Here is a 55,313-nt window from a genome sequence, read left to right on the forward strand (position 1 = left end):
CAACCCTCGAGTCATCATTGCTGGCTTCGGTCGATTCGGGCAGATCGCTGGGCGACTGCTGATGTCTTGTGGTTTTGAAGTCGTGGTATTGGATCATGATCCCGACCACATCGAGACACTGCGAAAGTTCGGGGTGAAGGTGTTCTACGGGGATGCCACCCGCCTCGATTTACTGCACGCAGCGGGCGCTGCTCAAGCCGTGGTGCTGATCAACGCCATTGATAATCAGGACGATAACCTGGCACTGACCAAGTTGGCCCAAGAGCATTTTCCATCCCTAAAATTGGTGGTGCGCGCTCGAGATATGGGGCACATCATTACCCTACGTCAGATGGGTGTGGAAGAGGTCGAGCGAGAGACATTTGAAAGCGCATTGTCCCTCGGGCGCAGAGCTTTGGAGCAACTCGGGATAGGACGCTACGAAGCTCGTGAGCGTGCGGATCGATTCCGTCGCCTGAACTTGGAAATGCTGGAGGAGATGGCCGCTCAGCCCGAGGACGATACCGAATTCAAGTACGACGCTTACAAACGAGCCAACGCTTTACTAACGGAAATATTCAATGAAGATCGCGCTCATCCAATTGACGCGGGCCCAGGAAAGGTGAGCTTTCCACGCAGCGAGTCAGATAGCTGACTGATTTACCGGTCGAGGAGGATGCTTGTTTAGCTAGCGTCCTCCAGCTCAGTGACGATTGCTTTTTTCAACGCTGAAACTGATTTAGACCCGGCGAAGACTTTCAACAATCGGCCTTCGTGGAACACTGCCAACGACGGCACAGAGCGAATGCCATACATCTGCGCAATCGTCGGAGACACAGCGATATCAATCTTCCCAAAAGATGCTATCGAATGGAGTTTTCCTTCGAGCTCAATGAAGACCGGTCTCATTTCTTTACAGGGTTTGCACCAGGAGGCTGAGAACATTACGACACTGCTGCCTTTGGCTACGAAGCGAGCAAATTGGGGAGCGCTCAACTCAACGATACGGCTCATCTGATCTCTCGTTCTGTGTCAGGGAAAGGCGGCACCTTGAGAGTGCCGCCATCCATTGCCAATCAAATTTTGCAGCCATCGATCCCGCAGACCTGACCTGTCAATGCGCTATCGTCGACTTTCATGCTCTTAACCATGTGGTTCAGTGCTTCAAGAAACGCAGCTTCAGGCTGCGCACCTGCCACCGAAAACTCATTGTTGAAAACGAAGAGCGGCACGCCGGAACCCAATTGGGCGGCAAACTGCTCATCCGCTTTCATTTCAGCGCGCAGCTCGGCAGATGACCAAGCCGCTTGGATGGAGTCGTCCGAGACACCTGCGTCTTTAGCAGTCGCCGCTAAGCTGGCGCGATCAAAGAGGGACTTACCGTGACTGGTGCTTTGCTCGTACAGCTCCTCTACAAGTCGCTTTTTTACCGCCGTATCTTCAACCGCTTTCACTAGCACATGAGCGTCAGTCGTATCGCCAAACATCATGGTGTCAAAGCGGTAATCCAACCCGTCGACCTGGCCATATTTACTTACGGTGCTCATCATTGCTACAGCGGAGTCAGGGTTACCGAGCTTACGATTAAGGGCCGCGACCATCGGTTCTGGGGTGTGGTTCGCAGCCAATCGATAGGCCCGAACATTGACCTGTACGTCGTCTTTCTCTGGGAAGCTTTCAAGTGCTTTCTCAAAGCGGCGCTTGGCAATCCAGCACCAAGGACACACATAATCAGACCAGATATCGACTACGTATTTTTTCGAAGGAGTTTTCATAATTCATCCTGCACGAAGAAATGAGGACTGAATTGCCGCCATTTCAAGCAAAAGGTCAAAACCAGCCAAAGGGTCGGTTGATCGACCGAGTGTCCAATCAATGAGGCTTGCTCCCTCCAACATACTCAGCAGCATGAAGGCGAAGTTCTCAGCGGTTGTTCCCAGTGACCAGTTGTGCTGCCGGACTGCGTCATTAAGGGTGCTTTGGAGCCAGGCGAGTTGCGAATTGAAGAAGTCCCTAGTGAGCCCTTGAAGCGATAAAGGCAATGCAGCCATCTCCGCCGCCAAGGCGCCGCATAACGGCAGCAGCCCCTCATTCGCGCTGATCACGAAAAGTCGGGAAAAAGCCTGTAAGCGCTGCAGCGGCTCGGGATGCCTGATCTCGATTGACACCAACGTCTCGTAGAACCGAGCGATGTAGTCGTTGATCAGCTCCGCGCCCAAGCACTCCTTGGTAGGAAAGTGATGGTGAATGCTGGCTTTTCTAATACCGACTTTCGCTGCGAGATCCGCGTAACTGAACGCTGAGTAACCCTTTGAGCGCATCTGGGTTTCCGCGTAGCTCAGCAGCGCGGCTTTTGTCGTGATGGACATTTGAACTCCTGCAGCCAGCAGCCTTATAACCGGAGCAGCGTGCTGGGAAGCGCCCCAATGAGAGGCGCTACACGCAACGCTTGCCTCGGTGTTTAGGCACGTACCGCCATCACCCCTGCATCAACGTCCCAGATAGCACCGGTCACCCAGGAAGTTTTATCGGACAGCAAGAACAGGATGGTATTGGCGACGTCTTCGGGAACACCCACTCGACCCAGTGGATGGAAATTGTTCAGTGACTTCATCGCTTCCGGGATCGCGTCCTTGTCCATGAAGCCTTCATAGATCGAGGTGTGAACGATGCCAGGCGAAACGGCATTGACTCGGATACCTGAATGAGCCAATTCAATTGCAAGGTTGCGGGTGACTGCGTGCAGGCCCGCCTTAGCCATCGAATAAGCAGTTGCTGGAGAGCCGGCCAGCGCGGCCTGTGCGCCAATCGAACCGACGTTGACAATGGAGCCTTCGCGCTTGGCAGCAAGCATATTTTTGACCACTGCCTGCGTGATAAAGAATGTGGCGCGGTTCAGATCCAGGTACATGTCGTAATCCGTCTCATCGTGCTCGATGAAAGGCTTCGGAATGAATATGCCTGCAGAGTTCGCCATGAAGCCGATGTCACTGTGGTTGGCATTGATTTCGTTGCGTACATGATTCATCCCTTCCTCGGTCATGAGGTTGGCAACGATCACTGATACGTTCCCCAGCGGACTCAGTTCGGCGCGCACAGCATCGGCTTTATCCTGTTTGCTGCCGGTGAGAACCACGCTGCCACCCGCTTTTAAAAACTGGCGCGCTGTTTCCAAGCCCATACCGCTCGTGCCACCGACGACCAACAGTTTTTGCCTTTAAAAAAATCGTTCATTACTGACTCCGGTATCAAATAAATGAGAGGTCGCCAGCGGCAAGGTGCCGTGCTGACCTGTAGCCAGGACGGTTAGCCTTCGATGACTTCGAGCTTAGGGAGCATGCGGATGGCTTTAGAGAAGTTTGCGTAGTTGACCGAAGTCTTGAGCACCACGTTGTGCAGTTCCTCTACGCGCTCACGGGGCGCATCGGTGTGCAGGCGAATGACGACACTTACTTCGTCGTAGCCTGGGTTAACGCTTTCATCGATGCCCAGGAAGCCACGCAGGTCGAGGGTGCCGTCAGTCTCGATCTCCAGGCTGTGAATTTTGATGCCCATCATCGCGGCATTGGCGGCATAGCCGACCGACATGCAGGCGTTGAGAGCAGCCATCAGCAGCTCCTGAGGGTTAGGAGCTGTGTTTTCGCCCAGCAATTCATTCGGCTCGTCGGCGGCAATTTCAAAATTGCGGGAATAGGTTTCACCGGCCAGGCTGTAACGGCTGACCTTAGCTACGGAGCGAGTCTGGCCTTTCCACTCGGTCTTAACGTTGAAGCTCGCGTGGCGCTTGCTCGCATCTACAGCAACGCCTTCGGCGAAATTCTGCAGTGCGGCTACATCGATACCATTCAGATTGCTGCTCATGTAGATGTTCCTCTTCAGATAAGCCGGACGATTAGACCGGGAGAGGAATAGCCTACCAAGTAGTAGGGAGGCTTACAAGGGATGTGATGATACCGATAGTTTTGTAAATTTAAGCTGCATAGAGGAATTGGGAATATTGATGGCAAAGCAATGGGTGGTGTGATCAGTAGAATCACCGAGAGCGGCGCCATGACAAGACATCGCACGGCTCTATGCATCGGGGTAGGTTTTATGCAATTGTGCAGGCGTGACGGCATGGTGCCATCATCACATGGATAGAAATCAGGGAGGTTTTATGGCTGTTTATGCCCCAGGCCACGTGCTGGGACGAGATGGAGGTTCGTTTCAAGAGGTCACTTTGAACGCAGCCAAGAGCGCGGTTACCGCTCGCCACGGGCGGTACTGTACGATCCGCGATCACGAAAAAGCTCCGCCTACAAGCAAGCCCTCGCGTCATTGGCTGCAAATCTACCGGACACCAGATAATACCGAGTGATCTATCCGGTGGATTTCAGTATGCGCTAATTGAAACAAGCGTAGATCGGCTCGCGACCCTGAATCAAATGATTCAAGGTCGCGAGCTCTTGATAGTTCAGCGACGAAGGGTAGATAAAATCAAATCAAATCCCGAGGATTTCTCGTAGTCATCGCTCATCGCCCAAGAAACAAAGCTCGCACCTTCCAAAGTATTCAATATGAACCTTGAAACCCTGATTACATCCAGGTCGGCTTTGAGCTCTCCTCGATCTTGACCCTGCTTAATATTTGCCTGAAGCCAAGTGAGATGGATCTCAAAGAAATCCTTCGTCATTTCTTTGAGACTTTCAGGCAGGGCCAGGAGCTCTGCGGCAAGGGCTCCACAGAGTGGAAGCATCCCGTTTTGACTGCTGTGCGCGAACATCAAGGCGAACGCATTCAGGCGGTCAACAACACTGACGTGTTCATCATTGATAGCGTCCAGCTGCTTTTTAAACCGGAACAGGTAGCTCTCGACGATGGCAATTGCCAAGCCTTCCTTGGTGGGGAAGTGATGGTGAATACTTGCCTTTTTAATGCCGATGTCGTCTGCAAGGTCGGCATAGCTGAAGGCCGCGTAGCCTTTCGTGCGCAGCAGAACCTCGGCGCTGGTCAAAAGGTCTGAACGTGTACTCATGATGCTGCATCCGAATTTGTCATCCAGGCATCATAAATTAGTCACTCCTCAGAAGACAGCGCTCGCCTTATGCGGCAATGAGCCACTTGATGCGTTGGACGTATCTAAATTGCCTGCCAAAGAAATCAGCGGGTTTAAAGAGCCTGCTTGCGGCTAAGCATGCTTGAGGGCTCGCGAGTCAGAGGTATTCGCGGTAAAGGCGTGAAAAATTGATCAGTGCATAACTGGTCATTAAACCTGACTTGCCCGTCCTGGTTAAGCTGGGCCTACACGTTCCAAAGACCGTCTCGTAGGGTCAGAACGGCGATGAGGTGATCAGATCTGTGCGTCCGCTGGGGAACGCGCAAAAACACGAAGCGCAGGGTAAAACTCACGGAAATCCGCGCTGAGTGACTCGTAATTGGCTTGCAGTTGTTCAAACAATCCATCCAGCCCATCCGGCCTGGAGAGGCGCCTCGAGACTACGCCCAAGCCGTATCCAATCATCTCAATGTCTTTGTAAGCGCAGAGCCAATCCTCGGAGATCATCAAGGGCGCGACCTGCGCCAGTGACGGAGGAAGGCAAGGCTCTGTTTCCAAAATCCCATAGACCTGCTGCGCGAAATCATCCAGCGGGACGTTAGAGTATTGCTCCCAATCGCGCGCGAGGCAGTAGTCAAAGAACATATCGAGTGCGATGCCAGCGTAGCGCCTTTTCTCGCCGGGAAAGCGGGATAGCGCACGCTTGACCAAAACGTGGGAATCGGTGAAGGCATCAATAGTACGATGCAGTTGTATCGCAGCCTCAGTTTCAGGAGAAAAGCGACTAAAGACCGAGCGATCATGCTCGCCGTCATTACGCCGGGTGGGCAAATGAATTTGCCTGTGAAAGTCAGTTTTTTTGATTATCTGACGAAGCCGGGGCAGCACGTCTTCACTGGAACGGATGGCGGCTATGTACGCAAGTCGGGTCGACAGCAAACCGTAGGCGGAATGGTGTCAGGCACTGCCATCCCGTGGCATACAACGGTCGACGTAACCGAGGTTTTTAACCCTTGCCCGCAGATTACAGACTAACGAGGAGTGGTGCGTTCCCTCGCAAGCGCTGCGCGCAGGTCGAAGCCCTTATGCGTGAAGGATGAATGCCCGAAGGGTGGTGCCGCCCCGGCGGCTCGGCTCGCGACGGCCGCCCTCAAAGAGGCACACCCTCAGAAAGCATGTACAGGCTTTCAGCATCCACTCGAGCATCTGATGTCTCAGGTCGACAGTTGCGCTACCCATTGACAATAAGTGGCAAGAGAACCAGATCCGGCTCTGGGCGTTGGAGCGCAAGAACTGGCTCTTGACAGGGTCGCTACGCGACGGCGAGCAGTCGGATATTGGGCGCGAGTGGTGGAAGTTGGGGTTTGAAGAGTATCTGAGGAGCAAGTCGCTATTTAGCTAATGATCAAGCGCTTCAGGCGGTGTTCTGGGGTCCGGCGCGAAACTGCAATGGATCGAGCTTGGGTATCTGCTCGGCGTTTTTTCGACGACTGACGTGTCTGGATCAACGGTTCTGGGGTTTTTTGGGTTGTCACCTGCGCATTTGGCGACTACCCTGAAAATGTATGAATTGTTACGAACAATTTCGGAAGCACCTTTTTTCAGGTGCGTTACTTCAGGACGAGGAACGAAAAAATGTTTTCACACGAAGGTCCCGCGCTAGAGCTGTTTATGGGCGTTTTTGCATTTTCGGCACTGCTTCTGATCGTCTGGTGTGTTCATCACCAATACGAGAGAAAGAATCGAAAAAATGTAAAAAAACCACAAAATCTCGGAAACGGGCAGTCAACCTAACGCGACTCCTGCCTCATTGCTTCGAGCCAGTCATTCGCGGCTGGCTCCATCCAATACATCGGGCGTGGATAAGCGCCAGTGCCATCTAAGGAATGGGAAGGGAAGAGGTGCCGACGACCGGCCATCGAGCCAGGCCGTCAGCAGATGGAGTTACTCTACGATACAAATCCAGCGATGATTACGCCGATAAGGCGCGCGCGTGAAGTGCACATCCGACACTAGATTAAGGCCACGTTTCTGCAGTGCTTCGGTCAGTTGTACGAGTGTCTCTGCTTTGATAGTCATTGCTGTTACCTCATCAGATTACTGCGTTCATAATTCTTGACCCGATGGACAACCGGCTAATTCAAATTTTCTACGGTGGTGATAGATGACGGTGGGAAGCGGCGTTTTATTCGCGCGCCTCAGCGATTAACTTGAACTGCTGTTCGCTGCAGCAACCCAAGTCATAACCACCCAGAGGATGCGTCCATGACTGACGAAAAGCAGAAAAAACCCGAGCAGGAAACACCAGCGCACGCTACTGAAGAGGAGCGCGAGCGTTTGAAAGATTTCAATAAGGACGGCATTCCGCCAGGCGCATGCTGATCAGATAGGCTGAGCGTCGCCGTACTCAGCCATGGGCGACGCTTTCCTTTATTCGACACCTTTGCGTCGCTGTGATGCCAACGTGTAGGGCAGCCTGGTTACTTTCCAATCAACAAAAAAGCTGAGCCACCGATAGCAGGCAAATCATCTGCACAACCATTTGAGCTCGAATGGGATGTCTCATTGTTGTGACCCTCGATTACAGTGACCGCTTATGTACGTCGCTGGTCCTGCAAGTATAGATCGTGAAACGAATTATTCACGGCTCTACCGCCTATTCGTCATAACAATCTGGACACCTGCGCCGCACTTTTTCACATTTTCCCGCTCTATCGATGTCCCAACTACGCCGATTCACGCGTGGGCAGACTATTCAGTATCGGGTGCCGATGAATCTCAGATTATCAATGCCAGTCAATTGCCGGGCGCGCTTGCCATTGCTGCTGGCGGTAGTTTGGGTCTTGGTCACCGGCTGCAGCCAGCAGCAGGGTCGCGATATCACCCGGCAATTAAGCAACGGCAAACCCGATGAGTTTTTTCAGACCAGTGTCGATCGCATGGCCACGTTGAGCATGCGTGACAACCTGCAAAGCCTTTATTTGCTGATGGGCAAGCTGTATCTGCGCAACCCCAACCAATGGCGGCAGTCGGGCTACCCGGACGCGGTGAGCGCCGAGCGGGAAATTCGCCAGGCCATCGAACAGCGTCGTCCACTGGCGGCCCTGGGCGAGCGCCGCGACCTGGTGGCGCTGAGTTATTCCCTGAGTCCGGAGTTCAAGGGCGATCGTGTCGGTGCGTTCATCTATGCGATCGGCAGCATGATCGTGACGGCTCACGGCGGGCGCACGGAGTTCTACCTGACCGATTCGATCAACCCGCAGTTCGTCAGCAACGCTGCACGCAATATCGAGAAGGCCACCTGGCTGCTTAGCCAGCGCCAGGATGCCAATGGCGTTTTACTGCTGTTTTCCAACGAAATATCGGAGGAGGGCAGCAACCTCAGTTTTGCGGTGGAGTTCGGCAAGATCGTGGCGCGTCTCGACTTGCTTACCCAAATGCTTGATGAACGCTACCGACGTATCGGCCTGAACTATGCGCAAAGTCTGCTGTTGATGAACTTTCTGCCCGTGCAATGAGCCGACTGCCGCACTGCCTGGTGCGGTGTTTCCCTTTCCCCTGTAGGAAGCGGCCTATCTTGCCTGCCGGTGCTTGAAACACCCTGGCCTGGGCAATAGCCTCGGACTTTTCCGAAAAAACGAGGCCCTACCTTGGGTAAGCGAAAGACGGTTTGGCCTACTGATCGTGAAATACGCCTGCGCTTCATGCTCTTTGCGTTGATCGATGCCGCGACGGTGGAGGGTGTGCCTGCCGATGTGTTGCTGCCGGCCCACAGGTTACTGCGCGATTCGCCGAACGAGGCGCAACTGCTGGGGGCGCTCAAGGACATACTCGGCACTGACGAGATGGCAGGCTTCAGGTTTGCGCCGGGCTCGGAGGCCGACGAGTTGATGCAGACCCTGACGGTGTCCACTCCCTAGGTTCCCCGGGCCCAGGACCGGGAAAAAGCGGCCTGGCGCGTCTTCAACCGGGAGCTATCATGACAGTTCGTCGACCTGTGTTTAAAGCATTGGGCGACTGAGCCGATGCAGTGATGAAAACCCTCAGTGGACGCCAACATGTTTAATCGACGCTTGAAGAAGGACCTTCTGGACCAGGACGATGAACTCTTCCTGCTACGTCAACTCGTCGCGCAGAGTGACCGAGGCATGATTTCCATACGCTTGGATGCCGACTTTCGCATCGCAGCCGTCAATGAGGGCTTTGCACGGGCCCTCGGCTATTCCCGCGAACAAGTCGAGGGGCGCTTGTTGAATGAGATAGTCCCTGCCTACGTCAAGGATCTACCCTGCTTTCGTAACTTCAACGCCGCGGTCGCGCGCTGTGAACCGGTCAACGATGATTACCGCTACCTGCGCAGCGATGGCAGCCTGGCCTGGTTCCACCTGACCTGGCTGCCCATTAAAGGGCGCGATGGCCAGCTGTCATATGTTCAGGCCTATGGTGCCGAAGTCACCCGCGCCATCGAAATCGGTAAGGAAAACGAAGCGTTCATCAACGCGCTGCTGCGCTCGACGGCGGTGATTCAGTTCAAGCTGGATGGCACCGTGGTCACTGCCAATAAACAATTTCTCGACGCCATGGGCTACACGCTCGAGCAGATCGTGGGCAAGAAGCACAGCATGTTCTGTACCCCGCAGGAGGCCGCGTCGCCCGCATACAGCCAATTCTGGCAGACGCTTAATCGCGGGGAATATGTCGCCAGTCGCTTCAAGCGCGTGGACAGCCGCGGGCATGAAGTGTGGCTCGAAGCTACCTATAACCCCGTGCACGATGCCGAAGGCAACCTGTGCAAAGTGGTCAAGTTTGCCAGTGTGGTGACCGACCAGGTCTTGAGGGAATCCGAGGTCAAGGAAGCCGCAGGAGTGGCCTATGAAGTGTCACAGCAGACCGATGTGACCGCCGAACGTGGGGCGGCGGTCGTGCAGAACACCGTGCAGACCATGCAGAACATCGCCGCGCAGATGCAGTCGGCGACCAGCAGCATCGAGGCGCTGGGCAAGCAATCGCTGCTGATCAGCGCCATCGTGCAAACCATCGGTGGCATCGCCGCGCAAACCAATCTGCTGGCGCTTAACGCGGCGATCGAGGCTGCGCGGGCGGGCGAGCAGGGGCGGGGGTTTGCGGTGGTCGCCGATGAGGTCCGGCAACTGGCCAGTCGTACCAGTGCCGCGACCGAAGAGATCGTCAGCGTGGTTCAGCAGAACCAGCGGCTGGCCGATGAAGCCATCGCCGAGATGTTCAGCAGCCGCGAACAGGCCGAGCAGGGCCTGACCCTGGCCAACCAGGCCGGTGCGGTGATTACCGAGATTCAGGGCGGCGCCAAGCAAGTGGTCAGTGCGGTGGGCCGTTTCGCTAACGAGCTGCAATAACCGCCAGCACCCTGCTGGCGGTGTTCTACAGCCGGGCCTGCGTGCCCGGCTGACGGTTTTCAGTCATCCAGGCTGAACGTCAGCCAATGCGCGCCTTCGGCTTCCCGATTGATCTCGACGATCACCCCTTTGATTTCCCGTCCGTTGGGCAGCGTCACCGTGACGTGATTGGCGTGCCCCGGCCATTGCAGCGGGCCGTCCACTTCCAGGCGGGCAATGGTCGGCGTACCTTGCTCCGTCAGTCTGATAGTCACCGATGGGTTGGGGCATTCCTCCGGTTCGGCGCCGAGATGGCGCGATGCCAGGAGTACATCGGCAGTACCTTCGTGTGTCAGCGACATGGGCGTTTCCTTTTCAATGCAACGCGATGAGTTAGGCAGTGGACCTCAACCAAGGCGTAGAGGTTTCGTCGGTGTTGTGGCCCCAAGCCTACGACGCCGTCCGATGTGAGCGTGGGAGGGTTCCGGTTGGTCACTTAGGCGTGACTTGCCGGGTGCCGCTGCCTTCCCAACACTGCCAGCGTGCTCGGCCACGCCGTTCACGCCCCCGAACTCCAAGGATTACCCATGCTGTCGCGTCAACCTGCGTTTCTTTTTGCTGCACTGACCCTGACTTCCTTTGCGCATGCCGATGCGCTGCAATTGGCGCCGGTCGAAGTCACCGGCGGTGAGCCCAGCGCTGGCGAAGTGGCCCGGGCGCAATTGCGCGACGTGCCTGGCGGCACTCATTACATTGACATGGACAGCGTGCAGCAGGGCCGGGTCAGCACCAACGAAGATGTGTTCAAGTACCAGGCCGGGGTGTATGCCAAGGCGGCCAACAACGAAGGGGTCAAGCTGTCTATACGCGGCTCGGGCCTCAATCGCGGCCCCGGCGCCCATGCCTCCGGCCTCTACGAAATGTTCGACGGCCTGCCACTGACCGGCCCCGGCGGCACACCTTACGAGCTCAAGGACCCGCTATGGCAAAGCCGGGTTGAAGTGCTGCGCGGCGCCAATGGCTTCGACCAGGGCGCGCTGGCGCTGGGCGGCGCGGTCAACTATGTGACCCGCACCGGCTACGACGCGCCCAAGCTGCAATTGCGCTATGAGCTGGGCAGTCGGGGCTATGGCCAGCGCGAGATCAGTTCCGGCCAGGTCTCGGGCGATGCCGATTACTACATCAGCCTCACCGATTCCGAGTCCGACGGCTATCAGCACCAGAGTGCCGGCTCGGGCAAGGGGGTTGCCGCCAACTTCGGCTACCGGTTCAACCCGGACCTGGAAACGCGTTTCTACCTGCGTTATCGCGAAACCACTAACGACACCCCCGGCAAACTCACGCGCAATCAGATCAGCCATGATCCCGAGGCAGCCAATACGCTCAATGTCGCTCGCGACTCCAAGCGCCTGCAACCCGGCTCCACCTGGCTGGCCAACAAGACCACCTTGCAGTTGGATGACAACAGTCGGCTCGAAGCAGGCCTGGCTTACCACGATTACCCGATGGACCTGCGCGAAGGCACCAATCGCCTGAAAGTGGCCTATACCGATATCAGCGGCACCCTCAATTACATCCGCCAGGACACGCTGTTCGGCCACGACAGCAAAACCACGGTCGGCCTGCGCACCACCCAGGCGATGCCCAACAACGGCACGTCGGAATACGTGCGTACGCCGGCCGGCAATACCGCCTCCTACGCGCCCGGCACCAAGACCCGCGACTACAGCTACCTGGGCTCCGACACCGTACTGCACGTAGGCAACGACCTGGAATTGATGCCGGACTTGTGGCTGACCACCGGTCTGGCGGCGATTTACACCCGTCGCGAAACTGAAGTGACCTACCCGGATACCGGCACGCCGGTCAGTCAGCACGATTGGGACTACGCGCCGCGCATCGGCCTGCGTTACGACTTCACACCGCAGTTGCAGGTGTACGGCAACCTGAGCCGCTCGGTCGAGCCGCCGCACGCATGGTCGATGATTTGGGGTTCCAATAAATATTTCCCCCAAGGCAGCGGCCCGGCCACTGGCCTGCAACGCGAAGGCGTAAAACTGAAAAACCAGACCGCCACCACCCTGGAAATCGGTGGGCGCGGCGAGCAGTGGTTTGGTGAATGGGACCTGGCGCTGTACCGCTCCCAAGTGCGCCACGAGTTGCTCAGTGTAGAGACGCAGGCGCAAACACCGACCAGCAATGCCGTGATCGCCGAATCCAACGCCAGCCCCACCGTGCACCAAGGGCTGGAACTGAACCTGCTCAGCCCGCTGTGGGACGGCGGCCGCAACGGCCGGCTCGCCCTGCGCCAGGCTTACACGTTCAGCGACTTTCACTACCGTGACGACGACCGTTTCGGCGACAACACGTTGCCGGGCATCCCCAGGCATTATTACCAGGCACAACTGCGTTACAGCCACCCGACAGGCTTTTACAGCAGCCTCAACACCGAGCGTTCGTCGCGGGTAGCGGTGGACTATGCCAATTCCTACTACGCCGCGTCATACACCATCCTGGGTGCAACCCTCGGCTACGACGCCCCCAAGGGCGACTGGCAGGCCTGGGTCGATCTGCGCAATCTGACCAATCGACGCTACGCCAACACCGTTACGCCGGGCTATGACGACAAAGGTTTGGATATGGCGCGCTCTACGCCGGCGCAGGGGCGCGGCGTCTACACAGGTGTGTCGTGGAGCTGGCGTTGAGCCACAGCAGTCTGATCCACATGCCCAGCGCGCATCACAAAAAGCGCGTGATCGTTCTGGGCAGCAAGCTTCCCTGCGCTTAAAGCGTCAGTGCTGGCGCAGACGTTTGTACAAGGTATTGCGGCTTACTCCCAGTTCCCGCGCCAAATGGGAAATGTTCCCGCCAGCGGCTTTCAGGCGTTGGTTCAGGTCGCCACTGTCTTCCAGCCCGTCATTGGCCGGCGGTGGCGCTGCCCGGCCCAAGTCGACAAAAAAGTCGTCCGGCAAATGCTCCGCGCGGATCGGCTGTTCTTCAGCCATCGCCAGCGCCACCTGCAGCACACTGCTGACCTGGCGCAGGTTACCTGGCCAGGGGTGTTGCTCGAACAGGGCCAGCACCTCGGCGCTCAAACCGGCCCATTGCGTCGGCTCGCGATGCCGTTGCCACAGTTGCTGGAACAGCGCCTGTTTGTCGTGACGTTCACGCAGCGGTGGCAGTTCCAGGGTCAGGCCACCGATGCGGTAGTACAAATCTTCACGAAAGCGCCCGACCTGTACCAGCTCGCGCAAGGCCCGGTTGGTGGCGGAGATGATGCGCAGATCCACCGGGAACACGTCGCTGCTGCCCACCGGTTGCACGCAGCGCTCCTGCAACACCCTCAACAGCCGCGCCTGAGTCGGCAGCGGCATGTCGCCGATTTCGTCGAGAAACAGTGTGCCTTTGTCGGCCTTGCGAATCAGGCCGATGCTGCCTTTCTGATTGGCGCCGGTGAACGCGCCTTTTTCGTAGCCGAACAGTTCCGATTCCACCAACTCGGCGGGAATGGCCGCACAGTTCACCGCGATAAACGCCTGGCGGCTGCGGGAACTGGCCTGGTGCAGGGCTTTGACGAATACTTCTTTACCCACGCCGGTTTCGCCGTGGATCAGCAGGGGAATGTCTTTTTCCAGCAGGCGCTCGGCCTGGCGCACGGCTTTTTCCACGCGTGGGTCGCCGAAATGCAGGGTATTAAGCCCGATTGACGCCGGTGGCGGGGGCGCGGGTGGTTCGCTGGTCTTGGGCTCGGTAAACACGCGAGCCTGCACCGGCTGCTGGAGGGGGCGTTTGAGCAGGCACTGGAAGCGGTTGCGCCCGGCCGCCTGCAACGAAAACGGCAAGCCTTCGGGCTGGTTGAGCAACTCCAGCAACGACACCTTGAACAGGCTGTCGATCATCACCCGCGACAAACTGATGCCCAGCAGGTTGTCGGCGCGACGGTTGGCCGACAGTACCTGGCCGCTTTCATCGAAAATCAGCAGCCCCGCCCATTGGCTGTCGAGGTTGCTCAATCCGGTGTTGAAGGTCAGCTGGAAGTGCTCGCCGCGAAACAGGTTGAGGATCAACCGGTTCTCCACGGTCTGGCTCATCATCTTGACCATGCCGAGGGTATGGGAGGGCGGCAGGTAGCTGTCGCTGGACACATCCAGCACGGCGATAATTTCGCGCTGGGCATCGAAGATCGGCGCCGCCGAGCCGGTCATGAAGCGGTTGGCCTTGAGGAAGTGCTCGTCATGCTCGATATGCACCGCCTGGGCACAGGCCAGCGCGGTGCCGATGGCGTTGGTACCGCTGGCGCGCTCCAGCCAGCTGGCGCCGGCGCTGAAACCACGGGCGAGCTTGGGTTCGATAAAACGCTGGGTGCCCCATGACGTCAGGACCTGGCCCTGGTTATCGGCCAGCATGATCAGGCAGTTGGAATTGCTGAGGATATTTTCGTAGTAGGGCAGTACTTCCTGGTGAGTGGTCTGCACCAGGGAGTGCTGGCTCTCCAGCAGTTGGCTGATGCCCTCGGCGGGCAACTGGTCAAAGCTGGGCGTACTTTGGTGGTCCAGGCCAAAGGCGCGGCAACGGCGCCAGGAGTCCTGGATGATGGTGTCGTGAGCCAAGGGTTCGGCCATGGGGTGACCTTCTTTTTATTGTTTTGGGGTCTTGCACGATCTACCTGACGCCACCGGGCCACCTTGGACCTGTGTGTTGAACAGTCAGTCGGGTTCAAAGAGTGTTGTTCAGAACTGTTCACTGTCAACCCCCAAGCTGTTCACTTGTTCAGCCAAATTGTTCACTCCTGAACATCACCTTGAGGCCATTTGCTTGTGAATCAAGCACCTGCATTTTTGGCACGAAACTCGCTCTGACGAATGGCCAGATTCATTCCAATAATAAAAAGGTCGTGTCATGTCATTGACCCTGGAACATGTCTCCCGCGTTGTAGAAGGCCAGACTTGGATCGACGACGCCAACCTGCGTTTCGAGCCGGGTTCGTTCAACGTTCTGCTTGGCCGGACGCTGTCCGGCAAGACCAGCCTGATGCGCCTGATGGCCGGCCTGGACAAGCCCGACAGCGGCCGCATCCTGATGAACGGCGCGGACGTCACCCATAAACCGGTGCGCCTGCGCAACGTGTCGATGGTCTATCAGCAGTTCATCAACTACCCGACCATGACCGTGTTCGAGAACATCGCCTCGCCCTTGCGCCAGGCCGGCGTGAGCGACGAGCTGATCCAAAGCAAGGTGCTGGAAACCGCCCGGATGCTGCGCATCGAGAAATTCCTGCAACGGCACCCGCTGGAGTTGTCCGGTGGGCAACAACAGCGCACCGCCATGGCGCGCGCCTTGGTAAAGGACGCCGAGCTGATCCTGTTCGATGAGCCGCTGGTGAACCTGGACTACAAACTGCGCGAAGAGCTGCGTCAGGAAATGCGCGAGCTGTTCGCCGCGCGTCACACCATCGCCATCTACGCCACCACCGAGCCTAATGAAGCGCTGGCGCTGGGTGGCACCACCACCATCCTTCATGAAGGCCGGGTGATCCAGAGCGGCAAGGCCGCCGAGGTGTATCACCAGCCGCAAACGGTGCTGGCCGCCGAGCTGTTTTCCGAACCGCCGATCAACTTGATGCCCGGGCGGATCAGCGGCAACGAAGTCAGCTTCGCCAACTTTGTGCACTTCCCGCTGAATGTCGACCTGCGCCCCATTGGTGAGGGCGAGTTCCGCTTCGGTGTGCGCCCCAGCCACATCAGCCTGGTGCCGAGCAACGACGACGACCTGGAGTTGGCCGTGACCGTGGAGGTGGCTGAGATCAGCGGCTCGGAGACCTTCCTGCATGTGCGCAGCGAGCACTTTCTGCTGGTGCTGCACTTGCCGGGAGTGCACGAGTACGACGTCGACGCGCCGATCCGCGTGTATATCCCCACCCATAAACTGTTTGTGTTCGATGGCCAGGGCCGTTTGGTCCAGGCCCCCGGGCGCCGTGTTGCGAGGGTTGCCTGATGGCCGAGATCCATTTGCAGAACCTGGCGCACAGCTACAGCCCTACGCCCAAAGGGCCTGAAGACTACGCGATCCGGGAAATGAACCATGTGTGGGAGCAGGGCGGCGCCTACGCGTTGCTCGGCCCATCGGGCTGCGGCAAGTCGACCCTGCTCAATATCATCTCCGGGTTGCTCAGCCCGTCCGAAGGCCAGGTGCTGTTCGACACCCAAGTGGTCAACGACCTGACTCCGGAGAAACGCAACATTGCCCAGGTGTTCCAGTTCCCGGTGGTCTACGACACCATGACGGTATTCGACAACCTGGCCTTCCCGTTGCGCAACCAGGGCATGGCCGAGGCGAAAATTCATAGCAAAGTGCAGGAAATTGCTGAAGTCCTCGACCTGCAAAACCTGCTGAACAAAAAAGCCCGCAACCTCACCGCCGACGAAAAGCAGAAAGTCTCCATGGGCCGTGGCCTGGTGCGTGACGACGTGTCGGCGATCCTGTTCGACGAACCGCTGACGGTGATCGACCCGCACCTGAAGTGGAAACTGCGGCGCAAGCTCAAGCAGATCCACGAGCAGTTCAATATCACCATGGTCTACGTCACCCACGACCAGTTGGAAGCGTCGACCTTCGCCGACAAGATCGCGGTGATGTACGGCGGGCAGATCGTGCAGTTCGGCACACCACGTGAGTTATTCGAACGGCCCAGCCACACCTTTGTCGGCTATTTCATCGGCAGCCCTGGGATGAATCTGATTGAGGTGCAGGCCGAGGCGGGCGGTGTACGCTTTGCCGGCACGCACCTGCCGCTGTCCGGCGCATTGCAGCAACGCATTGCCGAGTCGAACTGCCAAAAGCTCCAGGTAGGTATTCGTCCGGAATTTATCCATGTATGGGACGAGTACAACCCTGACGCCCTGCAAGCCGATATCACTCATCTGGAAGACCTCGGCACCTACAAGATCATGACCCTCAACCTCGACGGTGCGACGCTTAAGGTGCGCCTGGCCGAAGACAAACCGGTGCCGCAACGCCAGGCGTCCATCAGTTTTCCCGCGCAATGGCTGATGCTCTATGCCGACGATTACCTGCTGGAGGTGCAGCCATGAACAAGGTGCAGAACAACAAAGCCTGGTGGCTGGTACTGCCGGTGTTCCTGCTGGTAGCGTTCAGTGCGGTGATCCCGATGATGACCGTGGTCAACTACTCGGTGCAGGACATTTTCGACCAGTCCAGCCGCTACTTCGTCGGCGCCGACTGGTACAAGCAAGTACTGCTCGACCCGCGCCTGCACGACTCGCTGCTGCGCCAGTTCATCTATTCGGCCTGCGTGCTGCTAATCGAAATCCCCCTGGGCATCGCCATCGCCCTGACCATGCCGACCAAGGGCCGGTGGTCGTCGCTGGTGTTGATTATTCTGGCGATCCCGTTGCTGATTCCCTGGAACGTAGTGGGCACCATCTGGCAGATCTTCGGCCGCGCCGACATCGGCCTGCTGGGCTCGACCCTCAACGCCCTGGGCATCAACTACAACTACGCGGCCAACACCATGGACGCCTGGGTCACGGTGCTGGTGATGGACGTATGGCACTGGACCTCATTGGTGGCGCTGCTGTGTTATTCCGGCCTACGGGCGATTCCGGATGTGTACTACCAGGCCGCACGTATCGATCGGGCCTCAGCCTGGGCGGTTTTCCGGCATATCCAGTTGCCCAAGATGAAGAGCGTGCTGCTGATCGCGGTAATGCTGCGCTTTATGGACAGCTTCATGATCTACACCGAACCCTTCGTACTGACCGGCGGCGGGCCAGGTAACGCCACCACGTTTCTGAGTCAGACCTTGACCCAGATGGCCGTAGGTCAATTCGACCTCGGCCCGGCGGCGGCGTTTTCCCTGGTGTACTTCCTGATCATCCTGTTGGTGTCCTGGCTGTTCTACACCGCCATGACCCACTCCGACGCCAACCGCTGAGGCCGCCAACATGAGCAAACGCAAGCTGATTCCGCTGCTGGTGTACATCCTGTTCCTGCTGGTGCCGATCTACTGGCTGCTGAATATGTCCTTCAAGAGCAACACCGAAATCCTCGGTGGGCTGACCCTGTTTCCGCAGGATTTCACCCTGGCTAACTACAAGGTGATCTTCACCGATCCGAGCTGGTACACCGGTTACCTCAACTCGCTGTACTACGTGAGCCTGAACACAGTGATTTCCCTGAGCGTGGCGTTGCCGGCAGCCTATGCCTTCTCGCGCTATCGCTTCTTGGGCGACAAGCACCTGTTCTTCTGGCTGCTGACCAACCGCATGGCGCCGCCGGCGGTATTTCTGTTGCCGTTTTTCCAGCTGTATTCGTCCATCGGCCTGTTCGATACGCACATCGCCGTGGCGCTGGCCCATTGCCTGTTCAACGTGCCGTTAGCGGTGTGGATTCTGGAAGGTTTTATGTCCGGCGTGCCCAAGGAAATCGACGAAACCGCCTACATCGACGGCTACTCGTTTCCTAAGTTCTTCGTGAAAATCTTTGTTCCGCTGATCGGCTCCGGCATCGGGGTGACGGCATTTTTCTGCTTTATGTTTTCCTGGGTCGAGCTGCTGCTGGCGCGCACCCTCACGTCGGTCAATGCCAAGCCCATTGCGGCGGTGATGACCCGCACCGTTTCGGCCTCCGGTATCGACTGGGGCGTGCTGGCAGCGGCGGGGGTGCTGACTATCCTGCCGGGCATGCTGGTGATCTGGTTTGTTCGTAACCACGTGGCCAAGGGCTTTGCCCTGGGCCGGGTCTAGAGGATTCGATGATGGAATGGATGGCCTGGACCACCCCCACCGCGCTGTTCTTCGGCGGCATCGCCCTGATTCTGGCGGGCATGACCACTTGGGAGCTGCGCTCGCCGAGCATCCCTCGGCGCGGTTTTTTGCCGATCAGCACCACCCGTGGTGATCGCTTGTTTATCGGTCTTCTCGGCAGCGCCTACCTGCATTTGCTGGTGATCGGCGTTACCGACTGGAGCATCTGGGTAGCGTCCGCGCTGTCCCTGGTATGGCTGTTGAGTGTGATGCGCTGGGGCTGATGCCCTTATGAAATAAACAACCAGGAGGTCTCTATGTTGAATAAGAACAATAAGCTGCGACATAGCATTTCATTGGCCGCCGTACTGGCCCTGAGCGGTTTGAGCGCGTCGGCCTGGGCCGATGCCTACGAAGATGCCGCGAAAAAATGGATCGGCAGCGAGTTCAAACCGTCCACCCTCACCGAAGCCCAGCAGCTCGAAGAGTTGAAGTGGTTTATCAAGGCCGCAGAGCCGTTCCGTGGGATGAAGATCAACGTGGTGTCGGAAACCCTCACCACCCATGAGTACGAATCCAAGGTGCTGGCCAAGGCCTTCAGTGAGATTACCGGCATCAAGCTGACCCACGACCTGCTGCAGGAAGGCGACGTGGTGGAAAAACTGCAGACCCAGATGCAGTCCGACAAGAACATCTACGACGGCTGGGTTAACGATTCCGACTTGATCGGTACCCACGTTCGCTACGGCAAGACCGAGTCGATCACCGACCTGATGGCCAACGAAGGCAAGGACTTCACCTCGCCGACCCTGGACCTCAAGGACTTTATCGGCCTGTCGTTCACCACCGGCCCGTACGGCAAGCTCTACCAATTGCCCGACCAGCAGTTCGCCAACCTCTACTGGTTCCGTGCCGACTGGTTCGAGCGTCCGGAGCTGAAAGCCAAGTTCAAGGAAAAGTACGGCTATGAACTCGGTGTGCCGGTGAACTGGTCGGCCTACGAAGACATCGCCAAATTCTTCAGCGAAGACGTCAAGGAAATCGACGGCAAGCGCATCTATGGGCACATGGACTACGGCAAGAAAGACCCGTCCCTGGGGTGGCGTTTCACCGACGCCTGGTTCTCCATGGCCGGCGGCGGCGACAAAGGCCTGCCAAACGGCTTGCCGGTGGACGAGTGGGGCATTCGCGTGGAGGACTGCCACCCGGTGGGTTCCAGTGTCACCCGTGGCGGCGACACCAACGGCCCGGCGGCGGTATTCGCCACCCAGAAATACGTGGACTGGATGAAAGCCTACGCGCCGCCGGAAGCGGCGGGCATGACCTTCTCCGAATCCGGCCCGGTGCCGTCCCAGGGCAATATCGCCCAGCAGATCTTCTGGTACACCGCGTTTACCGCCGACATGACCAAACCGGGCCTGCCGGTGGTAAATGCCGATGGCACGCCGAAATGGCGCATGGCGCCGTCGCCGGTAGGGCCTTACTGGGAAAAGGGCATGAAAAAGGGCTATCAGGACGTAGGTTCCTGGACGTTCCTCAAGTCCACTCCCGAGAAGCAGAAACTGGCGGCCTGGCTCTATGCGCAGTTCGTCACCTCGAAAACCGTGTCACTGAAAAAAACCATCGTCGGCCTGACGCCGATTCGCGAGTCCGACATCAACTCCCAGGCCATGACCGACATGGCGCCGAAACTGGGCGGCCTGGTGGAGTTCTACCGCAGCCCGGCCCGCGTGGAGTGGACCCCGACCGGTACCAACGTGCCGGACTACCCACGCCTGGCGCAGCTGTGGTGGAGCAATATCGCCGCCGCCGCCAGCGGCGAGAAAACCCCGCAGCAGGCGTTGGACAACCTGGCCAAGGAACAGGACGCGATCATGACGCGCCTGGAACGTTCCAAGGTGCAACCGGTGTGCGGCCCGAAAATGAACCCCGAGCGCGACGCGCAATACTGGTTCGACCAGCCGGGCGCACCCAAGCCGAAACTGGCCAACGAAAAGCCCAAGGGCGAAACCGTCGGCTACAACGACCTGCTTAAACAATGGGAGGCGGCGCGCAAGTAAGCGCCCTTTGTAGTGAGCGGGCTTGCCCCACGCTGGGCTGCGTATCAGCCCTTCTTAAGGCACCTCGGTGTGTCAGATGGAACACATCGCCTGAAAAGGGGCTGCTTCGCAGCCCAGCGCGGGACAAGCCCGCTCGCCACAGAAAGCCCATCCACCCCATAAGCCCTGCCAAGCCATGCAGGCCCACTGCGCGCCAAATCAATCGACCGCTGGTCCAGCCCATCTGAACCCAATTTGAATTTTCTGCACACTCCGACGCTCTGCATTCTAGACACGCGTATTTCAGCGCGCTCACGGGGCCGCCTTGTCGGCAGGCCTGGTTGTTTAGGACTTTGCGGACACTGCCATCATGACGTTCCTCACTGCGCTCTCAGGCCAGCCGGCCTCGATGCTTCTTTCGGCTCACGGTCGTTATCAACACCTGTATCAGCAGTTGTACAGCGAAGTCGAGGGCGCCGAAGAGGTCGCGCGCGACTTCGTGCAGGCGCAATTGACCCTGGCGCGCGAGCTGCCCGGCGATCTGCCCGAAGTGCCTGAACATCTTACGGCGTGGGTGGAGCAGCGCTGCGCCGAAGTCGCCCAGGCCTACGCCGAGTACCTGGAACAACGCCAGCAAGGTCGGCCCCGGCGCTTTTTCCAGAACAAGGCCCATGCCTTGTATTGCCTGCAGCGCGTAGCACCGACCAAACAGGTCGACGGCGCCTGGTTGTACGGGCTGCTGGCCCACTGGCACGACCCGCGTTTCGACGGCCTGCTCACCACCTACCTGGAAGAGTTGGGCGACGGTCAGGCCGCGCAAAATCATGTGGTGATCTACCGCAAGCTGCTCAGCGATCACGACGCCGCCAGCGAAGCCGGCCTGGACGACGACCATTACCTGCAAGGCGCTCTGCAAATGGCGCTGGGCCTGTGCGGCGAGGACTTCCTGCCGGAAATCATCGGCTACAACCTTGGCTACGAACAGTTGCCCCTGCACCTGCTCATCACCTCGTACGAGCTGAGCGAGCTGGGCATCGACCCTTATTACTTCACCCTGCATGTAACCATCGACAATGCCAGCACCGGCCACGCCTGCAAGGCGGCGCAATCGGTGATCGATCTATTGCCGCTGGGCGAGGGCAGGGCGGACTTTTACCGACGTGTCGCCGAGGGCTATCGCCTCAATGACCTGGGCCCGGGCACCAACGCCGTCATCGACAGCTTCAACCTGCATGACGAAGTGGTGGCCATGCTGGAGCGCAAGCGCACGTTCGGCCAGCACATGCACTCGGATTACTGCCGCTTCGAAGGCAAGACCGTCAACCAGTGGCTGGCCAAGCCCGGGCAGATCGGCGCATTTCTCCAGGCTCTGGAAGACAAGGGCTGGATCAAACGCAATCAGGACCCAACCGAGAGCCGTTTCTGGCAACTGATCGAAGGCGCCGGCGCGGCGATGTTCGGCGTGTTCAGCGGTTATGAAAAGCAGGTGCTGCACGACTGGATCGCCGGTGACTGGATCAGCGCCGAGCGTGTCCCGGCGGTGCGGCCTGGACGCGGCAGACCCTTGGCCCGCGACTCGCACCGTCCAACGGACCCGGACACTCAGTCCCTGGTCGAATCGCTGAGCAACCTGACCGATGAACAGCAGCTCACGGCGCTGATTCCCTGGCTGTCGGCCCGCCGCCATTGCACCCCTGCGGGGCTGTATGCCACGCGGCGCTTTATCCAACTGCGTGCGCGCCTGCGCTAAGGAACCCGCTTATGTCCGCACAACAACTCGCCGACCGCGCCTTGCTGGACTTGGGCCGAGGGTTGAAACACGACGGCTATCACTTCACCACCCCCACGCCGCTGACCCATGACCGCGTCTATCGTCGCCTCGCGACCCCGCTGGCGATGAACCTGCGCGACGTGTTCGGCTGGTCGATGCCGTTCGACCGTGACCTGTTGCCTGACAGCGTGCGCGAAGCGTTGCAGCATGCCGACGTGGTCGAAGAGCACGATTCGCTGTGGCGCAGTACGGTGCGCTGGTCGAGCCTGGATGATCTGTTGATCGCCCATTCGGCGTACCCCACCACCCAATCGGACGCGGTGTTTTTCGGGCCTGACAGCTACCGCTTCGCGCAACTGATCGAGGCCCACCTGCAACAGCGTTTCGAGCCGATCAAACGCGCGGTGGACATAGGTTGCGGCGCCGGCGTCGGCGCGCTGGTGATCGCCCGGGCGCGCCACGACGCCGAAGTGCTCGCGGTGGACATCAACCCCCGCGCCCTGCGCCTGACTGCCGTGAACGCGGAGCTGGCCGGCCTGGGCAACGTCAGCGCCTATCACAGTAATGTGCTGGACAGCGTCGAAGGCGAATTCGACCTGATTGTCGCCAACCCGCCCTATATGAACGACGACCGCCAGCGCGCCTACCGGCACGGCGGCGGTGCCCTGGGCGAGCAACTGTCGGTGCGGATTGTCAGCGAGGCCCTCGGTCGCCTGGCCGTGGGCGGCACCCTGGTGCTGTACACCGGTGCGGCGATTGTCGCCGGTGAGGACCCCTTCCTCGCCGCAGTCAAGCCGTTGCTCGGTAGCGATGCCTACGGCTGGACCTACCGCGAACTGGACCCGGACGTGTTCGGCGAGGAGTTGGAAAAACCGGGTTACGAGCGCGTGGAGCGGATTGCCGTGGTCGCATTGGCGGTTACGCGACTGCGCTGATGGCCGTCCCTTAAATCTGCCATTTTTTCCAGATCAGGAGTGCAAAGCATGCGAGCGATGACTTTCCAAGGGTCCCACAAAGTGCAAGTGGATACGGTTCCCGACCCGATCATCGAGCAACCCGACGACATCATTCTGCGCGTCACCGCTACCGCTATCTGCGGTTCGGACCTGCATCTGTATCGAGGCAAAATACCGACGGTGGAGCACGGCGATATCTTCGGCCACGAGTTCATGGGCATCGTTGAAGAGACCGGTCCGGCGGTCACCGCCGTGCAGCGTGGCGACCGGGTAGTGATCCCGTTCGTAATCGCTTGTGGCGACTGCTTCTTCTGTCAGCTCCAGCAATTTGCCGCCTGTGAAACCACCAATGACGGGCGCGGCGCGATCCTCAACAAAAAGTCGATCCCACCGGGTGCTGCGTTGTTCGGCTACAGCCGCTTGTACGGTGGCATTCCCGGTGGTCAGGCTGAGCTGGTTCGGGTTCCCAAGGCCAATACCGGGCCGTTCAAAGTCCCCGGCGCCCTGGCTGATGAGAAGGTGCTGTTTCTCTCAGACATCTTGCCCACGGCGTGGCAGGCGGTGACTAACGCGGGCATCGGCCAGGGCTCCAGCGTAGCGATCTACGGCGCAGGCCCCGTAGGCCTGCTGAGCGCCGCGTGCGCGCAGATGCTCGGCGCCGAGCAAATCTTCATGGTCGATGATCACCCGTATCGACTGGCGTACGCGCAGAAGATGTATGGCGTGATTCCGATCAATTTCGAGGAAGACGATGACCCCGCCGATACCATCATCCGCCAGACCCGTGGCATGCGTGGGGTCGACGGGGTAGTGGACGCGGTCGGCTTCGAAGCGAAGGGCAGCACCACCGAAACAATCCTTACCACGCTTAAGATCGAAGGCAGCAGCGGTAAGGCCCTGCGTCAATGTATTGCTGCAGTCCGACGGGGCGGAGTGGTAAGCGTGGCAGGGGTGTACGCCGGATTCATCCACGGTTTCATGTTTGGCGATGCATTCGATAAGGGTTTGACGTTCAAGATGGGGCAGACCCACGTGCAGCGTTACCTGCCGCAACTGCTGGAACATATCGAACTGGGGCGTCTGAACCCGGAGGCTATCGTTACTCATCGCCTGTCCTTGGAGCAGGCGGCGCGCGGCTATGAACTGTTTGATAAAGCCGAGGAGGAGTGCCGTAAGGTGATTCTGGTGCCGGGTCTGGATGAGCGGCCGCTGGTGGAGCCGCTGGATGAAACGACGCCTGAGCTGCAAGTGCAGGGCGTGCCGGGGTTCTGAGTCGGGCGCGATGCGGGAGGGGTTATCCTTCCTGCATCGCTTGGCTCAGATTCACCCTATAAAAGTGCATTTGCCGTACGAATCAGGCCATAGCCTGGGGCTGAATGTGCAAGACACCGTCCACATGCTTGACCAGCCCACTGGCCAAAAACAACGGCTCCAGGCGCTTGTGCAGTTGCGGCTCGACAAATTCTTTTACCGTATCGAGGGCCAACACGCCGCTCGCGGGCAGCTCTGCCTTGGTATACGACAACCAGGCCTTTTTCAATGCCTGCAACACATCGCTGCCCGCCGTGGAAGCAAAGCGGCGATGCGTGGGTTTACCGTCGAAACCGAAGGTGTGCTGGAACTCATAGCCGTTTTCGTCGCCACCACTGGCTGTGCAACGAATGCAGGTGCACGGGCCGTCGCCAAATGCGCTGCGCAGGTAAGCGTTAAACTCCACCACCGGTTTGAGTGACAGGCGCTTATCGACCTCGAACAGGTCTCCGGTCATTTTTTCGTCAGTGTTCAACGTCCGTTTCCTCGCAGTGGCATGGCAGCTTTTCAAAGCGCCGCACAATAACAGCCGAGGGCGGGTTTGGGCACTATTTGCGCTCGCGGGTGGATGAGTTGCGATAGAACGACAGCATCGCCAGCAATTGAACGGCCGCCGTCGCGCCCACCATCGCCATGATCGTGTGGCCGGGGTCGTCGAAGACGGAGCGGATCAACCCGAAAAACGCCGGCGCACAGGCGTAAGTGGCCTGACTGACGGCCACCATCAGGGCGATGACCTTGGCAGTGTGCGCGCGATTGAATTCAACCTGTGCAATCAGCGGCGGCAGCGAAGTCGCATTGCCGATGCCCGAGCCGATCAGCAGCACGGCGGCCCATGCGAATGTCGGATGCAGGTCCAGACCCAGCAGCATCAAGGTCCCCAGCAACTGCACCGCGTACCCCAGGCAAGCGAGGTGGCGACGGTTGAAACCGCCGATCATCAAATGGGCGGCAACGTAGCGACCGCCCATTGCACTGGCGGTGGCCAGCGCCATGGCCACGGAGGCTTCATGACTGCCCAGACGTGTGCTGAGCAGGGAATACAAATGCGCGATCAGGCCGATCTGGGCGAACAGGCCCAGTGACATGCCGGCGGCCAACGAGCGGAACGAACCTGACCTGAACGCCTGTGCGGTGGTCCAGGGCGAATCGGCCTGGGAGACGCTCACCGGTTCCGCCTGGGCTTGGTTATCCGGATGTTGCCCGAGATCACGCGGCGTCCGGTTGAAGACCCGCAGCGAGAACCCGGCGATGACGACCACGGCGATCAGGCTGACCATCAGCGCAGCCACGGCAAAGCCGAAGCGCTCGATCAGCACGACCCACAACGGCGAAAAAATCACCCCGCCCAGGCTGGCGCCGTTGTAAGCCTTACCCAAGGCTTTTGGCCGCTCCTTGACGTACCAGGGCGCGATCAAAGTGTTCACCGCAGTGGCGCCCAGGGTCACCCAGCCGATACCCGAGCAGATCGCGCCCAGGTACAGCACCTGCACGGTGTCGGCCCGGGCCCAGATATTCACACCGATGCCCAGCATCGCGCAGCCCGCGAGTGTGATCGCCGGCACGCCGAACCGTGCGTACAGGCGGGGCAGATTGGCAATCACCAGCGTGCCGCTGAGGAAGTGCAGGGTGACGGCGCCCGACACTTGAGCGATTGGCCAGCCCGTGCGCTCCATCACCGCCTGCAGATAAATCGGCGGGCCGTAAAAGCCGATGCCCCATCCGAGCATCGCCAGAATGAATGTGCACCTGAGCACGGTGTGTCCGAAAAAATGCTTGTCACGCATGGCTATCTCCTTTTGGTGGACGCACAGGCTATGCTTGCGCCCTGTCGTTCACTTCGAGGAGCATCGAACAATGGATGTTGAGCAGTCCGAGCTGCGACTGGCCAGTGTCGCCGCCGCCATCGCCGACCCCGCCAGGGCGCGTATGCTCTGCTGCCTGCTGGACGGCCGCGCGCGCACGGCGACCGAATTGGCGGTAGTGGCGCAAAAGAGCCCGTCGACCGCCTCCAGCCATTTCCAGAAACTGCTGGAACAGGGGCTGGTGACCCTGGTCACTCAAGGCAAGCATCGCTACTTTCAATTGGTCAGTGCCGATGTCGCCAGGGCGCTGGAAGGCTTGCTTTCAATCAGCTCATTCGACGCGCCGGCCTTCAAACCCTCGACGCCTTGCCACCTGCGCCACGCTCGCAGTTGCTACGACCACCTGGCCGGAGAACTTGGCGTCCTAGTGCACGATGCGTTGTTGCGCAAGCAGTGGATGTGCCTGCAGGACAGCGGATATCAACTGACCGCCACAGGCACCGAACGGCTGACGGCGCTGGGGCTGCAGGCAGTTCCGGACAGCTCGGCGCGCCGCCGATTTGCTTATCCCTGCCTGGACTGGAGCCAGCGTTGCTCGCACCTGGGCGGTGCGTTGGGCGCGCAGTTGCTGACGCATATGCTGCATGACCGCTGGCTGATGCGCACGCTCGATACCCGCGCGTTAACGCTCACCCCCAAAGGCCGCAAGCGCCTGGCTGCTGTATTTGATATTTCATCCTGACGCTGGAATCAGCGGAAAAACTCCCCCGGCGTGGCATCGAACTGCTGGCGAAACGCATTGATGAACGCCGATGTCGATTCATACCCGCTGGCCAGCGCCACGTCCGTGACCCGTTCGCCATGTTCGAGGGCGGGCAGGGCGCTGAGCAGGCGCAGGCGTTGGCGCCAGGCGCGGAAAGTCAGCCCGGTATCGCGCAGGAACAGGCGGCTGAGGGTTTTTTCGCTGACCCCCAGTTTGTCGCTCCATTGCCCCAGGGTGGTCTGCTGTTCCGGGCGCTGGTTGAGGCTGCGGTAGATCTGGCGCAGGCGCGGGTCCATCGGCAGCGGCAGCATCAGGTCGACCTGCGGCGCGGCGGCGAGTTGGTCGAGGATCACCTGGGCCAGACGCCCGTCGGGGCCGTCCTCGGCGTATTCCACCGGCAGTTCGCTGAAGCGGCGGATCAGCTCGCGCAGCAGGTTGCTCACCTCCAGTACGTGACAATGCCCGGCCGCCCATGGGGTGACGCTGCAATCGAGGTACAGGCTGCGCATCTCGGTGTGGGGCGTGCTGTACACCCGGTGCGGCATGCCCGCCGGAATCCACACGGCCCGCTGTGGCGGCGCGACGAAGCGGCCGGCGCTGGTCTGGATCTCCAGCACCCCGGAAATCGCGTAGGACAATTGCACCCACGGGTGACTGTGGCGACGGGTCAACGCGCGATTGGGCAGCGATTCGGTGCGCCCGTACACCGGCCGTGGCAGGCTGGACAGCCCAGGAATGCTGCGGCGCACGGTGTTGGCATGTCCTTTAGGCGGCATTTACTGGCTCGTTGGCGTTAGTCGGTAACAAGGCGTTACGTTAGAGTCGCGGTGACGCTCTTGGCAACCCCTGGAAGACTTCACTATGACCCGGCCCCGCTTTCTGCCCGACAACTTCACCCTCACGCTGATCGCCACGGTGATCCTCGCCTCCCTATTGCCCGCCAGCGGCCAGACCGCCGTGGCATTCGGCTGGGTCACCAACCTGGCCATCGCGCTGCTGTTTTTCCTGCACGGCGCCAAGCTTTCGCGCCAGGCCATCGTGGCCGGCGCCGGCCATTGGCGCCTGCACTTGCTGGTGTTCAGCCTGACCTTTGTGCTGTTCCCGTTGCTGGGGCTGGCACTCAAGCCGGTGCTGTCGCCGTTGATCGGCAAAGACCTGTACATGGGTATGCTCTACCTCTGCGCGTTGCCGGCCACGGTGCAGTCGGCCATCGCTTTCACTTCCCTGGCGCGGGGCAATATCCCGGCGGCGATCTGCAGCGCGGCGGCGTCGAGCCTGTTTGGGATCTTCCTCACGCCGTTGCTGGTGACCCTCTTACTCAACGTGCATGGCGAGGGCGGCTCCACCGTCGATGCCATCGTGAAAATCAGCGTGCAATTGCTGCTGCCGTTTATCGCCGGGCAGATCGCGCGGCGCTGGATCGGCGAGTGGGTAGGGCGCAACAAGGCCTGGCTGAAGTTCGTCGACCAGGGTTCGATCCTGCTGGTGGTGTACGGCGCGTTCAGCGAGGCGGTCAACGAAGGCATTTGGCACCAGATCCCATTGTGGGAACTGGGCGGGCTGGTGGTGGCCTGCTGCGTGCTGCTGGCGCTGGTGCTGATGGCGTCCACCGTGTTGGGCAAGGCCTTTGGGTTTAACCAGGAGGACCGCATCACCATCCTGTTCTGCGGCTCGAAGAAAAGCCTGGCGACCGGTGTGCCGATGGCTCAGGTGCTGTTTGCCGGGGCGAGCATGGGCGTATTGATTCTGCCGTTGATGCTGTTTCACCAGATCCAGCTGATGGTGTGTGCGGCGCTGGCGCAGCGTTATGCCAAACGCGCGGAGAGTGTTGCGGAGTTGATGGCGCAGGTGGATCCGTAACATTTTGTTGCTCTGCGACGATTAACCTCAAGTTAGTACCTGTGCTGACGACTTACTTCTTAATCACCAGGAAGGAGTATCAGCATGCGTATCAACGGTTTTTCGGCAGCGACAGGTCTCCTTTGCCTCTGGGCAAGCGCATGCGGCGCGGCGCAGCCGGCAAGTCAGGGCACCATCAGGTTTACCGGGAGTATCGTTGAGCCGATGTGTGCGACAAATGCGCACAGTGGCACGCAGTTGGACGTGACGGGGTGCCCCAGCGCCAGCCGAGGTAACCAGTTCACGGTCCGCAGCGTGGCACCTGTGGCCAGCGTCAACGGGGCCAGTCTGCGGCTGGTGGCGGACAGCGGCAGCGGGCGTTTTTACGATCAGCGCTACCTATTGGTGGACGGACGCGGTCAGCCGGTCAAATCGGGTAGGTACGTGGTGACGCTGACCGCGCCCTGATTCTGCGCCGCGGATGAGCGTCAACAGCCGCCCGAGAAACCTATAGAATGCTCGGCGGCGGCGCTTGTCCTGGGTGGCCGCTCGATCACCGTCAGAGTACCTCGCCCGTCAATGAGCCTTTCAACCGCAACTCCCCAGCCAAACTGGCAACCGGTCATCGCCCTGGCGCTGGCCGCTTTTGTGTTCAACACCACCGAATTCGTACCCGTCGGGCTGCTCAGCGCGATTGGCGAAAGCTTCGACATGCCCATCGCCAGCGTTGGCCTGATGCTCACCATTTATGCGTGGGTCGTCTCGCTGACCTCGTTGCCGGTGATGTTGCTGACCCGCAACGTCGAGCGACGAAAGTTGCTGATCGTGCTGTTCGGGCTGTTTATCGCCAGCCATATTCTGTCCAGCGTGGCCACCAGCTTCGGCCTGTTGATGGTCAGCCGTATCGGCATCGCCTTGTCCCATGCGCTGTTCTGGTCGATCACCGCATCTCTCGCCGTGCGCCTGGCGCCGCAGGGCAAGCAGGTGCAGGCCCTGGGCTTGCTGGCCACCGGCACGTCCCTGGCGATGGTGCTGGGCATCCCTCTGGGGCGCCTGCTCGGTGAAGCCATGGGCTGGCGCACCACCTTCCTGGTGATCGCCGCGTTTGCGGGCGGGCTGGTGTTCTGGCTGGCGCGTACCTTGCCGCCGCTGCCGAGCCAGAACTCCGGCTCCCTGCGCAGCCTGCCACTGCTGTTCAAACGCCCGGCGCTGGTGGCGTTGTACGTGCTCACGGCGATGACCGTCACCGCGCAATTCACCGCCTACAGCTACATCGAACCCTTCGTCGAAGGCGTGGCGGGCATGGGCGGCGGCGCCGTGACCCTGATCCTGCTGGTGTTCGGCGGCGCGGGCATTATCGGCTCGCTGCTGTTCAGCCTGGTGCACCGCTTCAACCCGCATCTGTTCGTGGTCGGTACTGTGTTCCTGCTGGCGGCCTGTCTGGCGCTCTTGCTGCCATTGAGTGGCGCCCAATCCTACCTGGTGGGCTTGAGCGTGTTCTGGGGTATGGCGATCATGGGCTTCGGCCTGGCCATGCAATCCAAGGTGCTGGTGCTGGCACCCGACGCCACGGATGTGGCCATGGCGATGTTCTCCGGTATCTACAACATCGGCATCGGCGGCGGCGCCCTGATGGGCAGTTGGGTCGGCAGCCACTTCGGCTTCGCCTGGATTGGCGCGGCGGGTGGGCTGCTAGCGGCGCTGGCGTTGGTGGGGTATTGCCTGGCGATTCGGCGGTTTGGGACGGGGGTGGTGCCGCGGGAGTAGTTCACCCCGGTAAGGTTCTGTGCTTCTTGTGATTGATTCAGTGCGTTCTTATTTGTCCGGCGCTGAGCGTGGGTCAATCTGGCGCCTATCTGGACTCATGGGACGGTGCAGCACCTGGGCATTTGAACTACTTTGATTGACGACCGATTCCTGCCCGGTGATGACTGATGCGTACGTTCTGGAAGCGATATGTGGCCCTGCTGGAAAACGACTTGAGTGCGCAGATTTTCGACAATGTGAAAAACCTGCTGGTGTGTGCGCTGTTATTCGCCGCCGGTACCAACACGCTGCTGGGCCAGCAGCCGCTGTTTATTGGCGTGTTTGCCTCGACTGTGGCGGGGTGGGGGCTGATTGTGTTGTCGAGCATGCTGATGCTGTTGAACGTCAGCGATGGCATCCGCCGCCTCGCCAGGTTGCGCTACCACCTGGCGCTGCAACTGTTGTTGATCCTGGTGTATCTGGTCGTGGCCGAGCGGGTGGTAGAGATTGTGTGGGGCTTTCGCGCCCACTGAAGTATCCTGCGCGCCCCGTTTACCACTGATTCAAACCACGATGACAGGACAAGACATGCAGGCGTTGCTGGAGTCGATTCTCGACGAAGTGCGCCCTTTGATCGGCCTCGGCAAAGTCGCCGATTACATCCCCGCGCTGGCCGATGTGCCGGCCAACCAACTTGGCATTGCGGTGTACGGCAACGACGGCTCGGCTTACCGCGCCGGCGACGCCGACACGCTGTTCTCGGTGCAGAGTATTTCCAAGGTGTTCAGCCTGGTGCAGGCGATCGATCATGGCGGCGAAAGCATCTGGGAACGCCTGGGCCACGAGCCTTCGGGGCAGCCGTTCAACTCCCTGGTGCAGCTGGAGTTCGAACGCGGCCGTCCGCGCAACCCGTTCATCAACGCCGGCGCCCTGGTGATCTGCGATATCAACCAGTCGCGCTTCGCCGTGCCGATCCTGTCGATGCGCGATTTCGTGCGGCGCCTGTCGGGCAACCCGCAGATCCTGGTCAACAGCGTCGTCGCCGACTCCGAGGCCCAGCACGGCGCACGCAACGCAGCCATGGCCTACCTGATGAAATCCTTCGGCAACTTCCACAATGACGTGGACGCGGTGCTGCACAGCTACTTCAACTACTGCGCCCTGCAGATGAGCTGCCTGGACCTGGCCAAGGCGTTCAGCTTCCTGGCCAACGAGGGCACGAGCGCCCACAGCGGCGAGCAGATCCTCACGGCTCGCCAGACCAAGCAAGTCAACTCGATCATGGCCACCAGCGGGCTGTATGACGAGGCGGGCAACTTTGCCTATCGCGTGGGCTTGCCGGGCAAGAGCGGTGTGGGCGGCGGCATCGTCGCGGTGGTGCCGGGGCAATTTACCGTATGCGTATGGTCGCCGGAGTTGAACGCAGCGGGGAATTCGCTGGCTGGGATCAAGGCGTTGGAGTTGTTGAGTGAGCGGATTGGGTGGTCGGTGTTTTGAGATCGTTCCCACGCGCGTGGGAACGATTACCTGAGTGTCATGCCGCTGGATGGGCGTCATCCAATGCTTTGTCTACCAACAGTTGGACACCTTCCAGCATTCGGCAGATGCCCAGCGCGACATTGCGTTGTGCACCGTCGATTTCAAAGGCCAGGTGCGTGGCGATGTCGGTGATGGAGGATAGATCCTGGGATGCGTTGACCAGCAGGGTTTCTGTGCCCAGGTTGGGGCGTACGGTGAAGAGTCTATCTGGGGGATTTGGGGTGTCTTTGATCATGGTGGAGCTCCGTCGACAAGTGGAGCCGCCAGCGTTCGCGGTCAAACGAAGAGGGTGGCAGCTGTACGCGGGTTGACCGACCGGTTGTCAACGAACCCGGCATACCCGAAGGTATCCCGCGCACAACTGCCGCGACACGATACCTCAGGCACAAAAAAAACGCCTGGGATAGGTGCAGGGCGTAGCAGCTCGTTAACAAGGCCGGACGGTCAAATCCGGTCGCTGAATTGGCAGCGACGGAGGAGAGGTTAGTCAGGGAAGTTCCGAGCGACAACCTGAAAGCCTTGTCGGAAAAATCCGAGAAAAGCAAACGTAGAAAACCAATGCTACGCTGCCGTCGCAGCCTAGGAATTTTCCCTTTTTTCAGATGGATGTCTGTATGGCCTATGAACTCCATATCGCCCGTGTCGAAAGCAATGTAATAACGCCTGAAGAATGGCGTGCCTTGTGTGCCAGTGACCCAACCATCGTGTTGCAGGACGAAGTGACCGCCATTAATCCCACGACAGGAGCGACGATCTCCATCAGCGGCAACCAAACGGCTTACTGGACCTCTCCCACTACGCAGCAGGAATACTATTTCGATTATCGCGGTGGCCAAATTTCGTTTGTGTACAGCGATGAGAACATCGTCAAAGCCAGAGCGATCGCCCAGGCTCTCGTCGCTGAAATTCGAGGCGATGAGGGTGAGAAATACTGATCCGCGAGGTTTTGCGCGGCGTCACGAACAGGTCGATCAGTCGCGCCGACCGTGACGCTCCGCGTCACCGTCGCGCGGTACTCAAGCCGTGGACCGTTTGGCGGGACGCGGAGCGTCCCAGGCGGCATTCCCACGCAGAGCGTTCGAACGATCAGCCCGCTCGTCACAAAGGTTTATTCAGCGTCTTTTTTGCGTGACTTCACCCACGGCAAAATCATGCCCACCTCCTGCTGGTAACGCCGATACCGCTCACCAAACAACGCCACCAGATCCTTTTCTTCAAAGCTGGCGCCAATGAAGATGTAAACCGTCATCCCCATCGAAAACAACAGGTGCCCAGCGGTCATGTGCGGTGTTGCCCAAAAGGCGATCAGGAAACCCAGGTACAGCGGGTGACGCACGATCTTGTAAAACAATGGCGTTCTGAATTCTGGCGCCTGTGGCGTGGCCCTGCGCCAACGGTCGATGGGCTGCTTGAGCCCGAACAGTTCGAAGTGGCCGATTAAAAAGGTTGCCAGTAAAGCGATGCCCCAGCCCAACCAGAACAGGCCAATCAATAGGCCCCTGGCCCACGTCGTTTCAACTTCCCAAACGGTGAGCGTCATCGGTTGCCACAGCCAGAACATCAGTACAAGCACCAGGCTGCTGAGCAGTACATACGTGGAGCGTTCAACGGACGTCGGAATGACTGCCGCCAGCCACCGCTTGAAGCCTTTGCGTGCCATGACCGTGTGCTGGACGCCGAACAGCAGGATCAGTGCGCAGTTGATCAGCGCGGCGAGTGGCCAAGCGAGGAGGGGGCCATCGTTGATGTTTTTGGGCACCGCCACACTGCCGACGAAGCCGATCAAATATAAGAACGTGATTAGGAACACCACGTAACAGCAGGCGCTGTACACCAGTGCGATGGCACGGGCGGCGCGGTTGTTGTTGAGGTTCATGAGCGTGCCCTACCCACAGGATGAATGGGCAGCAAACCTGCAGGTCAGCCACTCCATGGTTAAGCCTAGCGGGTATTGCGTGCGCGGTAACCTGTGAGAATTGACAGTGCTCGGTGTGGCTGGTCGTCGCAATTGCAATGTGGTTTGGAGATAGGTATCCGCCCAAACAAAAAATGCGCCCCTTCGAGCGCATTTTTTTGTTCGGTCCGCTATCGCCTATCAGGCCATTGCATCCCAGGCACGATCACCGTGCTCGTCCTTGATCCGAGTCGGCAGGCCCATCACGTCCAGCGCCTTCAGGAACGGTTCTGCCGGCAGTTCCTCGACGTTGGCCATGCGCTGCACGTCCCATTCACCACGGGCTACCAGCAGCGCGGCGGCTACCGGTGGTACGCCGGCGGTGTAGGAGATGCCCTGGCTGTCGGTTTCGGCGAAGGCTTCTTCGTGGTCGGCGACGTTGTAGATGAACACTTCACGCGGCTGGCCGTTCTTGGTGCCTTTGACCAGGTCACCGATGCAGGTTTTGCCGGTGTAGCCCGGGGCGAGCGAAGACGGGTCGGGCAGTACGGCCTTGACCACTTTCAACGGCACCACTTCCAGGCCTTCGGCGGTTTTGACCGGCTTTTCGGACAGCAGTCCGAGGTTGTTGAGCACGGTGAACACGTTGATGTAGTGCTCGCCAAAGCTCATCCAGAAACGCACGTTGGGCACGTCGAGGTTTTTCGACAGCGAGTGCACTTCATCGTGGCCGGTCAGGTACAGATTCTGCGAACCGACTACCGGCAGGTCGTCGGTGCGTTTGACTTCGAACATGGTGTTGCTGGTCCACTGGCTGTTCTGCCAGCTCCACACCTGTCCGGTGAATTCGCGGAAGTTGATTTCCGGGTCGAAATTGGTGGCGAAGTATTTGCCATGGGAGCCGGCATTGACGTCGAGGATATCGATCGAATCAATGCGGTCGAAATGCTGTTGCTGCGCCAGCGCGGCATACGCGTTGACGACACCCGGGTCGAAGCCCACGCCGAGGATGGCGGTGATGTTCTTCTGTTTGCACTCTTCCAGGTGGTTCCATTCGTAGTTGCCGTACCACGGCGGGGTCTCGCAGACCTTGCCCGGCTCTTCGTGGATGGCGGTGTCGAGGTACGCTACGCCCGTGTCGATGCAGGCCCGCAGGACCGACATGTTGAGGAACGCGGACCCCACGTTGATGACGATCTGCGAGCCGGTCTCGCGGATCAGGGCCTTGGTCGCTTCCACGTCCAGGGCGTTCAGCGCGAAGGCTTGGATATCGGCGGGTACCTTGAGGCTACCCTTGGCCTTGACGCTGTCGATGATGGCCTGGCATTTGGAGATGTTGCGCGACGCGATAGCAATACGACCGAGCTCGTCGTTGTGCTGCGCGCACTTGTGGGCCACCACCTTGGCGACACCTCCTGCACCAATGATAAGAACGTTCTTTTTCAATTGCTTTATCTCTCCTTTATCCGCCAGCTTACGAAAGGCTGGACAGGTAGTCTTCGTAACCAAATTCACGAACCACCTCGACTGTACCGTCGAGTTGTTTCACTACGATGGACGGCATTTTCAGGCCGTTGAACCAGTTTTTCTTGACCATGGTGTAGCCCGCGGTGTCGATGAACGACAACCGATCGCCGATGGCCAGCGGACGATCGAATTGATATTCGCCGAAGATATCCCCGGCCAGGCAGGATTTGCCGCACACCATATAGGTGTGTTCGCCTTCGCTCGGTGCCAGCTTGGCGTTGAGGCGGTAGATCAGCAGGTCCAGCAGGTGGGCCTCGATGGAGCTGTCGACGACGGCGAGGTTTTTGCCGTTGTAGAGGGTGTCGAGCACGGTGACTTCCAGGGAGGCACTGTTGGTGATCGCCGCTTCACCCGGTTCCAGGTAGACCTGCACGCCGTACTTCTCGGAGAACGCCTTCAAGCGCGCGCAAAAGGCGTCCAGCGCATAGCCTTCGCCGGTGAAGTGGATGCCACCGCCGAGGCTGACCCACTTGACCTTGTGCAGCAGTTCGCCGAAACGCTCTTCGATGGTGCCGAGCATCTTGTCGAACAGGCTGAAATCGCCGTTCTCACAGTTGTTATGGAACATGAAGCCGCTGATCTGCTCGATCACGCCTTCGATTTTCACCGGGTCCCATTCGCCCAGGCGGCTGAACGGACGCGCCGGGTCGGCCAGCAGGTAGTCGGAGCTGCTCACCTGCGGGTTCACACGCAGGCCACGGGTCTTGCCTTCGCTGCGTTCGGCAAAGCGCTGCAGTTGGCTGATGGAGTTGAAGATGATCTTGTCGCAGTTCTCCAGCATCTCTTCGATTTCATCGTCGGCCCAGGCCACGCTGTAGGCGTGCGCTTCACCTTCGAACTTCTGGCGACCGAGCTTCAACTCATACAGCGACGACGAGGTGGTGCCGTCCATGTATTGCTGCATCAAGTCGAACACCGACCAAGTGGCAAAGCACTTGAGCGCCAGCAGCGCCTTGGCGCCGGACTGCTCGCGCACATAGGCAATCTTCTGCATATTGACCAGAAGCTTCTGTTTATCGATGAGGTAGTACGGCGTTTTGATCATTTTTGAGAGCCTGCGGCGGTGCCTGCCAAAAAAGGACACGCATTGTGCCCGCACTTGGAACAGATCGAAAGGTTCGTGGGCGGATTTTGCTGCGCCACTTTTAATCTGGCCTGCCAATGTGACAGGCCGTCAGTATGATGGGCCACTCTGATGATGGAACCTGTTCAGGACGACGAGAGGTGAGAATGGACGCATGGACACTGCACTGGCTGGAAGCTTCGGGCGCCTTGGCCAAGTGTCGCCCTGAAGTGAGCGCGGCATTCGAAAGTGCTTACCGCGCTATTGCTCGCTGGATGCCGCCACCGAGACTGGACGTACTGATCCAGCGTCTGCCCGGTGAGACCCTTCCCGAACTGGGCCTGGTCGGGCGGGCATATCGCAGTACGATGTTCTCCATGACGCTGGATCCCGATAACCCGCACTTTGCCGACAGCCTCAACAATGGCGCGCTGCAACGGCACATTGTGCATGAGGTGCATCACTGTCTGCGCATGGCCGGGCCCGGCTACGGCTGGACATTGGGAGAGGCTCTGGTCAGCGAGGGGCTCGCGGGTCGGTTTGTCGGGCACCTGCTCGGCACAGCAGCGGAACCGTGGGAACAAGCGTTCAGCCTAGACGAGCTACGAATTGCGCCCGTACCGATGAGTCAAATTGAGGCGCCGTATTACGATCACAGCGCCTGGTTTTTCGGCTCCGGTGACAAGCCCAGATGGTTGGGCTATGCGTTGGGGTTTCACATGGCCGGGTGTTGGTTGGCCTCGGTCGGCGAGCCGAGTGTGAAGGCGTGGATCAACGTTTCGGCGCAAGAGGTGATGGCGGTCGCACTCGAGGAGGGGCTGTTACTGCGCTGACTTGCCCCTAAGCTCACGCCACTTTATTCCTACCCGCCGCCTTGGCCTCATACAACCGCAGATCCGCGCGTTTGAGCAGCGCCAGGGAATCGCGGTCGGCGGGTTCGGCCACGCCGATGCCGATGCTCACCGTCATCTGGCCTACCGTAGGAAACACTGCCGCTGCCACGGCGGCGCGGATCTTTTCGGCGACCACTTCGGGGCTGTCGGGTTCGTCCACCTCCGGCAGCAGCACCGCGAATTCTTCACCGCCGTAACGGGCGACGAAATCGGTGGCGCGGGTCGTTTTTTCGATCACCGAGGCCAGGTGCGCAAGCACGTCGTCCCCGATAGCGTGGCCGTAGGTGTCGTTGATGCGCTTGAAGTAGTCGGCGTCGATCAGCAGCAGGGCGAAGGTGCGGCCGGTGCGCTGAAACAGCAGGCTGTTTTCCGCGAGTTTTTCGTCGAAGCGGCGGCGGTTATAAACGCCGGTAAGGGCATCGTGCGTGGCCAGTTTAAGCAGTTCGGCATTGGCCTGGGTGAGGTCGGCGGTGCGTTGGGCGACGGTGGCCTCCAGGGACGCGTTGGCTTCCTGCAGTTCGCGCTCCTTGCTCAACAGCGATTGGGTCATGCCGGCCAGCGAGCGGCCCAGTTGGGCGATCTCCAGCACCGCGTGTTCCTGGGGAAACACCGCGCCGGGCTGCTGGTCCTGCACCTGCTTGGCTGACTTGGCCAGCCGTTCGATCGGACGGCTGAGGGTCGACGCCAGATAATAGGCAACCAGCCCGAACACCACTGCGGCGAGTACGCCCAGTATCAGCAGTTTGTACAGCAACTCGCGCGCCGGTTGCAGGGCGATATCCAGCGGTTGGCGCAGTACGATGTACCACGACAGCTGGGCATTGGACGGGCTCGGCACCGCCACCGATGCCGTCACGTAGCCGTTGCCGGAGGTCCAGCCGGAGGGGCTGTTCAGGTGGGTTGGGGGTATCTGTTGGCCGGCGAGTGCCTCGGGGTAGAGCACCTTGCCATCGCCGTCGATGATCAGCGCTTGCAGGTCCGGCACGGCGTCTTTTTGCTGGGTGGCCGACTCGACGATATGGGTGACCCAGCTCCAATGCGCGTGGGCTCCAAGCACGCCGATCGTCTCGCCCTGGGCGTTGCGGATCGGCGCAGCAAAGTCGATGAAGCGCAACGGCTCACCACTGGGCGACCCCGGCATCAGCTTGGCCAGCAACACCGCTTCGTGGGGATCGCCGGTGTACTCGCCGCGCATGCCGGCCTGGAACCAGGGGCGTTGCTGCACCGATTGATTGACCAACAGCCCGTTGACCGCCTGATGCACACGCCCCTGGGTGTCGGCCACGCCCATCCATGCATACTCGGCGCGCGATTGGCTGCGCAATTCCATCAGTGTAAGGATATCCGGCGCGTCCAAGTTGCCCAGGCGCATCAACGGCGCCTTGCTCAGCAGCGACACTTCCAGTTGGCGTTCGCGCAGTTGCATGGCCAGCAGCGCAGCGGTGGAACGAGCAGCACCGAGCAAGGCATTACCGCTGGCCTGACGCACCTGGCCGGTGGCGATATGGCCCACGTAGAATCCGACACTCAACAGCGTGAGCAATGACAAACCGGCAAACCACAGGGTCAAGTGACTACGCAGACTGGTTTTGATCATGAATGCTCAAATGAGTAATTATTTTGACGCATGGTATGCCCGATGCAGGGGTGGCCGCCAGCCAGGACTTGCCCGACTTTGGGGTTAACATGAGCGAATCTTGTGTTCATCTAAAATAAAATGAGTTTGTTTCACGCTGATCACCTGCCGACAATAGCCGCCATTACCACTTGTATTGGAGTTGCACGTCATGGCAGTCGCTCATTCCCTCGGGTTTCCACGCATTGGACGCGACCGAGAATTGAAAAAAGCCCAGGAAGCCTTCTGGAAGGGCGAACTCGATGAAGCCGGCCTGCGTGCCGTGGGCCGTGAGCTGCGCCAGGCACATTGGGCGCTGCAGAAACAGGCGGGTATCGAGTTGTTGCCGGCCGGTGATTTTGCCTGGTACGACCAAGTGCTGACCCACTCGCTGATGTTCGGCGTGGTCCCCGAGCGTTTTCGCCCAGCCGATGGCCAGGCCACGCTGCATACTCTGTTCGCCATGGCCCGAGGGGTCAGCGACCCCTGCTGCGGCGGTGCCCATGCCCAGGAAATGACCAAGTGGTTCGACACCAATTATCACTACCTCGTACCTGAGTTCAGCGCCGACCAGCACTTCCATCTCGGTTGGGACCAACTGTTCGATGAGGTCAGGGAAGCCCGCGACCTGGGGCACACCGTCAAGCCGGTGATCATTGGCCCGCTGACTTACTTGTGGCTGGGCAAAGCCAAGGGTGGCGAGTTCGACAAGCTCGATTTACTCGATCGCCTGTTGCCACTGTACGGTCAGATCTTCCAGCGCCTGTCGGAACTGGGGGTGGAATGGGTGCAGATCGACGAACCGATCCTGGTGCTCGACCTGCCGCAGGCGTGGAAGAACGCGTTTGAACGCGCCTACAACCAAATCCAGCGCGATCCGCTGAAAAAACTGCTCGCCACCTACTTCGGTGGCCTGGAGGAAAACCTCGGCCTGGCCGCCAACCTGCCGGTGGACGGCCTGCATATCGACCTGGTGCGCGCGCCGGACCAGTACCCGACCATCCTCGACCGTTTGCCCGCCTACAAAGTGTTGTCGCTGGGCGTGGTCAACGGCCGCAACGTCTGGCGCTGCGACCTGGAAAAGGCGTTGGCGACCCTGCAGCACGCGCATGAGCGCCTTGGCGATCGGCTGTGGGTGGCGCCGTCGTGTTCGTTGCTGCACAGCCCAGTGGACCTCGGTCGTGAAGACCAGCTCGACGCCGAGCTGAAAAGTTGGTTGGCGTTTGCCGTACAGAAATGCGCCGAAGTGGCGCTGTTGGCCCAGGCGGTCGATCAGCCAGACGCCGCCAATGTGCGCGCCGCACTCACTGAAAGCCGCACCGTGCAGGCAGCTCGCGCGGCTTCGCCACGTATCCACAAACCGGCGGTGCAGGCGCGCGTAGCCGCCATCACGGCCGAGGACAGCCAGCGCCAGTCGCCATTTGCCCAGCGCATCGAGCGGCAGCGCGCCGGCCTTGATCTGCCGCTGTTTCCCACGACCACCATCGGCTCATTCCCGCAGACCGCGTCGATCCGCCTGGCGCGTCAATCCTACAAGCAAGGCAAGTTGAGTGAGGCCGAATACGTCGAAGCCATGCACAGCGAGATCCGCCACGCAGTCGAGGTGCAGGAGCACCTCGGGCTGGACGTACTGGTACACGGCGAAGCCGAACGTAACGACATGGTCGAGTATTTTGCCGAACAACTGGACGGCTATGCGTTTACCCGGTTCGGCTGGGTACAGAGCTACGGTTCGCGCTGCGTGAAACCGGCGGTGATTGTCGGCGATCTGAGCCGTCCGCACCCCATGACCGTCGAGTGGATCCGCTACGCCCAGGGGCTGACCCGCAAGGTCATGAAAGGCATGCTGACCGGCCCGGTGACCCTGTTGATGTGGTCATTCCCGCGCGAAGACGTGAGCCGCGAAGCGCAGGCCCGGCAATTGGCCCTGGCGGTTCGGGATGAAGTGCTGGACCTGGAGGCCGCGGGCATCCGCATCGTGCAGATTGACGAAGCGGCGTTCCGTGAAGGCTTGCCGTTGCGTCAGGCGCAGTGGCAGTCGTACCTGGACTGGGCCACTGAAGCGTTCCGACTGTGCGCCGCTGGCGTGCGCGATGAAACCCAGATCCATACGCACATGTGCTACAGCGAGTTCAACGACGTGATCGAGTCCATCGCGGCCATGGATGCTGATGTGATTACCATCGAAACCTCGCGCTCGGACATGCAGTTGCTGGAGGCCTTCGAAGCGTTCGATTACCCCAACGACATCGGCCCGGGCGTCTATGACATTCACTCGCCTCGTGTGCCGGATGCCTCGGAGATGGCCAACCTGCTGCGCAAGGCCGCCCGGCGCATCCCCGCCGAGCGCTTGTGGGTGAACCCGGATTGCGGGTTGAAGACACGCGCCTGGCCGGAGACGGAAGCGGCGTTGATTCATATGGTCACCGCCGCCCGCCAACTGCGCGCCGAGCTGGCTTGACAGGGTAAAAAGTGCAGAGGGGGCTTGTTGTGATGGGCGTACTTGCCCCTCCCGCAACTGGATCGGTGTCAGCTCAAAGGTATTTGAGCCAGGCCAGGTCGCGGCGACGGTTTTTGAGCGTGGCGAACCAGCGCACGGGCGGGTACAGCGCCAGGGGCAACACCAGCGCCAGCAGCCATACCGCACCGATAGTGTCGAAGCCGAAGTAGTTGCCATGGTTCAGGCCGAACAGCGCGACACAGGCGACATACAGCACTTTCAATACATATAGATGCAGCAGATAAAAGAACATCGGCACGCTACCCAGCACCGCCAACACGCCAATCCAGCGTCGATGCCCCGCGCGTTCAAACGCCAGCAACAGCAACAGCCCAATCCCCAGTGTCAGCATCAGGAACAACAGCGAAGGCGGGTACTTGGTCACATTAAAAAAGCTCATCAACGCTTGCACGCCGCTGTCATACGCCTGCCAGGGTTTTTCGCCATAGCCATTGGCTGCACGCAGCCCCACAAACCCCACCAGCGCACTCGCGCCGGCCCACAACAGATAACGCTGGCGTACGCTTGGGGAGGTCATCTGCGCAAACCACGGGCCGAGGCCGTAGCCCAGGGCAATCACACCGATCCACGGCAACACTGGGTAGGTGACGCGCAGGCGCAGGTTCTCGCTGAGGTCTATCCAGCTGCGTTCATGCGCAATCGCCCATAGGTGTTGCAGCGCCGACCCGTTTGCGACGTGCACGCCGTCAAGCAGGTTGTGGCCGGCAATGAGCAGCAGCGCCAGCCCGATCAGCAACGCGCGCGGCAGCCACACCAGCGCGGCCAGGGCGAGCATGCTCACGCCGATGGCCCAGATCACCTGCAGGTAGATCACGCTGGGCGGTAACTGGAAGGTCCAGGCGAAGTTGACCAGGGTAAATTCCAGCATCACCAGAAACAGCCCGCGCTTGAACAGAAATGCCGACACATCGCGCCGCCCTTGGTGTTTTTGACCATACAGCCAGGCCGAGAGCCCGGTGAGTAATACGAACACCGGTGCGCAGAGATGGGCGAGCGTGCGGCTGATAAACAGCACCGGCTCCGTGCTGTCGATGTTCATCGGGTCGCTGACCTGGCGGTGCAGCAGGAAGGTCTCGCGCGCATGGTCGAGCAGCATGAACAGAATCACCAGGCCACGCAGGGCGTCGATGGAGAGCAGGCGTTGGCGCGCAGGGGCAGCGTCGGTCATGGGCGAGGGTCACAGGGCCGGTTGAGAAGGAGTGTTATCCTATAACATTCGAGTGTGTCGTGCCGTGCTTCTGATACCGTTATTGTTTAAGCCTTACTGGAGTCCGCCACCGTGATCCCCCATGACGCCACAGCCAGTCACACCGCCCAGGACGTTCTCGATTTCTGGAAAACCGCCGGCCCCAAGCGCTGGTTCGCCAAGAGCGAAGCCTTCGACGCCACTTTCCGGGACGCGTTCTACGCCACCCATCTGCAAGCCGCCCGCCGCGAGCTGGAGGGTTGGCTGGACTCGGCGCAAGGCGCGCTGGCCCTGCTGATCCTGCTGGACCAATTCCCGCGCAACGCCTTTCGCGGCACCGCGCATATGTTCGCCACCGACCCGCTGGCGCGGCTGTATGCGCAGCGCATGCTCGACGCCGGGCTGGACCAGCAGGTTGAACCGGCGTTGCGCGCCTTCTGCTACCTGCCATTCGAGCACTCCGAAGAACGCGCCGACCAGCAACGCTCCCTGCAACTCAATCAGACGCTGGACGCGAACACCTTTCGTTGGGCCAAGGAACATGCGCGCATCATCGAACGATTTGGGCGCTTCCCCCATCGCAATAAAGTGCTGGCGCGGATCACCACGGCAGAGGAGCAGGCGTTCCTGGGCACCGGAGGCTTTGCCGGGTAACGGCTATTCCTGCCGGGAATGCCCCCATAAAAAGCCTGCATTGTCTTTATCGTCGTCGATCTCGTAGCGTAGGGCTTCATTTCAAGGAGATCGCCATGCACCACAAACCGTTGCGTCTTTACGTCGACTCGCTCTACACCAGCCCTTACGCAATGTCGGTTTTCGTCGCCCTGCAAGAAAAAGGCCTGGCGTTCGATACGATCCCCCTGGACCTGGAGGCAGGGCAAAACCAGGCGGCCGACTATGCGCGGCTGTCGCTGACACAACGGGTGCCGACGCTGATCGAGGGGGATTTTGCCTTGTCGGAGTCCTCCGCGATCACCGAGTACCTGGAGCAGGCTTACCCGTCTATCCCGGTGTATCCCACCGACCCGAAGCAGCGTGCCAAAGCGCGCCAAGTACAGGCCTGGTTACGCAGTGATTTGCTGCCGATCCGCCAGGAGCGCTCGACGCTGGTGGTGTTCTGCGGGCAGAAAATGCCGCCGTTGTCGCCAGTGGCCGAAGCGGCCGCGGCTAAATTGACTGCGGCGGCCCAGGCACTGCTGTCGGATAACCCGGTTCACCTGTGCGGCGAGTGGTCGATTGCCGATGTAGACCTGGCGGTGATGCTTAACCGCCTGATCCTCAATGGCGACGCAGTGCCCGCCGAGCTGGTGGCGTATGCGCAGCGCCAGTGGCAGCGGCCGTCGGTGCAGGCGTGGGTCAATCAGCCACGTCCGGCGCTGTAGCCGGCTCGGCCAGTTGCGCGGCACGCCGGTCGAGGTCTTCCCAATCGGCCATGCCCAACACCCGCGTGGTGTTCAAACCGCGCAGGTAGCCGCGCAACTGCTGCGCGCTGGCCTGGAACCGGTCGGCGTCCACCGTCTTATCCTGCAGCACCTGCTCATACTCGGCCAGGTAATCGGCGACCCGATCGCGAAACTCCGGCAGGACGGCTTCGCGGATGCGGTCGAAGGTTTTCTGGTGGGGCTTCATGGCGTGGTCCTTATAGTTTTAGCGGTGCACTATCGCTTCAGATAATAGTCACCATCACGTAACGCAAGTTCTGTTTTTGCCGCATAAGCGCAAAATTGCCTCATCGACACGCCGTTCAGGGAAATGCGCGATGAGAACGTTTATTCAATTGTGTTCAATCATTCTGATGCTGGGGGCGCCTGCGCTCAATAACGCGGCAATTGCCGGCGATCTGCGTGCAGGCCATTTGCTACCTATCGTCGGTAGCGTAGACTCTCTGCAGCCTACGCAATCGGTGGGTGTGTTGCTGAGCGACAACACCCGCGACAATCTCAGCTACCTTGAACGCTACCACGACATGGCCTTGAACGGCGCCAAGGATGCCCTCGATTCACGCATCCGCGCAGCGTTCGTCAACAGCTCCGACCCGGAACTTGCCATGGACTGGTTGATGCATTCGCTGCAGGGCAGCTTCGTCTCGGTCACCGTCTACGACAACCTGGATGCCCTGGTGCGAGCGCATCCGGATGTGGTGGTGATGCTCGACACTCATAACCAGTTGCTGACCCCGCGTAATGACCAGGTCCAAGCGCGGTTTGTGGCGCGGTTCTATGATGCCGACCTGCAATACATCGCCAAGGCCGAGGGCTCGGTACACCGTCATGTGCCGTCGGTGTGGGTGCGCGACAAGGCTGCGCCGGAGATTGCGGCGCAGATCGAACAGCAGCGCGATGTACAGCTCGACGCCTTAAAGCAGTTCGATGCATCGCTCAAGGCGCTGATGCGTGCGGGTTGATATGAACTTTTACTTTTATCGTCAGGATGTTTTCATGCGCTCTTTTTTCGTACCGGCCACGGCCTTCGCTTCTTTGTTGCTGGCCGGTTGCGTCTCTGCCCCTAACACTCCGAGCTTGACCCTGCAGACCACCAAAACCCCTGAAGGCTATGTGCAGTGCGTGCTGCCCAAGCTGGAAAAACATGCGATCTCCTCCACGGTGACGCAAAACTCGCGTCACGCCAAAGTGCTGTTGACCAGCCGGATTGCCGCCGACGATGTGCTCGAAGCCTACAAGGCCGGGGAGGGCGCCAAGGTGTTTTTGTATGAGCGCAAGCCGCTGGCGTCGACTATTACGCCGTCGCGCCTGGAGATAGCGGCCAAGGAATGCCAATAACGCGATGCGCTGATAGGAGAGGGGCCTGGCCCCTCCCGCCAAGCGGATTTACGGTTTAACTTCGTCAGCGAAGTGACGCACTGTTTTGATCAGCCCCTGTGCGGCCAACGCCACCAGTTCCCCGCCTTTTTCCACCGTCGCCAGCGCCGGGTCGGAACCCATGCGCCCATCGGGGAAGCGTGCGCGGAAGTCCAGCGCTTCGCGGATCGGCCCGGTGTTGGCGATCTGCGGCGAATAGTCGGCTGTCTTGATTGCATCCGGGTAAGCCCATTGCGTCACTGCGATTTCCGACGGCGTGGCGTGGCTGCCATGACCCACGGGGAACTGACGATGGGCCAGCTCATTGACACCCTCCAGATCCCACCAGTTCACCAGTTTCAGCGCGAACCCGGCCGGACGCCGGGCGAAGCTGGCTTCGGCGTACAACTCGGAAAACGCCGCTTCAATCGTGGCGATATTGCCGCCATGGCCGTTCAGGAACAGGATCTTCTCGAAGCCATGCCCGGCCAGCGAGCGCACCCAATCGCCAATCGCGGCGATAAAAGTGGAGGGGCGCAGGGAGATGGTGCCGGGAAACCCCAGATGGTGCTGGGCCATGCCGATATTGAACGTGGGGCCGATCAGCAGGTCGGCGTGCCGTTGTGCCTCATGGGCGATGATTTCCGGGCACATCCAGTCGGTGCCCAGCAGACCGGTCGGGCCGTGCTGCTCATTGGAACCGATGGGCACCACCACCGTGCGGCTGCGCTGCAGAAACTGCTCGATCTCGATCCAGGTGGACTTATGTAGAAGCATTGGGTGCTCTCTTTAATCGGTGGGGACAGGCTAACCGCCACGGATTGTACGACTACTGGCCACCTGTTGGGGCTTGCAATTGAGGTAAGTGGAAGACTTCAACCAGCGCTGGTCGGGATACCACGAAAACATGAACTGGCCGTCCTTGAGCTTGTCCACCACTTGACGCGCCACTTGCGGGCGCACGGCCGGGCAACCCTGGCTGCGGCCAATACGGCCTTCGCGCTTGCTCCACAGTGGGCTGACGTAATCGGCGGCATGAATCACAATAGCGCGGTCGCGGGCCGAGTCATTGAACCCCGGCTCCAGCCCGTCCATGCGCAGTGAATAACCATGGGTGCCCAGGTAACTTTCCTGGGTGCGGAACAGGCCAAGGCTGGACTGGTGGCTGCCTTCAAGGTTGGAGAACTGGGTGGCGAAGTTTTCCCCGGACTTGGCGCCGTGGGCCACCAGGTCGCGCAGCACCAGGGTTTTCTTGCGCAGGTCGAAGATCCACAGGCGACGGGCGGTCGAAGGTTGGGAATAATCGATCACGGCCAGGCGTTCGGAGCGTTCTTCGCCGTTGCTGACTGCACATTGCACCGCGTTAAGGGCGCTTTTGAGCACAGTGGGATTGAGTTCTGGAGCCGATCGCGCCAGGCTGTTATACAAGGAAGGCACGTTGCCATTGGCGGCGAGCACAGAGTTACTCAACGCAGCCAGGCTTGCGGCCATCAGGCCGAGGCGGCACAGGAAAGTCAGCATCTACAGTACAACCCCCCACTGTGGATTGGAGCTAAAGCATTGTTCAAAAAACACGCATGTTACTTGAGCATTTGCTTGCTCGTTGCACCATTGGTCGCCACGGCCGACGCGCTGCCGGTCGAGCCCTTGCCGGTGACGACGCCGGCACCGGTCGACCTGGCGCCCGTGCAGCAGGCGCTGGCGCAGTTGCCCAGTGTCTGCCCCGGCCTTGCGCCGCAGATCGACGCCGCCGCACAGGGGCGCCTGCAAGCCTTTTATCAGCAGCAGGGTGATGTCGCGTTGTGGTCCGACGAAGCCCGTCGCCAAGCCTTGCACGCCCAACTGCAACTGCTCGCCGACGACGGCCTGGACCCTTCCCACTATAGCCTGCCTGCCGTGGATGCCACGGCTAACGTGCTGTGCAGCGATATCGACAGCAGCCGCCACTACCTGCAGGCCCTGCAGGACCTGCACTACGGACGATTGCAGCAATCACGCTTCGAACCGCTGTGGCATTCCCAGCCGCCTGCCCGCGACCCCGATGTTGAAGTGCTCGCCCTTGCTGCGGTGGGCCTGCAGGACATGGCCCAGGCGTTCGATCAAGCGCGCCCCGGCGCCGATTTGTATCGCAGCCTGCGCAATGCCTATGCGAGCGTGCGCCTGCAACCGTTGCCGCATTGGGACGCCGTGGGCAGTGGCCCGTTGTTGCGCCCCGGCATGGAAGACACGCGGGTGCCGCAGCTGGCACGGCGTCTCTACGACGGCGGCTACCTGGCCGCTGAGCCCCAGGGCGTCGGCAAGCAATACCGCGCGGAGCTGGTAGACGCGGTCAAAGCCTTTCAGCTCAGCCATTCATTGCAGGCCGATGGCGTGATCGGTGCCGGCACGGTAGCCGAACTTAATATCAGCCCGGCGGTGCGTCGCGAGCAGTTGCGCATCAACCTCGAACGCTTCCGCTGGCTGGCCCAGGACCTGGAGCCCGAAGGCGTGCTGGTCAACGTCGCCGCGGCACAACTGAGCGTCTATCAGAGCGGCATCCCCGTGTGGCAAACCCGTCTGCAAGTGGGCCGCGCCGAGCGCCAGACACCGTTGCTCAAATCGCGCATCACCCGGCTGACGCTCAACCCCACCTGGACCATCCCGCCCACGATTATGCGCGAGGACAAACTTCCGGCCATTCGCCTCAATCCCGAATACCTGCGCCAGCAGAACCTGCAGGTGCTCGACGCCCAAGGCCAGCCGCTGGCCCCGGAACAGATCGACTGGGCACACCCCGGCAACATCCTGCTGCGCCAGGAAGCCGGCCCGCGCAATCCGCTGGGCAAAATCGTGATGCGCTTTCCCAACCCCTACTCGGTGTACCTGCACGACACCCCCAGCCAGCCGCTGTTCACCAAGGGCCCGCGCGCGTTCAGCTCCGGCTGCGTGCGGGTTGAACAACCGTTGCTGCTGCGCGACCTGCTGGTCAGTCCTGCCGAGCGCGCTCGCACCGATGAACTGCTGGCCACCGGCGTGACTCATGAATTCCGCCTGGCTACCCCGGTGCCGGTACTGCTGGGCTATTGGACAGTGGAAGTGGACCGCCAGGGCGGCCTGGTGTACGCGCCGGATATCTACGGGCGGGACCTGGTGCTGATGAAGGCGATGGGCAGCGTGCTCTGAATATAGGGCCGCCCCGCGCCCCAGCGCGGGAGGTGCGACGATGCGACAAGCCCGCTCATCACCTAAAAGCTCACTGCAAAAGCGTGCTCAGGGTGGCTATAAGTGGTGAGCGGGCTTGCCCCGCGCCGGGGCGCGAAGCGGCCCCAAAAACACCACCGCGATTCCACTTATCGCCCTAGATGAGCGAGCAACGTTTCAACCGCCTCGGTCGCCGACAGCGTAGCCGTGTCGACGGTCAATGGCGCTTGCGCCCAGGCTTCATACTCATGGGTCATCACCGAGTGCCAAGTGGGTGGCGTCAGGCCGGGGATATCCCCGGTGCGCCTTTCAACCCGGCCTTGATGCGCCTGCCGATCGGAGCAAATCACCTGTACGTCCACTAACTCGACGCCCGCCGCCAGGGCCACCGCCTGCCACGCCGCACGACTTTCCCGCACTGGATTGACGCCGTCGGCGATCACCCGATGCCCTAACCGCAGATTGCTCAGCGCGACGGCATTGGCCACGCCGTAACCGCTGGCCCCCACATCACCCGCCAGCACCTCGGCATCGCGAATGGCCTGCTCGATCACATCGATCCGCAGGTAAACCGCGCCGAGCCGCCGCGCCAGTTCATGGGCGATAGTGGTCTTGCCGGTGCCGGGCAATCCGCTGAAGACGATGAGCATGGTGTGGTCCTTGGATAGTTCAGTGGCCAGCGCCTACGTGTTCTGAAATGTCACCGTAAACGTAGTGCCGGCTGCCGCGCAGGAATTCACCGCCACATCCCCGCCGTGCACCTTGGCCAATTCGCGCACGATGTACAACCCCAGGCCCACGCTGCGTACATCGCTGCCCTGGTCGGTGCCGCGGGTCATGGGTTCGAACAGCCCTTCGAGCAAGGCCTGCGGGATGGGGGCGCCGTGGTTATGCACCGACACCGCACCTGCGTTGTCGCCAAGATGCGAGGTAATGGTGATGGGCTGCTGCAGATCGCCATACGCCACGCTGTTGGCCACCAGGTTGCCGATAATCTGCTGCACGCGGTCGGCGTCCAGGCACGCTTGGCCGCTGCCTTCGGTGCAATGCAACAGGGTGGCCTTGGGGAAGGCCACGCGCAGTTCCTCCACCGCGCGCTGAATCACGTGGTGCAGCTCCAGTGGCGCGGCTTTGATCACGATGCCGTGGCCGACCCGCGCCTGGGTGAAGTCCAGCAGGTCGGCGATCATGCGCTGGGCACGTTCGGAGGATTGGCCGATATGCCCCAGCAGCTGACGCTCCTTGGCGGTGCGTTCGCTGCGGCTGAGAAAGTCCGAGGCCATGCGGATCGCGGTCAGCGGGTTTTTCAGGTCGTGGCTGACGATTGCCATCATCTGCTCGGCGAACACCGCGCGGCGCTGGGAGATGGCATAGGCCGCGTTCAACTCGGCCTGGGCGTTCTGCAGCGCCAGCTCTGTGGCGGTTTTTTCCTGCAGCAGCGCTTCGGCCAGGTTGCGGGCGTTCAGCAGTTCGCGCTCGTACTTGTCACGGTCGGTGGTGCCGAACAGGGCCAGGTCGTACACCACCGTATCGGCCTGTACGCGTTTATTTCCGTTGAGCAGCACGGTCACCTTGTGGCCGTCGCGGTGCAGGATGTCCAGTTTCACTTCGGTGATGCTGCCGTGCATGCGCAGCATCGGTGCCAGGTGGGTCTGATGGAAGATTCGTCCGCCCATGGTCAGCAGGTCCTGAAACCTGCGCGCACACAGCTCGGCGGTGCTGAACCCCAGCCAATCGCCGAAGCGCGCATTGGCCTTGAGGATCGTGCCATCTTCGCCGGTAACGGCCAGGGCGCAGGCGGCGCTGTCGAACACGTCAGCCGGCACGGGTGGCCGTCCACCGCGCCAGGAAACCGTGCATGGCCGCCGCGCATGCCTGGGGTGCGCTCATGTGCGGGCAGTGGCCGACGTTGTCCACCAGGCAGTACGCGCTGTTGGGCAACACACTGTGCAGGTATTCGCCCACGGCCACCGGGGCGATGAGGTCGTCGCTCGATTGCAGGATCAACACCGGGGTAGCCAGGCCGATTACGTCCTGGCGGTTGTCCGAGGTAAACGTCACCCGCGCAAAGTGTTTGGCGATCTCCGGCTCGGTGCGGCAGAAACTGTCGGTCAGGGCGTCGCTGAGCGCCGGTTGCTCAGGTGCGCCCATGATCACGGGGGCCATGGCGCTGGACCAGCCCAGGTAGTTGCTGTCGAGGGTGGCGAGCAGTTCATCGATGTCGCTGCGCTTGAATCCACCGATGTAACCCTCGTCATCGATATAGCGCGGCGACGGCCCGATCATCACATGGGCTGCGATACGTCCTGGCGTCAGGCGGTCGGCGAGGGTGCCGATCATCGCACTGACCGAATGCCCGACCAGAATCACCGGGCCTTCGGCATAGGCGTCGATAATCTCGTTCAAGTCGCGGGCGTAGCCGTCCAGCGTGGCGTACCGGGTTTTGTCGAACGCGCTGAGGTCCGACAGGCCCGCGCCCACCAGGTCGTACAGCACCACGCGAAAGTGCTCTAGAAACGCCGGCACCAGATCGTTCCACATGGCCTGGTTGCAGCCAAAACCATGGGAGAACACCAGGGTCGAGGTCCCGTTGCCCATGACGTTGACGTTATTGCGGTGACGTAAATCCATGGGCATCTCGAAAATTATGGCGTATTGCTATTGGCGGCCAGTTTAGATAGTCAAACGCTTTGGGTCACGCGTTATAGCGCCGATAGAGTAAAGTCGGCGCCTTCAGGAAGAAACCTCGGGTAACAAATTATGATGCGTCGGTTGCGGCAATCCGCCTTGAGTCTGCTGTTGCTTGTGTGCGCCAGCCTGTTGGCGACGGCTCACGCCCAGACGTCGGCCATTGGTGTCGCCCTGGACCAGCGGGTGATCGACCTTACCCATACGCTTGACGCCTCCACCACCGTGCGTCTCAAACAGCAACTGGCCGATCTGGAACAACGCAAAGGCGCGCAAGTCGCCGTGCTGTTGATACCCACGCTCGGCGGCGCGGACCTTGAGGATTACACCAACCAACTGTTCCGCGCCTGGAAGCTGGGGCGCAAGGACGTCAACGACGGCATCCTGCTGCTGGTGGCCAAAGATGACCGCAAGGTGCGCATCGAAGTGGGCTATGGCCTTGAGGGCACCGTCACCGATCTGCTGGCGCACCGCATCATCGAGGAGCACATCACCCCGGCGTTTCGTCAGGGCGACTATGCGGGTGGGATACAGCAGGCGGTCGATGACCTGACCACGCTGGTGGACGGTGGTGACCTGCCGGCGCTCGAAAATCCGTTGGTTGCTCCCGGCGCCATCGCGGTATTGCTGGCGTTCATCCTGGGGGCCATCGGTGGCGTGCTGATCGCGGCCCGCAAGCTGGGTTGGCGCGCCGCACTGGTCGCTACTCTGGTGATCACACTGGGACTGACGATTGTTGCCGGCGGCCACGAATGGCCGGTGTACCTGCTGGTTGTGCCGCTGACCCTGCTGACCGGCGGCGCTACGTTCGGCGCGTTGTGGCTGGTGCGTACGGCGTTCTATGGCGTGCTTGGGCTTTTCGCCTACATCGTCGCAGTCGTGGTCGCCAACCGCTTTGTGGACGTCAGTTATGTCCGCTGGCTGGCGTGGCCGCTGGGTGCTCTGGTCGTCCTGGGACTGTATGTGCTGTTGTTTCTGCTGATCAAAGCGTCCTGGAAAAACAGCCCGAGCGGGTTCCTCCTGCGAGCGTTCGTGGTGGCGGCGATCTACGGGGCGGCGGGGCTGCTGCTGGGGCACGGCGCGCAGGGTTGGCTGATCGCGGTGCCGATCGCGTCGTTTCTGGCGCTGTTTGTGTTTATCCCGACTCGCGTGGGAGCGGGGTCCAGCGACGGGTCCAGTTCAGATTCCAGCCATTCCGATTCGAGTTCCAGCAGCAGTTCATCGGGCGGCGGTGGTTCCAGTGGCGGTGGCGGGGCGTCGGGGAGCTGGTAGCGCCAATGGGCACGCTGATTCAATGCGCGTGACGGTCAACGCCCGATGCTCCTTGGATTACAGCACCATCACCATCTCATGCCACGCCATGCCGCCATGGTCCGACGGCGATGGCTGCACATAGGTGTAGCCCATGCGCGTGTACAACGGCACATGCTGCTCCTTGCACATCAGGTGAATCGTCTGTTTGCCCAAGGCGCGCATGCGCTGCACGAAGTCGCTCATCAACACCTTGGCGTAGCCCTTGCCTTGATATGCCGGGTCGACCACCACCGACATGATCACCACATTCGGCGCCTCGGCCGAATGCCCCACCAGTTCCTTGAACGCCTCGTCCGACATCACCACTTCATGGGCGCAGCCGCCGTTGATAAAACCCACTATTTCGCCGTCGGCTTCCAGGATCAAAAAGCCTTGCGGGTATAGCGCAATGCGCGTGGCGATCTTTTCCAGGGTCGCGGCTTCGTCACCTTCGTAGGCGGTGATTTCAATTGCATAGCAGCGAGCGGCGTCAGTGGGCATGGCGTTGCGCAGGGTGAGGGCGGGCATCGGTGTTCCTGGGGCGTTGAGCGGAAGGCCACATCATAGCGGCCTCGCTGGAACTCTGCGTTGAACACGGCTCAAAAAATGGGAATGGGCTTGTTCGCGTCAGGCATCGTAGCGGATACTTTTTCGACAATTTTGGCCATGGTCATCGACGTCAAAAAGGCAGTGTGAAAATCTGACGGTAACCGGGATACCAATGTGGGAGGGGGCTTGCCCCCGATGGCGGCGTGTCGGTCAGCGCATCTATAACTGAACCCGCGCCGCATATCATTGGCGAAACCAGGATTGGCAATTACGCACGGACAGGGACCGTTATTCATTCACCCGAGCGGGTAATGAAAACGCATAAAGGGAAGGATCAATGCTGGAAATAAAACGCGCGACCCTCAACGACGCAGGCGCTGCTTTTGACATCCGCCGCGAAGCCATCCGCAGCCAATGCGTCGGCGCCTACACCGCTGAACAAATGGCACTCTGGACGCGTGGCAACGCTGAAGACGGCTACAGCGCACTGATGGACAAATCGTTTTATCTGGGTTGGCTTAACGATGAGCCTGTAGCCACCGGCATGCTTGACCTGGACAACAACGAAATCGGTGCGCTGTTCGTGTTGCCCGCATTCACCGGGCGTGGCTATGGCAAGGCCATGCTGGATCACCTTGAGCATGTCGCACGGGAACTGGCGATTGAAGAGGTGGTGCTGGACGCGACGTTGAACGCCGCGAGTTTTTATCGAGCGTGTGGTTATGTCGGGAATGAGCAGGCCATTTACCACTCACCGTCGGGGTTGCAGTTGGCGTGTATCCCGATGAAGAAGCGGGTTGGCTGAACCGATGGCCTGATGAGCGAGGGCCATAGGTTTGTTACGCAATAATTGGCTCCGCTCGTCACTCGCATCGGCTCGTCAATTTCAGCCGATGTTATAGTCCCAGCGTTTTTTTACCATTTGATCGCGCCGGCAGGCCTTAGGAGAATCTGCATGAACCTCTACACCGCAGGCTACGAGGGACTGACCATCGACGCATTCATTGCACAACTCAAGCAGGCCGGGATCGACAGAGTGCTGGATGTGCGTGAATACCCGTTATCGCGAAAAAAAGGTTTTTCCAAAAATGCCTTTGCCCGGGATCTGGCCGCACAGGGGATCGCTTATGAGCATAACCGGTCGCTCGGCTGCCCAAAGCCCATACGCAAGCAGTACAAGGAAGACGGTGATTGGACAACCTATGCG

Annotated in this window: 55 protein-coding genes and 3 pseudogenes (2 of these 58 running past the window's edge); 33 read left to right on the forward strand and 25 right to left on the reverse strand. The window is 60.2% G+C overall.

What is annotated here, in order from left to right; translation table 11 throughout:
- Positions 1–634 carry the 3' end of a glutathione-regulated potassium-efflux system protein KefC gene (gene kefC, locus G7025_RS03875; RefSeq protein ID WP_181076727.1) on the forward strand. 1,193 nt of this gene lie to the left of the window's left edge, so the window shows 634 of its 1,827 coding nt (coding positions 1,194–1,827); the start codon falls outside the window, past its left edge; its stop codon occupies positions 632–634.
- A gap of 29 nt (positions 635–663) precedes the next feature.
- On the opposite strand, the gene G7025_RS03880 is transcribed toward kefC, so the two are convergent.
- The 7 genes from G7025_RS03880 to G7025_RS03910 all read right to left on the reverse strand — a co-directional run bounded on the left by G7025_RS03880 (position 664) and on the right by G7025_RS03910 (position 5,845).
- The gene (locus G7025_RS03880) at positions 664–993 is read right to left on the reverse strand and encodes a thioredoxin family protein (RefSeq protein ID WP_094065888.1); all 330 of its coding nucleotides are present in this window, start codon (positions 991–993) and stop codon (positions 664–666) included.
- 62 nt (positions 994–1,055) lie between these two features.
- A complete protein-coding gene (locus G7025_RS03885) occupies positions 1,056–1,754 on the reverse strand; it encodes a DsbA family oxidoreductase (protein WP_181076728.1) in 699 nt (232 codons plus the stop codon).
- 3 nt (positions 1,755–1,757) lie between these two features.
- Complete coding sequence (locus G7025_RS03890) at positions 1,758–2,348, reverse strand: TetR/AcrR family transcriptional regulator (RefSeq protein WP_181076730.1); 591 nt, start codon at positions 2,346–2,348, stop codon at positions 1,758–1,760.
- 92 nt (positions 2,349–2,440) lie between these two features.
- A complete protein-coding gene (locus G7025_RS03895; protein WP_181076731.1) occupies positions 2,441–3,160 on the reverse strand; it encodes an SDR family NAD(P)-dependent oxidoreductase in 720 nt (239 codons plus the stop codon).
- A gap of 125 nt (positions 3,161–3,285) precedes the next feature.
- A complete protein-coding gene (locus G7025_RS03900; protein ID WP_094065892.1) occupies positions 3,286–3,840 on the reverse strand; it encodes an OsmC family protein in 555 nt (184 codons plus the stop codon).
- Positions 3,841–4,432: 592 nt separating this feature from the next.
- The gene (locus G7025_RS03905) at positions 4,433–4,993 is read right to left on the reverse strand and encodes a TetR/AcrR family transcriptional regulator (RefSeq protein WP_094065894.1); all 561 of its coding nucleotides are present in this window, start codon (positions 4,991–4,993) and stop codon (positions 4,433–4,435) included.
- Positions 4,994–5,308: 315 nt separating this feature from the next.
- Entirely contained in the window at positions 5,309–5,845 is a 537-nt protein-coding gene (locus G7025_RS03910) for an acyl carrier protein phosphodiesterase (RefSeq protein ID WP_219855164.1), read from the reverse strand.
- Positions 5,846–6,245: 400 nt separating this feature from the next.
- Between G7025_RS03910 and G7025_RS03915 the strand changes: the two are divergent.
- The 5 genes and pseudogenes from G7025_RS03915 to G7025_RS26980 form a co-directional block, all read left to right on the forward strand.
- Positions 6,246–6,347, forward strand: a pseudogene (locus tag G7025_RS03915) (IS66 family transposase); the annotation flags it as partial.
- A 1,456-nt stretch (positions 6,348–7,803) separates the two neighbouring features.
- Positions 7,804–8,532 (forward strand): hypothetical protein, encoded by a 729-nt coding sequence (locus tag G7025_RS03920; RefSeq protein ID WP_181076733.1) that lies wholly within the window; start codon positions 7,804–7,806, stop codon positions 8,530–8,532.
- 132 nt (positions 8,533–8,664) lie between these two features.
- Positions 8,665–8,934 (forward strand): hypothetical protein, encoded by a 270-nt coding sequence (locus tag G7025_RS03925; protein WP_181076734.1) that lies wholly within the window; start codon positions 8,665–8,667, stop codon positions 8,932–8,934.
- A 138-nt stretch (positions 8,935–9,072) separates the two neighbouring features.
- Positions 9,073–9,837: pseudogene (locus G7025_RS26975) on the forward strand (PAS domain-containing protein); the annotation flags it as partial.
- Between the two features lie 111 nt (positions 9,838–9,948).
- A pseudogene (locus tag G7025_RS26980) lies at positions 9,949–10,386 on the forward strand (methyl-accepting chemotaxis protein); the annotation flags it as partial.
- 59 nt (positions 10,387–10,445) lie between these two features.
- On the opposite strand, the gene G7025_RS03935 reads toward G7025_RS26980, so the two are convergent.
- Entirely contained in the window at positions 10,446–10,727 is a 282-nt protein-coding gene (locus G7025_RS03935; protein WP_181076738.1) for a hypothetical protein, read from the reverse strand.
- A gap of 225 nt (positions 10,728–10,952) precedes the next feature.
- On the opposite strand from G7025_RS03935, the gene G7025_RS03940 reads away from it, so the two are divergent.
- Positions 10,953–13,070 carry a TonB-dependent receptor family protein gene (locus tag G7025_RS03940; protein ID WP_181076739.1) on the forward strand — a complete coding sequence of 706 codons (2,118 nt, stop codon included), beginning with the start codon at positions 10,953–10,955 and terminating at the stop codon, positions 13,068–13,070.
- An 87-nt stretch (positions 13,071–13,157) separates the two neighbouring features.
- On the opposite strand, the gene G7025_RS03945 is transcribed toward G7025_RS03940, so the two are convergent.
- A complete protein-coding gene (locus G7025_RS03945) occupies positions 13,158–14,987 on the reverse strand; it encodes a sigma-54-dependent Fis family transcriptional regulator (RefSeq protein WP_181076740.1) in 1,830 nt (609 codons plus the stop codon).
- A gap of 277 nt (positions 14,988–15,264) precedes the next feature.
- Between G7025_RS03945 and G7025_RS03950 the strand changes: the two genes are divergently transcribed.
- From G7025_RS03950 to G7025_RS03990, 9 genes are all read left to right on the forward strand, one after another.
- Entirely contained in the window at positions 15,265–16,359 is a 1,095-nt protein-coding gene (locus tag G7025_RS03950; RefSeq protein ID WP_181076741.1) for an ABC transporter ATP-binding protein, read from the forward strand.
- The gene (locus G7025_RS03955) at positions 16,359–17,456 is read left to right on the forward strand and encodes an ABC transporter ATP-binding protein (protein WP_181076742.1); all 1,098 of its coding nucleotides are present in this window, start codon (positions 16,359–16,361) and stop codon (positions 17,454–17,456) included. Before G7025_RS03950 ends, G7025_RS03955 begins: the two co-directional genes overlap by 1 nt.
- Positions 17,453–18,319, forward strand: coding sequence for a carbohydrate ABC transporter permease (locus G7025_RS03960; protein WP_034098582.1), 867 nt, complete (start codon positions 17,453–17,455; stop codon positions 18,317–18,319). The genes G7025_RS03955 and G7025_RS03960 overlap by 4 nt, the downstream gene beginning before the upstream one ends.
- Positions 18,320–18,329: 10 nt before the next feature.
- Positions 18,330–19,130: a carbohydrate ABC transporter permease gene (locus G7025_RS03965; RefSeq protein WP_181076743.1), complete on the forward strand. Its 801-nt coding sequence runs from the start codon at positions 18,330–18,332 to the stop codon at positions 19,128–19,130.
- Positions 19,131–19,141: 11 nt separating this feature from the next.
- Positions 19,142–19,414: a DUF2160 domain-containing protein gene (locus tag G7025_RS03970; protein ID WP_003232363.1), complete on the forward strand. Its 273-nt coding sequence runs from the start codon at positions 19,142–19,144 to the stop codon at positions 19,412–19,414.
- Between the two features lie 33 nt (positions 19,415–19,447).
- Entirely contained in the window at positions 19,448–21,190 is a 1,743-nt protein-coding gene (locus G7025_RS03975; protein ID WP_181076744.1) for an ABC transporter substrate-binding protein, read from the forward strand.
- A gap of 349 nt (positions 21,191–21,539) precedes the next feature.
- A complete protein-coding gene (locus G7025_RS03980; protein WP_181076745.1) occupies positions 21,540–22,919 on the forward strand; it encodes an iron-containing redox enzyme family protein in 1,380 nt (459 codons plus the stop codon).
- Between the two features lie 11 nt (positions 22,920–22,930).
- The gene (locus tag G7025_RS03985; RefSeq protein WP_181076747.1) at positions 22,931–23,875 is read left to right on the forward strand and encodes a methyltransferase; all 945 of its coding nucleotides are present in this window, start codon (positions 22,931–22,933) and stop codon (positions 23,873–23,875) included.
- A gap of 48 nt (positions 23,876–23,923) precedes the next feature.
- Positions 23,924–25,168 (forward strand): zinc-dependent alcohol dehydrogenase, encoded by a 1,245-nt coding sequence (locus G7025_RS03990; RefSeq protein ID WP_181076748.1) that lies wholly within the window; start codon positions 23,924–23,926, stop codon positions 25,166–25,168.
- Positions 25,169–25,250: 82 nt separating this feature from the next.
- Here the strand turns inward: G7025_RS03990 and G7025_RS03995 are convergent, their stop codons facing one another.
- Both G7025_RS03995 and G7025_RS04000 read right to left on the reverse strand, forming a co-directional pair.
- The gene (locus tag G7025_RS03995; RefSeq protein WP_181076750.1) at positions 25,251–25,682 is read right to left on the reverse strand and encodes a hypothetical protein; all 432 of its coding nucleotides are present in this window, start codon (positions 25,680–25,682) and stop codon (positions 25,251–25,253) included.
- A 73-nt stretch (positions 25,683–25,755) separates the two neighbouring features.
- Positions 25,756–26,994: an MFS transporter gene (locus tag G7025_RS04000; RefSeq protein ID WP_181076752.1), complete on the reverse strand. Its 1,239-nt coding sequence runs from the start codon at positions 26,992–26,994 to the stop codon at positions 25,756–25,758.
- A gap of 70 nt (positions 26,995–27,064) precedes the next feature.
- Here G7025_RS04000 and G7025_RS04005 point away from each other — a divergent pair, with 70 nt between their 5' ends.
- Entirely contained in the window at positions 27,065–27,754 is a 690-nt protein-coding gene (locus G7025_RS04005; protein ID WP_181076754.1) for a helix-turn-helix domain-containing protein, read from the forward strand.
- Between the two features lie 8 nt (positions 27,755–27,762).
- Here G7025_RS04005 and G7025_RS04010 read toward each other — a convergent pair whose 3' ends face one another.
- Positions 27,763–28,551 (reverse strand): AraC family transcriptional regulator, encoded by a 789-nt coding sequence (locus G7025_RS04010; protein ID WP_181076755.1) that lies wholly within the window; start codon positions 28,549–28,551, stop codon positions 27,763–27,765.
- An 85-nt stretch (positions 28,552–28,636) separates the two neighbouring features.
- Between G7025_RS04010 and G7025_RS04015 the strand changes: the two genes are divergently transcribed.
- The 5 genes from G7025_RS04015 (at position 28,637) to glsB (ending at position 32,857) form a co-directional block, all read left to right on the forward strand.
- Entirely contained in the window at positions 28,637–29,635 is a 999-nt protein-coding gene (locus G7025_RS04015; protein WP_181076757.1) for a bile acid:sodium symporter family protein, read from the forward strand.
- Between the two features lie 84 nt (positions 29,636–29,719).
- Positions 29,720–30,082, forward strand: coding sequence for a type 1 fimbrial protein (locus tag G7025_RS04020; RefSeq protein ID WP_181076758.1), 363 nt, complete (start codon positions 29,720–29,722; stop codon positions 30,080–30,082).
- 111 nt (positions 30,083–30,193) lie between these two features.
- Positions 30,194–31,381, forward strand: coding sequence for a sugar transporter (locus G7025_RS04025; protein ID WP_181076760.1), 1,188 nt, complete (start codon positions 30,194–30,196; stop codon positions 31,379–31,381).
- Between the two features lie 167 nt (positions 31,382–31,548).
- Complete coding sequence (locus tag G7025_RS04030) at positions 31,549–31,893, forward strand: hypothetical protein (protein WP_181076762.1); 345 nt, start codon at positions 31,549–31,551, stop codon at positions 31,891–31,893.
- 55 nt (positions 31,894–31,948) lie between these two features.
- Positions 31,949–32,857, forward strand: coding sequence for a glutaminase B (gene glsB, locus G7025_RS04035; protein ID WP_032889526.1), 909 nt, complete (start codon positions 31,949–31,951; stop codon positions 32,855–32,857).
- 37 nt (positions 32,858–32,894) lie between these two features.
- Here the strand turns inward: glsB and G7025_RS04040 are convergent, their stop codons facing one another.
- Positions 32,895–33,134: a DUF6124 family protein gene (locus G7025_RS04040; RefSeq protein WP_181076765.1), complete on the reverse strand. Its 240-nt coding sequence runs from the start codon at positions 33,132–33,134 to the stop codon at positions 32,895–32,897.
- Positions 33,135–33,513: 379 nt separating this feature from the next.
- Here G7025_RS04040 and G7025_RS04045 point away from each other — a divergent pair, with 379 nt between their 5' ends.
- Positions 33,514–33,834, forward strand: a complete 321-nt coding sequence (locus G7025_RS04045; protein ID WP_236218510.1) for a hypothetical protein — start codon at positions 33,514–33,516, stop codon at positions 33,832–33,834.
- 173 nt (positions 33,835–34,007) lie between these two features.
- Here G7025_RS04045 and mddA read toward each other — a convergent pair whose 3' ends face one another.
- The 3 genes from mddA to G7025_RS04060 all read right to left on the reverse strand — a co-directional run bounded on the left by mddA (position 34,008) and on the right by G7025_RS04060 (position 37,365).
- Positions 34,008–34,775: a methanethiol S-methyltransferase gene (gene mddA, locus G7025_RS04050; RefSeq protein WP_181076767.1), complete on the reverse strand. Its 768-nt coding sequence runs from the start codon at positions 34,773–34,775 to the stop codon at positions 34,008–34,010.
- Positions 34,776–34,994: 219 nt separating this feature from the next.
- On the reverse strand, positions 34,995–36,239 hold the full coding sequence (locus G7025_RS04055; protein ID WP_181076769.1) for a saccharopine dehydrogenase family protein: 1,245 nt from the start codon (positions 36,237–36,239) through the stop codon (positions 34,995–34,997).
- Between the two features lie 28 nt (positions 36,240–36,267).
- Complete coding sequence (locus G7025_RS04060) at positions 36,268–37,365, reverse strand: carboxynorspermidine decarboxylase (protein WP_181076771.1); 1,098 nt, start codon at positions 37,363–37,365, stop codon at positions 36,268–36,270.
- A 185-nt stretch (positions 37,366–37,550) separates the two neighbouring features.
- Between G7025_RS04060 and G7025_RS04065 the strand changes: the two genes are divergently transcribed.
- Positions 37,551–38,216 (forward strand): DUF2268 domain-containing putative Zn-dependent protease, encoded by a 666-nt coding sequence (locus G7025_RS04065; RefSeq protein ID WP_181076774.1) that lies wholly within the window; start codon positions 37,551–37,553, stop codon positions 38,214–38,216.
- A 13-nt stretch (positions 38,217–38,229) separates the two neighbouring features.
- Here G7025_RS04065 and G7025_RS04070 read toward each other — a convergent pair whose 3' ends face one another.
- Complete coding sequence (locus G7025_RS04070; protein WP_181076775.1) at positions 38,230–39,873, reverse strand: sensor domain-containing diguanylate cyclase; 1,644 nt, start codon at positions 39,871–39,873, stop codon at positions 38,230–38,232.
- A gap of 190 nt (positions 39,874–40,063) precedes the next feature.
- On the opposite strand from G7025_RS04070, the gene metE reads away from it, so the two are divergent.
- On the forward strand, positions 40,064–42,352 hold the full coding sequence (gene metE / locus G7025_RS04075) for a 5-methyltetrahydropteroyltriglutamate--homocysteine S-methyltransferase (RefSeq protein WP_181076777.1): 2,289 nt from the start codon (positions 40,064–40,066) through the stop codon (positions 42,350–42,352).
- 73 nt (positions 42,353–42,425) lie between these two features.
- On the opposite strand, the gene G7025_RS04080 is transcribed toward metE, so the two are convergent.
- Positions 42,426–43,580, reverse strand: a complete 1,155-nt coding sequence (locus tag G7025_RS04080; RefSeq protein ID WP_181076778.1) for a DUF1624 domain-containing protein — start codon at positions 43,578–43,580, stop codon at positions 42,426–42,428.
- A gap of 111 nt (positions 43,581–43,691) precedes the next feature.
- Here G7025_RS04080 and G7025_RS04085 point away from each other — a divergent pair, with 111 nt between their 5' ends.
- Both G7025_RS04085 and yfcF read left to right on the forward strand, forming a co-directional pair.
- The gene (locus G7025_RS04085; RefSeq protein ID WP_308811956.1) at positions 43,692–44,252 is read left to right on the forward strand and encodes a DUF924 family protein; all 561 of its coding nucleotides are present in this window, start codon (positions 43,692–43,694) and stop codon (positions 44,250–44,252) included.
- A 95-nt stretch (positions 44,253–44,347) separates the two neighbouring features.
- Positions 44,348–44,980 carry a glutathione transferase gene (gene yfcF, locus G7025_RS04090; protein WP_181076780.1) on the forward strand — a complete coding sequence of 211 codons (633 nt, stop codon included), beginning with the start codon at positions 44,348–44,350 and terminating at the stop codon, positions 44,978–44,980.
- Here the strand turns inward: yfcF and G7025_RS04095 are convergent.
- A complete protein-coding gene (locus G7025_RS04095) occupies positions 44,955–45,227 on the reverse strand; it encodes a hypothetical protein (protein WP_181076782.1) in 273 nt (90 codons plus the stop codon). The genes yfcF and G7025_RS04095 overlap by 26 nt on opposite strands.
- A 130-nt stretch (positions 45,228–45,357) precedes the next feature.
- Between G7025_RS04095 and G7025_RS04100 the strand changes: the two genes are divergently transcribed.
- Together G7025_RS04100 and G7025_RS04105 are read left to right on the forward strand one after the other, a co-directional pair.
- Positions 45,358–46,002: an ATPase gene (locus G7025_RS04100; protein WP_181076784.1), complete on the forward strand. Its 645-nt coding sequence runs from the start codon at positions 45,358–45,360 to the stop codon at positions 46,000–46,002.
- Between the two features lie 34 nt (positions 46,003–46,036).
- Complete coding sequence (locus G7025_RS04105; RefSeq protein WP_181076785.1) at positions 46,037–46,378, forward strand: hypothetical protein; 342 nt, start codon at positions 46,037–46,039, stop codon at positions 46,376–46,378.
- Positions 46,379–46,426: 48 nt separating this feature from the next.
- Here the strand turns inward: G7025_RS04105 and G7025_RS04110 are convergent, their stop codons facing one another.
- Complete coding sequence (locus G7025_RS04110) at positions 46,427–47,173, reverse strand: creatininase family protein (protein ID WP_181076787.1); 747 nt, start codon at positions 47,171–47,173, stop codon at positions 46,427–46,429.
- Between the two features lie 30 nt (positions 47,174–47,203).
- The gene (locus G7025_RS04115; RefSeq protein ID WP_181076789.1) at positions 47,204–47,917 is read right to left on the reverse strand and encodes a murein L,D-transpeptidase catalytic domain family protein; all 714 of its coding nucleotides are present in this window, start codon (positions 47,915–47,917) and stop codon (positions 47,204–47,206) included.
- Positions 47,918–47,956: 39 nt separating this feature from the next.
- Between G7025_RS04115 and G7025_RS04120 the strand changes: the two genes are divergently transcribed.
- Positions 47,957–49,558, forward strand: a complete 1,602-nt coding sequence (locus G7025_RS04120) for a L,D-transpeptidase family protein (RefSeq protein WP_181076790.1) — start codon at positions 47,957–47,959, stop codon at positions 49,556–49,558.
- Between the two features lie 167 nt (positions 49,559–49,725).
- On the opposite strand, the gene G7025_RS04125 is transcribed toward G7025_RS04120, so the two are convergent.
- The 3 genes from G7025_RS04125 to G7025_RS04135 are packed head-to-tail and all read right to left on the reverse strand — an operon-like array spanning position 49,726 to position 52,207.
- The gene (locus G7025_RS04125; RefSeq protein ID WP_181076792.1) at positions 49,726–50,226 is read right to left on the reverse strand and encodes an AAA family ATPase; all 501 of its coding nucleotides are present in this window, start codon (positions 50,224–50,226) and stop codon (positions 49,726–49,728) included.
- 33 nt (positions 50,227–50,259) lie between these two features.
- On the reverse strand, positions 50,260–51,402 hold the full coding sequence (locus G7025_RS04130; RefSeq protein ID WP_181076794.1) for a PAS domain-containing sensor histidine kinase: 1,143 nt from the start codon (positions 51,400–51,402) through the stop codon (positions 50,260–50,262).
- The gene (locus tag G7025_RS04135) at positions 51,392–52,207 is read right to left on the reverse strand and encodes an alpha/beta fold hydrolase (RefSeq protein WP_181076795.1); all 816 of its coding nucleotides are present in this window, start codon (positions 52,205–52,207) and stop codon (positions 51,392–51,394) included. Before G7025_RS04135 ends, G7025_RS04130 begins: the two co-directional genes overlap by 11 nt.
- A 129-nt stretch (positions 52,208–52,336) precedes the next feature.
- Between G7025_RS04135 and G7025_RS04140 the strand changes: the two genes are divergently transcribed.
- Positions 52,337–53,536, forward strand: a complete 1,200-nt coding sequence (locus G7025_RS04140; RefSeq protein WP_181076797.1) for a TPM domain-containing protein — start codon at positions 52,337–52,339, stop codon at positions 53,534–53,536.
- A gap of 57 nt (positions 53,537–53,593) precedes the next feature.
- Here the strand turns inward: G7025_RS04140 and G7025_RS04145 are convergent, their stop codons facing one another.
- Positions 53,594–54,085 (reverse strand): GNAT family N-acetyltransferase, encoded by a 492-nt coding sequence (locus G7025_RS04145; RefSeq protein WP_181076798.1) that lies wholly within the window; start codon positions 54,083–54,085, stop codon positions 53,594–53,596.
- A 358-nt stretch (positions 54,086–54,443) separates the two neighbouring features.
- Here G7025_RS04145 and G7025_RS04150 point away from each other — a divergent pair, with 358 nt between their 5' ends.
- Complete coding sequence (locus tag G7025_RS04150; protein WP_181076799.1) at positions 54,444–54,911, forward strand: GNAT family N-acetyltransferase; 468 nt, start codon at positions 54,444–54,446, stop codon at positions 54,909–54,911.
- A gap of 150 nt (positions 54,912–55,061) precedes the next feature.
- A protein-coding gene (locus tag G7025_RS04155; RefSeq protein WP_181076800.1) for a DUF488 domain-containing protein crosses the window boundary here: on the forward strand, positions 55,062–55,313 show its 5' portion. Its footprint extends 225 nt past the window's final position; only the first 252 of its 477 coding nucleotides appear in the window; its start codon is at positions 55,062–55,064; its stop codon lies beyond the right edge, outside the window.

It is taken from the genome of Pseudomonas lurida (genome assembly GCF_013522705.1).
Taxonomy (GTDB): Bacteria; Pseudomonadota; Gammaproteobacteria; order Pseudomonadales; family Pseudomonadaceae; genus Aquipseudomonas; species Aquipseudomonas quebecensis.

What these genes read in the sequence shown, in the direction of transcription:
- G7025_RS03880 (WP_094065888.1), bottom strand. Translation starts at nt 993, where the DNA reads ATGAGCCGTATCGTTGAGTTGAGCGCTCCCCAATTTGCTCGCTTCGTA.
- G7025_RS03885 (WP_181076728.1), bottom strand. Translation starts at nt 1,754, where the DNA reads ATGAAAACTCCTTCGAAAAAATACGTAGTCGATATCTGGTCTGATTAT.
- G7025_RS03890 (WP_181076730.1), bottom strand. Translation starts at nt 2,348, where the DNA reads ATGTCCATCACGACAAAAGCCGCGCTGCTGAGCTACGCGGAAACCCAG.
- G7025_RS03895 (WP_181076731.1), bottom strand. Translation starts at nt 3,160, where the DNA reads ATGGGCTTGGAAACAGCGCGCCAGTTTTTAAAAGCGGGTGGCAGCGTG.
- G7025_RS03900 (WP_094065892.1), bottom strand. Translation starts at nt 3,840, where the DNA reads ATGAGCAGCAATCTGAATGGTATCGATGTAGCCGCACTGCAGAATTTC.
- G7025_RS03905 (WP_094065894.1), bottom strand. Translation starts at nt 4,993, where the DNA reads ATGAGTACACGTTCAGACCTTTTGACCAGCGCCGAGGTTCTGCTGCGC.
- G7025_RS03920 (WP_181076733.1), top strand. Translation starts at nt 7,804, where the DNA reads ATGCCAGTCAATTGCCGGGCGCGCTTGCCATTGCTGCTGGCGGTAGTT.
- G7025_RS03935 (WP_181076738.1), bottom strand. Translation starts at nt 10,727, where the DNA reads ATGTCGCTGACACACGAAGGTACTGCCGATGTACTCCTGGCATCGCGC.
- G7025_RS03940 (WP_181076739.1), top strand. Translation starts at nt 10,953, where the DNA reads ATGCTGTCGCGTCAACCTGCGTTTCTTTTTGCTGCACTGACCCTGACT.
- G7025_RS03945 (WP_181076740.1), bottom strand. Translation starts at nt 14,987, where the DNA reads ATGGCCGAACCCTTGGCTCACGACACCATCATCCAGGACTCCTGGCGC.
- G7025_RS03950 (WP_181076741.1), top strand. Translation starts at nt 15,265, where the DNA reads ATGTCATTGACCCTGGAACATGTCTCCCGCGTTGTAGAAGGCCAGACT.
- G7025_RS03955 (WP_181076742.1), top strand. Translation starts at nt 16,359, where the DNA reads ATGGCCGAGATCCATTTGCAGAACCTGGCGCACAGCTACAGCCCTACG.
- G7025_RS03960 (WP_034098582.1), top strand. Translation starts at nt 17,453, where the DNA reads ATGAACAAGGTGCAGAACAACAAAGCCTGGTGGCTGGTACTGCCGGTG.
- G7025_RS03965 (WP_181076743.1), top strand. Translation starts at nt 18,330, where the DNA reads ATGAGCAAACGCAAGCTGATTCCGCTGCTGGTGTACATCCTGTTCCTG.
- G7025_RS03970 (WP_003232363.1), top strand. Translation starts at nt 19,142, where the DNA reads ATGGAATGGATGGCCTGGACCACCCCCACCGCGCTGTTCTTCGGCGGC.
- G7025_RS03975 (WP_181076744.1), top strand. Translation starts at nt 19,448, where the DNA reads ATGTTGAATAAGAACAATAAGCTGCGACATAGCATTTCATTGGCCGCC.
- G7025_RS03980 (WP_181076745.1), top strand. Translation starts at nt 21,540, where the DNA reads ATGACGTTCCTCACTGCGCTCTCAGGCCAGCCGGCCTCGATGCTTCTT.
- G7025_RS03985 (WP_181076747.1), top strand. Translation starts at nt 22,931, where the DNA reads ATGTCCGCACAACAACTCGCCGACCGCGCCTTGCTGGACTTGGGCCGA.
- G7025_RS03990 (WP_181076748.1), top strand. Translation starts at nt 23,924, where the DNA reads ATGCGAGCGATGACTTTCCAAGGGTCCCACAAAGTGCAAGTGGATACG.
- G7025_RS04000 (WP_181076752.1), bottom strand. Translation starts at nt 26,994, where the DNA reads ATGCGTGACAAGCATTTTTTCGGACACACCGTGCTCAGGTGCACATTC.
- G7025_RS04005 (WP_181076754.1), top strand. Translation starts at nt 27,065, where the DNA reads ATGGATGTTGAGCAGTCCGAGCTGCGACTGGCCAGTGTCGCCGCCGCC.
- G7025_RS04010 (WP_181076755.1), bottom strand. Translation starts at nt 28,551, where the DNA reads ATGCCGCCTAAAGGACATGCCAACACCGTGCGCCGCAGCATTCCTGGG.
- G7025_RS04015 (WP_181076757.1), top strand. Translation starts at nt 28,637, where the DNA reads ATGACCCGGCCCCGCTTTCTGCCCGACAACTTCACCCTCACGCTGATC.
- G7025_RS04020 (WP_181076758.1), top strand. Translation starts at nt 29,720, where the DNA reads ATGCGTATCAACGGTTTTTCGGCAGCGACAGGTCTCCTTTGCCTCTGG.
- G7025_RS04025 (WP_181076760.1), top strand. Translation starts at nt 30,194, where the DNA reads ATGAGCCTTTCAACCGCAACTCCCCAGCCAAACTGGCAACCGGTCATC.
- G7025_RS04030 (WP_181076762.1), top strand. Translation starts at nt 31,549, where the DNA reads ATGCGTACGTTCTGGAAGCGATATGTGGCCCTGCTGGAAAACGACTTG.
- glsB (WP_032889526.1), top strand. Translation starts at nt 31,949, where the DNA reads ATGCAGGCGTTGCTGGAGTCGATTCTCGACGAAGTGCGCCCTTTGATC.
- G7025_RS04040 (WP_181076765.1), bottom strand. Translation starts at nt 33,134, where the DNA reads ATGATCAAAGACACCCCAAATCCCCCAGATAGACTCTTCACCGTACGC.
- G7025_RS04045 (WP_236218510.1), top strand. Translation starts at nt 33,514, where the DNA reads ATGGCCTATGAACTCCATATCGCCCGTGTCGAAAGCAATGTAATAACG.
- mddA (WP_181076767.1), bottom strand. Translation starts at nt 34,775, where the DNA reads ATGAACCTCAACAACAACCGCGCCGCCCGTGCCATCGCACTGGTGTAC.
- G7025_RS04060 (WP_181076771.1), bottom strand. Translation starts at nt 37,365, where the DNA reads ATGATCAAAACGCCGTACTACCTCATCGATAAACAGAAGCTTCTGGTC.
- G7025_RS04065 (WP_181076774.1), top strand. Translation starts at nt 37,551, where the DNA reads ATGGACGCATGGACACTGCACTGGCTGGAAGCTTCGGGCGCCTTGGCC.
- G7025_RS04070 (WP_181076775.1), bottom strand. Translation starts at nt 39,873, where the DNA reads ATGATCAAAACCAGTCTGCGTAGTCACTTGACCCTGTGGTTTGCCGGT.
- metE (WP_181076777.1), top strand. Translation starts at nt 40,064, where the DNA reads ATGGCAGTCGCTCATTCCCTCGGGTTTCCACGCATTGGACGCGACCGA.
- G7025_RS04080 (WP_181076778.1), bottom strand. Translation starts at nt 43,580, where the DNA reads ATGACCGACGCTGCCCCTGCGCGCCAACGCCTGCTCTCCATCGACGCC.
- yfcF (WP_181076780.1), top strand. Translation starts at nt 44,348, where the DNA reads ATGCACCACAAACCGTTGCGTCTTTACGTCGACTCGCTCTACACCAGC.
- G7025_RS04095 (WP_181076782.1), bottom strand. Translation starts at nt 45,227, where the DNA reads ATGAAGCCCCACCAGAAAACCTTCGACCGCATCCGCGAAGCCGTCCTG.
- G7025_RS04100 (WP_181076784.1), top strand. Translation starts at nt 45,358, where the DNA reads ATGAGAACGTTTATTCAATTGTGTTCAATCATTCTGATGCTGGGGGCG.
- G7025_RS04105 (WP_181076785.1), top strand. Translation starts at nt 46,037, where the DNA reads ATGCGCTCTTTTTTCGTACCGGCCACGGCCTTCGCTTCTTTGTTGCTG.
- G7025_RS04110 (WP_181076787.1), bottom strand. Translation starts at nt 47,173, where the DNA reads ATGCTTCTACATAAGTCCACCTGGATCGAGATCGAGCAGTTTCTGCAG.
- G7025_RS04115 (WP_181076789.1), bottom strand. Translation starts at nt 47,917, where the DNA reads ATGCTGACTTTCCTGTGCCGCCTCGGCCTGATGGCCGCAAGCCTGGCT.
- G7025_RS04125 (WP_181076792.1), bottom strand. Translation starts at nt 50,226, where the DNA reads ATGCTCATCGTCTTCAGCGGATTGCCCGGCACCGGCAAGACCACTATC.
- G7025_RS04135 (WP_181076795.1), bottom strand. Translation starts at nt 52,207, where the DNA reads ATGGATTTACGTCACCGCAATAACGTCAACGTCATGGGCAACGGGACC.
- G7025_RS04140 (WP_181076797.1), top strand. Translation starts at nt 52,337, where the DNA reads ATGATGCGTCGGTTGCGGCAATCCGCCTTGAGTCTGCTGTTGCTTGTG.
- G7025_RS04145 (WP_181076798.1), bottom strand. Translation starts at nt 54,085, where the DNA reads ATGCCCGCCCTCACCCTGCGCAACGCCATGCCCACTGACGCCGCTCGC.
- G7025_RS04150 (WP_181076799.1), top strand. Translation starts at nt 54,444, where the DNA reads ATGCTGGAAATAAAACGCGCGACCCTCAACGACGCAGGCGCTGCTTTT.